62 protein-coding genes and 1 pseudogene (1 of these 63 running past the window's edge) are annotated in these 57671 nt (G+C 42.6%); 23 read left to right on the forward strand and 40 right to left on the reverse strand.

The window, feature by feature from the left end; all coding sequences use genetic code 11:
- Both AC6EJC_RS22505 and map read left to right on the forward strand, forming a co-directional pair.
- Positions 1-211: pseudogene (locus AC6EJC_RS22505) on the forward strand (TetR/AcrR family transcriptional regulator); the annotation flags it as partial.
- 26 nt (positions 212-237) lie between these two features.
- Entirely contained in the window at positions 238-984 is a 747-nt protein-coding gene (gene map, locus AC6EJC_RS22510; protein WP_192512989.1) for a type I methionyl aminopeptidase, read from the forward strand.
- 232 nt (positions 985-1216) lie between these two features.
- Here the strand turns inward: map and AC6EJC_RS22515 are convergent, their stop codons facing one another.
- A complete protein-coding gene (locus AC6EJC_RS22515) occupies positions 1217-1696 on the reverse strand; it encodes a DUF2798 domain-containing protein (protein ID WP_444955880.1) in 480 nt (159 codons plus the stop codon).
- A gap of 297 nt (positions 1697-1993) precedes the next feature.
- Between AC6EJC_RS22515 and AC6EJC_RS22520 the strand changes: the two genes are divergently transcribed.
- Complete coding sequence (locus tag AC6EJC_RS22520; protein WP_223822066.1) at positions 1994-2212, forward strand: DUF4303 domain-containing protein; 219 nt, start codon at positions 1994-1996, stop codon at positions 2210-2212.
- A gap of 550 nt (positions 2213-2762) precedes the next feature.
- On the opposite strand, the gene AC6EJC_RS22525 is transcribed toward AC6EJC_RS22520, so the two are convergent.
- From AC6EJC_RS22525 to AC6EJC_RS22565, 9 genes are all read right to left on the reverse strand, one after another.
- Positions 2763-3971: a CynX/NimT family MFS transporter gene (locus AC6EJC_RS22525; protein ID WP_444955881.1), complete on the reverse strand. Its 1209-nt coding sequence runs from the start codon at positions 3969-3971 to the stop codon at positions 2763-2765.
- A complete protein-coding gene (locus tag AC6EJC_RS22530) occupies positions 3968-4660 on the reverse strand; it encodes a FadR/GntR family transcriptional regulator (protein WP_190299262.1) in 693 nt (230 codons plus the stop codon). The genes AC6EJC_RS22525 and AC6EJC_RS22530 overlap by 4 nt, the downstream gene beginning before the upstream one ends.
- Before the next feature lie 501 nt (positions 4661-5161).
- Positions 5162-6877, reverse strand: a complete 1716-nt coding sequence (gene ptsP / locus AC6EJC_RS22535) for a phosphoenolpyruvate--protein phosphotransferase (protein ID WP_444955882.1) — start codon at positions 6875-6877, stop codon at positions 5162-5164.
- Entirely contained in the window at positions 6877-7140 is a 264-nt protein-coding gene (locus AC6EJC_RS22540) for a phosphocarrier protein HPr (protein WP_190299537.1), read from the reverse strand. The genes ptsP and AC6EJC_RS22540 overlap by 1 nt, the downstream gene beginning before the upstream one ends.
- Before the next feature lie 42 nt (positions 7141-7182).
- Positions 7183-7806 carry a YczE/YyaS/YitT family protein gene (locus AC6EJC_RS22545; protein WP_444955883.1) on the reverse strand — a complete coding sequence of 208 codons (624 nt, stop codon included), beginning with the start codon at positions 7804-7806 and terminating at the stop codon, positions 7183-7185.
- A 15-nt stretch (positions 7807-7821) separates the two neighbouring features.
- Positions 7822-9261, reverse strand: a complete 1440-nt coding sequence (locus AC6EJC_RS22550) for a glycoside hydrolase family 1 protein (protein ID WP_190299536.1) — start codon at positions 9259-9261, stop codon at positions 7822-7824.
- Positions 9262-9279: 18 nt separating this feature from the next.
- On the reverse strand, positions 9280-9627 hold the full coding sequence (locus AC6EJC_RS22555; RefSeq protein WP_190299259.1) for a PTS lactose/cellobiose transporter subunit IIA: 348 nt from the start codon (positions 9625-9627) through the stop codon (positions 9280-9282).
- 21 nt (positions 9628-9648) lie between these two features.
- A complete protein-coding gene (locus AC6EJC_RS22560) occupies positions 9649-10878 on the reverse strand; it encodes a PTS sugar transporter subunit IIC (RefSeq protein WP_190299258.1) in 1230 nt (409 codons plus the stop codon).
- 16 nt (positions 10879-10894) lie between these two features.
- Entirely contained in the window at positions 10895-11203 is a 309-nt protein-coding gene (locus AC6EJC_RS22565; RefSeq protein ID WP_223822108.1) for a PTS sugar transporter subunit IIB, read from the reverse strand.
- A 160-nt stretch (positions 11204-11363) separates the two neighbouring features.
- Here AC6EJC_RS22565 and AC6EJC_RS22570 point away from each other — a divergent pair, with 160 nt between their 5' ends.
- The 4 genes from AC6EJC_RS22570 (at position 11364) to AC6EJC_RS22585 (ending at position 14698) form a co-directional block, all read left to right on the forward strand.
- On the forward strand, positions 11364-13268 hold the full coding sequence (locus tag AC6EJC_RS22570; RefSeq protein ID WP_190299256.1) for a BglG family transcription antiterminator: 1905 nt from the start codon (positions 11364-11366) through the stop codon (positions 13266-13268).
- Between the two features lie 70 nt (positions 13269-13338).
- A complete protein-coding gene (locus AC6EJC_RS22575) occupies positions 13339-13923 on the forward strand; it encodes a TetR/AcrR family transcriptional regulator (protein WP_444955884.1) in 585 nt (194 codons plus the stop codon).
- Between the two features lie 111 nt (positions 13924-14034).
- Positions 14035-14382 (forward strand): DMT family transporter, encoded by a 348-nt coding sequence (locus AC6EJC_RS22580; RefSeq protein WP_444955885.1) that lies wholly within the window; start codon positions 14035-14037, stop codon positions 14380-14382.
- A gap of 1 nt (position 14383) precedes the next feature.
- A complete protein-coding gene (locus AC6EJC_RS22585; RefSeq protein ID WP_190299253.1) occupies positions 14384-14698 on the forward strand; it encodes a DMT family transporter in 315 nt (104 codons plus the stop codon).
- A 617-nt stretch (positions 14699-15315) separates the two neighbouring features.
- On the opposite strand, the gene AC6EJC_RS22590 is transcribed toward AC6EJC_RS22585, so the two are convergent.
- Positions 15316-16041, reverse strand: coding sequence for an RNA polymerase sigma factor (locus tag AC6EJC_RS22590; protein ID WP_444955886.1), 726 nt, complete (start codon positions 16039-16041; stop codon positions 15316-15318).
- A gap of 200 nt (positions 16042-16241) precedes the next feature.
- On the opposite strand from AC6EJC_RS22590, the gene clpP reads away from it, so the two are divergent.
- The 3 genes from clpP to AC6EJC_RS22605 are packed head-to-tail and all read left to right on the forward strand — an operon-like array spanning position 16242 to position 17806.
- Positions 16242-16826 carry an ATP-dependent Clp endopeptidase proteolytic subunit ClpP gene (clpP, locus tag AC6EJC_RS22595; protein ID WP_013310269.1) on the forward strand — a complete coding sequence of 195 codons (585 nt, stop codon included), beginning with the start codon at positions 16242-16244 and terminating at the stop codon, positions 16824-16826.
- 59 nt (positions 16827-16885) lie between these two features.
- Positions 16886-17092 (forward strand): hypothetical protein, encoded by a 207-nt coding sequence (locus tag AC6EJC_RS22600; protein ID WP_076294779.1) that lies wholly within the window; start codon positions 16886-16888, stop codon positions 17090-17092.
- Positions 17093-17140: 48 nt separating this feature from the next.
- Positions 17141-17806 carry an MBL fold metallo-hydrolase gene (locus AC6EJC_RS22605; RefSeq protein WP_444955887.1) on the forward strand — a complete coding sequence of 222 codons (666 nt, stop codon included), beginning with the start codon at positions 17141-17143 and terminating at the stop codon, positions 17804-17806.
- A gap of 181 nt (positions 17807-17987) precedes the next feature.
- Here the strand turns inward: AC6EJC_RS22605 and AC6EJC_RS22610 are convergent, their stop codons facing one another.
- A complete protein-coding gene (locus AC6EJC_RS22610; protein WP_444955888.1) occupies positions 17988-18563 on the reverse strand; it encodes a TetR/AcrR family transcriptional regulator in 576 nt (191 codons plus the stop codon).
- A 146-nt stretch (positions 18564-18709) separates the two neighbouring features.
- Between AC6EJC_RS22610 and AC6EJC_RS22615 the strand changes: the two genes are divergently transcribed.
- The gene (locus AC6EJC_RS22615) at positions 18710-19822 is read left to right on the forward strand and encodes an alpha/beta fold hydrolase (protein WP_444955889.1); all 1113 of its coding nucleotides are present in this window, start codon (positions 18710-18712) and stop codon (positions 19820-19822) included.
- Between the two features lie 128 nt (positions 19823-19950).
- Here the strand turns inward: AC6EJC_RS22615 and AC6EJC_RS22620 are convergent, their stop codons facing one another.
- Positions 19951-20142, reverse strand: a complete 192-nt coding sequence (locus tag AC6EJC_RS22620; RefSeq protein ID WP_444955890.1) for a hypothetical protein — start codon at positions 20140-20142, stop codon at positions 19951-19953.
- 284 nt (positions 20143-20426) lie between these two features.
- On the opposite strand from AC6EJC_RS22620, the gene AC6EJC_RS22625 reads away from it, so the two are divergent.
- Positions 20427-21176, forward strand: a complete 750-nt coding sequence (locus AC6EJC_RS22625; protein WP_444955891.1) for a class I SAM-dependent methyltransferase — start codon at positions 20427-20429, stop codon at positions 21174-21176.
- A gap of 264 nt (positions 21177-21440) precedes the next feature.
- Here the strand turns inward: AC6EJC_RS22625 and AC6EJC_RS22630 are convergent, their stop codons facing one another.
- Both AC6EJC_RS22630 and AC6EJC_RS22635 read right to left on the reverse strand, forming a co-directional pair.
- On the reverse strand, positions 21441-21620 hold the full coding sequence (locus tag AC6EJC_RS22630) for a hypothetical protein (RefSeq protein WP_029515064.1): 180 nt from the start codon (positions 21618-21620) through the stop codon (positions 21441-21443).
- Positions 21621-21644: 24 nt separating this feature from the next.
- Positions 21645-22085: a hypothetical protein gene (locus AC6EJC_RS22635; RefSeq protein ID WP_444955892.1), complete on the reverse strand. Its 441-nt coding sequence runs from the start codon at positions 22083-22085 to the stop codon at positions 21645-21647.
- A 585-nt stretch (positions 22086-22670) separates the two neighbouring features.
- On the opposite strand from AC6EJC_RS22635, the gene AC6EJC_RS22640 reads away from it, so the two are divergent.
- Entirely contained in the window at positions 22671-22889 is a 219-nt protein-coding gene (locus AC6EJC_RS22640; RefSeq protein ID WP_044645949.1) for a helix-turn-helix domain-containing protein, read from the forward strand.
- 89 nt (positions 22890-22978) lie between these two features.
- Here the strand turns inward: AC6EJC_RS22640 and AC6EJC_RS22645 are convergent, their stop codons facing one another.
- On the reverse strand, positions 22979-23257 hold the full coding sequence (locus tag AC6EJC_RS22645; RefSeq protein ID WP_444955893.1) for a DUF6809 family protein: 279 nt from the start codon (positions 23255-23257) through the stop codon (positions 22979-22981).
- Positions 23258-23371: 114 nt separating this feature from the next.
- On the opposite strand from AC6EJC_RS22645, the gene AC6EJC_RS22650 reads away from it, so the two are divergent.
- On the forward strand, positions 23372-23590 hold the full coding sequence (locus AC6EJC_RS22650; RefSeq protein ID WP_250262078.1) for a helix-turn-helix domain-containing protein: 219 nt from the start codon (positions 23372-23374) through the stop codon (positions 23588-23590).
- Between the two features lie 472 nt (positions 23591-24062).
- Here AC6EJC_RS22650 and AC6EJC_RS22655 read toward each other — a convergent pair whose 3' ends face one another.
- The gene (locus tag AC6EJC_RS22655; RefSeq protein WP_444955894.1) at positions 24063-25268 is read right to left on the reverse strand and encodes an MFS transporter; all 1206 of its coding nucleotides are present in this window, start codon (positions 25266-25268) and stop codon (positions 24063-24065) included.
- A 188-nt stretch (positions 25269-25456) separates the two neighbouring features.
- On the opposite strand from AC6EJC_RS22655, the gene AC6EJC_RS22660 reads away from it, so the two are divergent.
- Positions 25457-26059: a TetR/AcrR family transcriptional regulator gene (locus AC6EJC_RS22660; RefSeq protein ID WP_444955895.1), complete on the forward strand. Its 603-nt coding sequence runs from the start codon at positions 25457-25459 to the stop codon at positions 26057-26059.
- 131 nt (positions 26060-26190) lie between these two features.
- Here the strand turns inward: AC6EJC_RS22660 and mle are convergent, their stop codons facing one another.
- The 3 genes from mle to AC6EJC_RS22675 form a co-directional block, all read right to left on the reverse strand.
- The gene (gene mle, locus AC6EJC_RS22665) at positions 26191-27042 is read right to left on the reverse strand and encodes an alpha/beta fold macrolide esterase (RefSeq protein ID WP_444955896.1); all 852 of its coding nucleotides are present in this window, start codon (positions 27040-27042) and stop codon (positions 26191-26193) included.
- Between the two features lie 643 nt (positions 27043-27685).
- Positions 27686-28378 carry a pseudouridine synthase gene (locus tag AC6EJC_RS22670; RefSeq protein WP_444955897.1) on the reverse strand — a complete coding sequence of 231 codons (693 nt, stop codon included), beginning with the start codon at positions 28376-28378 and terminating at the stop codon, positions 27686-27688.
- Between the two features lie 115 nt (positions 28379-28493).
- On the reverse strand, positions 28494-28691 hold the full coding sequence (locus tag AC6EJC_RS22675) for a DUF3934 family protein (RefSeq protein ID WP_444955898.1): 198 nt from the start codon (positions 28689-28691) through the stop codon (positions 28494-28496).
- Between the two features lie 208 nt (positions 28692-28899).
- On the opposite strand from AC6EJC_RS22675, the gene AC6EJC_RS22680 reads away from it, so the two are divergent.
- Entirely contained in the window at positions 28900-29334 is a 435-nt protein-coding gene (locus AC6EJC_RS22680; protein WP_444955899.1) for a VOC family protein, read from the forward strand.
- A 63-nt stretch (positions 29335-29397) separates the two neighbouring features.
- On the opposite strand, the gene AC6EJC_RS22685 is transcribed toward AC6EJC_RS22680, so the two are convergent.
- The 4 genes from AC6EJC_RS22685 to AC6EJC_RS22700 all read right to left on the reverse strand — a co-directional run bounded on the left by AC6EJC_RS22685 (position 29398) and on the right by AC6EJC_RS22700 (position 33025).
- The gene (locus AC6EJC_RS22685) at positions 29398-30405 is read right to left on the reverse strand and encodes a FecCD family ABC transporter permease (RefSeq protein ID WP_444955900.1); all 1008 of its coding nucleotides are present in this window, start codon (positions 30403-30405) and stop codon (positions 29398-29400) included.
- The gene (locus AC6EJC_RS22690; protein ID WP_444955901.1) at positions 30402-31427 is read right to left on the reverse strand and encodes a FecCD family ABC transporter permease; all 1026 of its coding nucleotides are present in this window, start codon (positions 31425-31427) and stop codon (positions 30402-30404) included. Before AC6EJC_RS22690 ends, AC6EJC_RS22685 begins: the two co-directional genes overlap by 4 nt.
- A 33-nt stretch (positions 31428-31460) precedes the next feature.
- Complete coding sequence (locus AC6EJC_RS22695; RefSeq protein WP_444955902.1) at positions 31461-32252, reverse strand: ABC transporter substrate-binding protein; 792 nt, start codon at positions 32250-32252, stop codon at positions 31461-31463.
- 323 nt (positions 32253-32575) lie between these two features.
- The gene (locus AC6EJC_RS22700; RefSeq protein ID WP_444955903.1) at positions 32576-33025 is read right to left on the reverse strand and encodes an Imm63 family immunity protein; all 450 of its coding nucleotides are present in this window, start codon (positions 33023-33025) and stop codon (positions 32576-32578) included.
- Between the two features lie 179 nt (positions 33026-33204).
- On the opposite strand from AC6EJC_RS22700, the gene AC6EJC_RS22705 reads away from it, so the two are divergent.
- On the forward strand, positions 33205-33636 hold the full coding sequence (locus AC6EJC_RS22705; protein WP_444955904.1) for a hypothetical protein: 432 nt from the start codon (positions 33205-33207) through the stop codon (positions 33634-33636).
- Between the two features lie 45 nt (positions 33637-33681).
- On the opposite strand, the gene AC6EJC_RS22710 is transcribed toward AC6EJC_RS22705, so the two are convergent.
- The 10 genes from AC6EJC_RS22710 to AC6EJC_RS22755 all read right to left on the reverse strand — a co-directional run bounded on the left by AC6EJC_RS22710 (position 33682) and on the right by AC6EJC_RS22755 (position 44570).
- The gene (locus tag AC6EJC_RS22710; RefSeq protein WP_444955932.1) at positions 33682-34566 is read right to left on the reverse strand and encodes an aminoglycoside phosphotransferase family protein; all 885 of its coding nucleotides are present in this window, start codon (positions 34564-34566) and stop codon (positions 33682-33684) included.
- A 234-nt stretch (positions 34567-34800) separates the two neighbouring features.
- The gene (locus tag AC6EJC_RS22715) at positions 34801-36822 is read right to left on the reverse strand and encodes an oxidoreductase (RefSeq protein ID WP_444955905.1); all 2022 of its coding nucleotides are present in this window, start codon (positions 36820-36822) and stop codon (positions 34801-34803) included.
- A 352-nt stretch (positions 36823-37174) separates the two neighbouring features.
- On the reverse strand, positions 37175-38050 hold the full coding sequence (gene aguB, locus AC6EJC_RS22720) for an N-carbamoylputrescine amidase (RefSeq protein ID WP_444955906.1): 876 nt from the start codon (positions 38048-38050) through the stop codon (positions 37175-37177).
- Positions 38051-38079: 29 nt separating this feature from the next.
- The gene (locus AC6EJC_RS22725) at positions 38080-39111 is read right to left on the reverse strand and encodes an agmatine deiminase family protein (RefSeq protein WP_444955907.1); all 1032 of its coding nucleotides are present in this window, start codon (positions 39109-39111) and stop codon (positions 38080-38082) included.
- Positions 39112-39229: 118 nt separating this feature from the next.
- Positions 39230-39781, reverse strand: a complete 552-nt coding sequence (gene yfcE / locus AC6EJC_RS22730) for a phosphodiesterase (RefSeq protein ID WP_444955908.1) — start codon at positions 39779-39781, stop codon at positions 39230-39232.
- Between the two features lie 168 nt (positions 39782-39949).
- Positions 39950-40537, reverse strand: coding sequence for a sugar O-acetyltransferase (locus AC6EJC_RS22735; protein ID WP_444955909.1), 588 nt, complete (start codon positions 40535-40537; stop codon positions 39950-39952).
- A 99-nt stretch (positions 40538-40636) separates the two neighbouring features.
- On the reverse strand, positions 40637-41017 hold the full coding sequence (locus AC6EJC_RS22740) for a VOC family protein (protein ID WP_029515106.1): 381 nt from the start codon (positions 41015-41017) through the stop codon (positions 40637-40639).
- A gap of 317 nt (positions 41018-41334) precedes the next feature.
- A complete protein-coding gene (locus AC6EJC_RS22745; RefSeq protein ID WP_444955910.1) occupies positions 41335-42750 on the reverse strand; it encodes a glycoside hydrolase family 1 protein in 1416 nt (471 codons plus the stop codon).
- Positions 42751-43017: 267 nt separating this feature from the next.
- On the reverse strand, positions 43018-43626 hold the full coding sequence (locus AC6EJC_RS22750) for a DUF1349 domain-containing protein (RefSeq protein ID WP_444955911.1): 609 nt from the start codon (positions 43624-43626) through the stop codon (positions 43018-43020).
- 35 nt (positions 43627-43661) lie between these two features.
- Positions 43662-44570: an ROK family protein gene (locus tag AC6EJC_RS22755; RefSeq protein ID WP_444955933.1), complete on the reverse strand. Its 909-nt coding sequence runs from the start codon at positions 44568-44570 to the stop codon at positions 43662-43664.
- 321 nt (positions 44571-44891) lie between these two features.
- Between AC6EJC_RS22755 and AC6EJC_RS22760 the strand changes: the two genes are divergently transcribed.
- The 3 genes from AC6EJC_RS22760 to AC6EJC_RS22770 all read left to right on the forward strand — a co-directional run bounded on the left by AC6EJC_RS22760 (position 44892) and on the right by AC6EJC_RS22770 (position 47064).
- Positions 44892-45227 (forward strand): ribosomal protein L7/L12, encoded by a 336-nt coding sequence (locus AC6EJC_RS22760; protein ID WP_444955912.1) that lies wholly within the window; start codon positions 44892-44894, stop codon positions 45225-45227.
- A 78-nt stretch (positions 45228-45305) separates the two neighbouring features.
- Positions 45306-45785 carry a Cys-tRNA(Pro) deacylase gene (gene ybaK, locus AC6EJC_RS22765; RefSeq protein ID WP_444955934.1) on the forward strand — a complete coding sequence of 160 codons (480 nt, stop codon included), beginning with the start codon at positions 45306-45308 and terminating at the stop codon, positions 45783-45785.
- 88 nt (positions 45786-45873) lie between these two features.
- Positions 45874-47064: an oxalate decarboxylase family bicupin gene (locus AC6EJC_RS22770; protein ID WP_444955935.1), complete on the forward strand. Its 1191-nt coding sequence runs from the start codon at positions 45874-45876 to the stop codon at positions 47062-47064.
- Between the two features lie 159 nt (positions 47065-47223).
- Here AC6EJC_RS22770 and AC6EJC_RS22775 read toward each other — a convergent pair whose 3' ends face one another.
- The 3 genes from AC6EJC_RS22775 to AC6EJC_RS22785 form a co-directional block, all read right to left on the reverse strand.
- Positions 47224-48078, reverse strand: coding sequence for an NmrA family NAD(P)-binding protein (locus AC6EJC_RS22775; protein WP_444955913.1), 855 nt, complete (start codon positions 48076-48078; stop codon positions 47224-47226).
- 116 nt (positions 48079-48194) lie between these two features.
- Positions 48195-48779: a TetR/AcrR family transcriptional regulator gene (locus tag AC6EJC_RS22780; RefSeq protein ID WP_444955914.1), complete on the reverse strand. Its 585-nt coding sequence runs from the start codon at positions 48777-48779 to the stop codon at positions 48195-48197.
- A gap of 177 nt (positions 48780-48956) precedes the next feature.
- Complete coding sequence (locus tag AC6EJC_RS22785; protein WP_013310214.1) at positions 48957-49676, reverse strand: YebC/PmpR family DNA-binding transcriptional regulator; 720 nt, start codon at positions 49674-49676, stop codon at positions 48957-48959.
- Between the two features lie 218 nt (positions 49677-49894).
- Between AC6EJC_RS22785 and AC6EJC_RS22790 the strand changes: the two genes are divergently transcribed.
- Complete coding sequence (locus tag AC6EJC_RS22790) at positions 49895-50659, forward strand: spermidine synthase (protein WP_444955915.1); 765 nt, start codon at positions 49895-49897, stop codon at positions 50657-50659.
- A gap of 115 nt (positions 50660-50774) precedes the next feature.
- On the opposite strand, the gene AC6EJC_RS22795 is transcribed toward AC6EJC_RS22790, so the two are convergent.
- The 3 genes from AC6EJC_RS22795 to AC6EJC_RS22805 all read right to left on the reverse strand — a co-directional run bounded on the left by AC6EJC_RS22795 (position 50775) and on the right by AC6EJC_RS22805 (position 55520).
- A complete protein-coding gene (locus AC6EJC_RS22795) occupies positions 50775-52532 on the reverse strand; it encodes a proline--tRNA ligase (RefSeq protein WP_444955916.1) in 1758 nt (585 codons plus the stop codon).
- A 422-nt stretch (positions 52533-52954) separates the two neighbouring features.
- The gene (locus AC6EJC_RS22800; protein WP_444955936.1) at positions 52955-53998 is read right to left on the reverse strand and encodes a carbohydrate kinase family protein; all 1044 of its coding nucleotides are present in this window, start codon (positions 53996-53998) and stop codon (positions 52955-52957) included.
- Between the two features lie 232 nt (positions 53999-54230).
- A complete protein-coding gene (locus AC6EJC_RS22805; protein WP_444955917.1) occupies positions 54231-55520 on the reverse strand; it encodes a glycoside hydrolase family 27 protein in 1290 nt (429 codons plus the stop codon).
- A 210-nt stretch (positions 55521-55730) separates the two neighbouring features.
- Between AC6EJC_RS22805 and trhO the strand changes: the two genes are divergently transcribed.
- Both trhO and AC6EJC_RS22815 read left to right on the forward strand, forming a co-directional pair.
- A complete protein-coding gene (trhO, locus tag AC6EJC_RS22810) occupies positions 55731-56624 on the forward strand; it encodes an oxygen-dependent tRNA uridine(34) hydroxylase TrhO (protein ID WP_444955918.1) in 894 nt (297 codons plus the stop codon).
- A 211-nt stretch (positions 56625-56835) separates the two neighbouring features.
- Positions 56836-57671 carry the 5' portion of an AEC family transporter gene (locus AC6EJC_RS22815; RefSeq protein WP_444955919.1) on the forward strand. The gene runs 91 nt beyond the window's last position, so the window shows 836 of its 927 coding nt (coding positions 1-836); it begins with the start codon at positions 56836-56838; the stop codon falls past the right edge of the window.

Consider the following 57671-nt stretch of genomic DNA (forward strand, 5'->3'; position numbering starts at 1 on the left):
CACGACGCTCTTTCGATCTGCCTCGCTGTTGGAAACCAGCCGTGCGGCGGACGGGGCTGCCGCTTCTGGCGTAAACGCGGCAGAGCCGCCGTATCGGCTACAGCGCGCGGAAATGCTGCTGGCCGCCTTGGTCGGCTGCGCCTCGCTTTCGCTTCGCCGCGGAAAGCTGCACGAGGAGGCCAGAGATATCGTCCGGTTTTTAAAATTATAGAATTGATAAGGAGCGAATAGACAAGGATGATCATTTTAAAATCACCTAGGGAAATCGAAGAGATGAAGCCGGCGAGCCAAATCGTTGCGGACTGCTACCGCGAGGTGGCCAAACTGATCGAGCCTGGGATCACCACCCGGGAAATCAATGACTTTGTTGCCAGACACATCACCAAGCTGGGTGGCAAGCAGTTTACGAAAGGGTACAACGGTTTCCCCGCCGAAACCTGCATTTCGGTCAACGATGTGGTGGCCCACGGCATTCCTTCGAACCGGGCGCTTATGGACGGCGACTTGCTGAAGCTCGACATCGTCGTGGAATACGGCGGATGGTTCGGCGATTCGTGCTGGTGCTATGCGGTGGGCAATATCCGGCCGGAAGCGCAAAAATTAATGAAGGTGACAAAGGAATGCTTGGATCTGGGGATCGCCCGGGCACTCCCGGGGGGGCGGCTCGGCGACATAACGTCAGCGATTCAACAGCATGCGGAATCGAACGGGTTTTCGGTCGTACGCGATCTGCTGGCGCATGGGATCGGGCGGAGCCTGCACGAGGAGCCGAGCTACGAGCATATCGGCGTAGCTGGTAAAGGCATTCGGTTAAAGGAAGGCATGGTGTTTACGATTGAACCGATGATCAACCAAGGTACGTTCCGTATCACGATCGACGACGATCAGTGGACGGCGAGAACGGCCGACGGCAAGTTGTCGGCGCAATATGAGCATACGATCGCAGTTACGTCGGACGGACCACTGATTTTAACGGCCCAGTAAGAATAGAGGCGAACGGACGGCAATGCGTCATTTTAGGAAATAAGTCGCCAACCCGGCCTGCTTGGCCTGACGAAAGTTCGTAATCCGAAACGTGAAAAAGCGCTGGTTCCAGCCTGGGACCAGCGCTTTTTTTACATGGTTTGTAACTTTACCGTTTTACGAAAAACCACGTTGTTATGCGATTTTTTATTATGACTTTGGTATCGTGTTACGGATTTACACTCTCTCTTGGCTAGCCGTGTCTTGCGTGTATTTTTTTCATTGCAAATCTGGCTATTGGCTGAGCAACCAATAGCTCAATCCAAAATGCTACACCAAAATTTCTAAACCAACTGTGAAAGAAGTTCTGAAAAGGTTCTAGGCTTATTTGTTTCGTACCAACCCAAGTTCCTATAATGGTTAGAAGCATAGATAAGACTGTAACATTCAATAAAGTATTCAATAAAACTCTAGCATTAAATCCATCTGTTTGTCCTACGAATTTGGGTATCACTTTACCCACTAACGGTCCTGCAACCAATCTTACTAACAAAACAACGATAATCCACATAAACGGAATAATCTTTAGCGTTTCTAAATAGTTTTCTTTACTAAAGCCTCGTTCCAATCCCATAATAATTGGGGCGATCGTGTTTACTGAAATAATTGAAATAATCAATAAAAATAATATACCTTCTTTTGCGTTTTGAGGCAGTCTTTCTTCCTTATACATATTGTTTCCCTCCGAAATAAAAATATTTCAGATGGTAGACGTATCATGCGACATATATTTTTGGTCATTAAAACTAGTACCAATATCTCTACACTGATCTAACAATTATAACAACTTTTTTTAAACAAATGAAAGGATTTCTAAAACAATTTTTCTGCAGTGACATTCGTTAACTGTGACGATCCTCGGACTATCGCTACAAGAGTTGAAAGAGAATGAACGGTAGGCTACATGGAGTCGAGCTCATAATGTAAAATATAATCAAGCATAAAACTCATAAAGGAGTATATGAACCAGATGAACAATTTTCTGAATGAATTTGAAGAAAGATTTAGAGCAGGATTTTTGGATGATCTTAAAAACATACTGAAAGAAGTCAAGAATGAGAAGGTTTACGGTTGTGCTTTTGGGACAAACAGCGATTTTGTCACCTTGTTTCTTGCTGTTAATACGGAGGAATCACTTGTTAGACATATCACAAACATGAAGGCCCAAGGCCGTGTCCATGACGGATGATGATATGGCCGAGGAACTGGAAAATCACTCCGTAATTCAGATGACAGACGCCAAATTAGTTGATGGCTTCTTGCATCGTTATCAATAGAAGTACAGTTTGATATATTACACTCATTTCGTTCAAGTAGATTGCTTTACCAGACAAATTCGCAATGTGCTTGTCCCATGCATCGATAAACTACGCATCCTCTTTGTTTAGTTTATCCCCATTAGATACGAATAAACTTAAATCATTCATCCAGATGATGTGTACGGACAATAAAGTTGTGTACTAGCCCCCCTTGGGGTATCAACGTTTTTACTGATTATGTGATTCTGCAATATACAATAAAGTTGTATTATTAAAATTCATACATCTTAATAATGAACAATTCAATTCTATCTGCAAGTAAATGTAATTAAATGCGATACTTATTGATAACCTCGTTGTGCTCTTGTTTAGACATTGGTGTAAGGCGAGCTTTTCGAATTCTCACAGTTGATGTGTTCATCTGACGCACATGAACTACAAGGTTGCGATGTCATGATCGCTCTTGGAGGCGATTCTGCCTTATACTGTGCGATTTTTTGAGGCGCCCAAGCCAGATATGAACAACAGAGCGCTAACGACAAGCAATAATAACAGCGGGAAGTTCCAACTTGCTGTGATGTCATGGAGCAAACCAAATAAGATCGGTCCAGTTGCTGCCAGCAAATATCCAACGGATTGCGACATGCCGGACAAAGAAGCTGCATCGTGGGCATCTTTCGTCCGCAAACTTAAAAAGATCGTGGCCAAGCTGAACGCAAATCCCCCACCAATTCCAAGTAAAATTGTCCATAACGAAATGAAAGCATTTCCGCCGAAATAAAGGCCTCCCAAAGATACAAACAACAGGATAGTCATTATGATAACCAGTGAACGTTGATTCCTTATGCGCCCCGCAACGATCGGCACGATGAACGCTACGGGCAGCGCAGCGATTTGAAACAGCGACAGCATCCAACCGGCGCTGTCTTCACTCAAGCCCCGGCTTGTCATAATTTCAGGCAACCAAGCGATCAAAACATAGAAAAAGAGAGACTGCATCCCCATAAAAATCGTAATCATCCATGCCAACGGTGAACGCCACAGACTTCGACGAGCTGACGCACCGCCCGTTGTTGTCCTGGAAGACGCGTGACTCACCCGAACTTGAGGCAACCAGAATAGCGCGGCCAACAAAACGAGTGCGCCCCAGATGACTAGCGCGCCATTCCAACCGAAACCGAGATTACGGGCGAGCGGAACGCTTACACCGGATGCGATCGCCCCGCATAAATTCATCGACACGGAGTACACTCCTGTCATGAGACCGACTTGACGAGAAAAATCCCGTTTAACCATACTCGGAATGAGCACGTTACACACCGCAATCGCGAGCCCAAGCAAAGCAGTGCCTGCAAACAAAGAAGCTGTTGCAGGCAACAAGCGGATCGCGATACCCGCCATGAGCAGAACCAACGCATAAAGCATGGTCCTTTCCACCCCGAAGCGGCGCACCAGAATGGGCGCGAACGGTGAAAGAAGCGCAAAAGCAAGCATCGGCAAAGTTGTGAGCAGACCTACCCCGGTATTCGACAGTCCGAGGGACTCGCGAATCGAGCCAACCAACGGGCCTACCGACGTTAGCGGTGATCGCATGGTCAGTGAGATCAGGACGATACCGATGATGATCGGCCAACTCGACGACAACGACTTCTTGACCATCGTTGACTTCGTATCGATTTGTACGCTCACGGCCGTTCCCCTCCTTTGACGTCGAGAACAGCTTGCGATTCCGCAATATAACGGTGAACCGCTGCCACAGCCCGATCGGCGTCTTTATCGACAATCGCTTCGACAAGCAGCCGGTGCATTTCCAAGAAATCCGCACCGACTTCATAACGAGTCAAGCTTGTAATCGAATCTTGCGACGCTTCAGCGATATGGTCGTATAATTCGATCAATATTTCATTGTGAGATGCAGTGACGATGCTTTGGTGAAGACGAATATCCTCCGTTACAAATCCATCAATGTCTCCGAGTGCAGCAGCCGCCTCGCAGCGTTCAAGTTGGAGAAGAAGTTCATTCGCCTCGTCGCTCGTTCTACGTTGCGCAGCCAGATGGGCTCCCTCACGTTCGAGCGCATGCCGGACTTCTAACGTCTGCAGCGTATCGGAGCGCAAAATACGTTTTTGCAGCACGACCCCCAAAACGCTTGAAGAACAGACATAAGTTCCGTCCCCTTGTTTCGTCTTCAAGAGCCCCGCGTGTATCAACGCCCGAATTGCTTCCCTTAATGTATTGCGGCTAACATTCAACTCCGCCATCAACTCCGGCTCGGCCGGAATGCGCATCCCGACAGTCCACTTGCCGGATTCGATCAGACTTTCCATTTGCAGTGCGACTTGCTCAACCAGCGTCAGCCGGTTTGTTTTCTGAAGCATGTGTCAACCCTCTCTTCGCCTTTTCCACCAAACATAGGATGTTTGGTGGATAGGTATTTTATCACACTTATTTAATTGAAACAACTCTCTGCGGCCCTCGCCGCCCGGTGCAGTTCATGTCGGCCTTATGCTCCGAATAATATTTTCTGCTATACTTCGCGGATTTGTACCCTTCAAACACAGTGCGGGTTTTGGCGTAATCAACCGTTGCGGTCTTTAATTCGACGTTTGTTCTCATAGCCGCCCCAATGCCTTTGAGTTTGTCAGAAAGAACATGAAATCGGTTTGTGGTCTGTTCCGTTTTTCCCGCAAGCTGCTTATATTCAAGCAGGTTGTTTTCCTACAAATATTGGAGCGATTGCGCCGTCATTGCGCTGGCTGGTATCAGCTCATTTTCTTTCGCGGCAATAAGTTTACTTCACAAGATACTTAAAAAGGCGACCCTGCCGAAATATCCAGCAGAATCGCCTTTCAAGTTTTAGCCCAAAGCTGCAATCGTTATTAATTAAAGGTCTTTTTTACAAACTCAATAACTTCTTCCGACATTTTCATGGATAGAACGGCCTCTTTAACGCTTTTTGCATGTTCACTGGCCAGCTCTTTAATTTGTGCACGTGCCGGAAGGATTGAGGTTGCACTCATGGAGAACTCATCAAGTCCCAAACTAAGCAATAAAGGAAGGGCAATCGGATCGCCTGCCATTTCTCCGCACATTCCAACCCATTTTCCTTCGTTATGCGCCGCATCAATGACCATTGAAATCAGCCGTAAAATCGCTGGATTGAAGGGTTGATACAAATAGGATACGCGTTCATTCATACGATCGGCGGCCATGGTATATTGGATCAAATCATTGGTGCCGATACTGAAAAAATCGACTTCTTTGGCAAATTGATCCGCCATTACAGCTGTAGACGGTATTTCAACCATCATGCCAATTTCAATATTATTCGCTACTTTTACGCCGCTGGCCACAAGCTTTTCTTTTTCTTCCAAAAGAATGGCTTTGGCTTCCCTGAATTCAGATAATGTTGCGATCATGGGAAACATGATTTTCAGGTTTCCATAGACGCTTGCACGTAATAATGCACGCAATTGTGTACGGAAAATGTCCTGTTCTTCCAAACATAAACGAATCGCCCGAAAGCCTAAGAACGGGTTCATTTCTTTGGGCAGTTTCAAGTAAGACAGTTCTTTATCGCCACCGATGTCCAAAGTTCGGACAACTACCGGCTTCCCTTGCATTTTTTCCAAAACGGTTTTATAAGAGACAAACTGCTCTTCCTCTGTTGGAAGCCGATCTCTGCCCATGTAAAGGAACTCCGTACGGTAAAGCCCGACCGCTTCTCCTCCATTTTCCAGCACATTTTTAACATCAGCCGGTGTGCCAATGTTCGCGGCCAGTTCGACATGCACGCCATCCTTAGTTACCGTCGGCTCATGAACCAATTTGGCCCACTGTGCTTTTTGCGTTTCGTATTTTGCTTTTTTCGCTTCATATTGGGCAATGATTTCTGATGATGGGTCTATGATGACATCGCCTTCCAAACCGTCGACAATGACAACTATGCCGTTTTCAATCCTGGCCGTAACTTGTTTTGTGCCGACGACAGCCGGAATTTCCATGGAGCGGGCCATGATCGCCGAATGAGAAGTGCGGCCGCCGATATCCGTCGTAAAACCTTTCACATATCTACGATTTAACTGCGCGGTATCGGAAGGTGTCAAATCCTCGGCGATGATGACAACTTCTTCGGAAATCAAGCTTGGATCGGGAATTTGCACGCCTAATAAATGCGCGATTACCCGTTTCGTTACATCGCGGATATCTTTGGCGCGTTCCCGCATATATTCGCTTTCCATGGATTCCAGCATGGAAACGAACCTGTCGGCTGATTCTTTCAAGGCAAATTCCGCGTTTACGCCTTCCGTACTTATATTTTCGAAAACCGGATTTAATAGTTCCGGGTCGTTTAACACCAATAACTGAGCGGCGAGAATTTCCGCTTTATCGGCGCCAAGCTCACGGTTTACGTATTCCGTAATTTTTTCCAGCTCCGCTTTGGAGCAGCTGATGGCCTGCTCTAATCGCCGTTTTTCGGCGTCCTTGTCTCCAATGCTCTTTTTTACGATTTGAAGCTCCGGCTCCTCCAGGCGGTACGCTTTGGCAATCGCTATACCGGCTGAAGCGCCAATTCCTTTCAGGTTATTGCTCATTATTCGCCAAGCCCTTCGTTTTTCAAGGTTTCTTCAATCCCTTGGATCGCCTTATCCGCATCGGAACCAACCGCAGCAATTTGAATTTGAGCTCCTTGCGGAACACCTAGAGACATTACACCCACTATCGATTTGAGGTTAACGGTTCGGCCGTTATATTCGATGTTAACCTCCGCATTGTATTTGCTTGCGGCTTGAACCAAGATGGAAGCCGGACGCGTGTGAATGCCTACCTCGTCAATGACTGTAAATGTTTTTTTCACCATAGTTTCTATCTCCTCTCCTCTATATAAGTTGCTCTTTCTTTAGTTCAACTTATATAGCCTTCCAAATTTAAACAGTATTTTTTCGAGCAGCATGGTTCCCGGTCCGGTTAAAGCAAAGGCGATCACCGTTCCGATCCCCACTATTCCTCCGAACAAGAATCCGGTGCTTAAAAAGATCGCGTCTACACCGATTCTGCCGAGATCATACCTGATTCCGAATTTTGATTCCGTATATCGCAAAATCGCGTCTAAGGCGTACATGCCATTGCCAAAATTCATCAACAACACATAAGTCATGGAGAAACAAAAGTTAGCCAGGATGACGATGACGATTTTGTTGAATAACGATAAATCCGCTAGTTCCATATTGGCAATAAACGGATGAATCCAGTTAATCAAGGGCCCGATCAAAAAGGAATACATGATGGAAGAAAAACCGATTGATTCACGATTTAGCAATAAACCCGCAGCCAGAAAAACAATACTTACGTAAAAGCTTGCAAGACCGACACTAACTCCGAGACTTTTATGCAATCCATCCAACAAAACCGTTAATGTATCGGACCCTATATTGCACTCGATAAAAAGATTAACGGCTAGAGCGCTTAACGCCGTGGCAACGGCCACAATAACTAATCGTCCGCCAAATTTCGCAAGAGCCATGTATTTACGCAACCTTTAGTCCAGATTTTCTCCATTGGAAGCGATCACTTTTTTCATCCAGTAAAAACTGTCTTTACGGAGGCGCTTTTTGCTGCCCTTGCCGTAATCATCCTGATCTACGTAAATAAATCCGTAGCGTTTGCTCATTTCCGAGGATGAACAACTAACGATATCAATCGGTCCCCAAGCATAATAGCCTCTTAGATCCACCCCATCCTTAATGGCTTCTTTCATTTGTTCGATATGAGCCCGGTAATAGTCAACCCGATAAGGATCATGGATCGAATTATTCTCTTCTAATTTGTCATGGTAGCCAACCCCATTTTCCGTGATATAAATAGGGCACTGATACCGGTCATAGAACAGGTTAAGCATAGTACGAAGACCGATAGGATCAATAGTCCATCCCCATGAATTGGCCGGAAGTTCAAAATTGCGGTAAGGTCCTGTTTTGTTTTTCAAACTTTCTTCATCAAAAATGCGAGTATAGTAGTAGGAAAATGACATAAAGTCAGCCGTATTTCTCAATGCTTCTTCGTCGCCTTCCGCGAATTCAACGGTAATATTGTTGTCGTGGAAATAACGGAAAGCATAACCAGGATAATATCCGCGCATTAAAACATCGGAGAAAAAGTACTCCATTTGATTATTGCGAACGGTGGCGAATACATCTTCCGGTTTACTGGTAGCCGGATAGGCAGGTCCCCCGCAAAGCATCATCCCGATTTGCAAGTTGGAATCCAGGTTTTTGGCATACTTCGTGACCAAACCGCAAGCTACCATTTCATGATGCACACCTTGATATTTGGCGGAGGCTAAATCATCCACTACATCTTCCGCAATGCCCAGATGGTTAAAGGATTCATGAACAATTAAATTGATTTGATTAATAATAATCCAATATTTCACCTTTTTATGGTATCGATCAAGAATCACTTTGCTAAAGTGGGCAAAAAACTCGATCATTTCTCTGGAGTACCACCCTTTATAAGCCAGGGTCAAATGAAGCGGCATTTCGTAATGGGACAGGGTGATCATCGGTTCCATTCCGTTCGCTATAATTTCGTCGATCAGGTTATCATAAAATTTCAAACCTTCTTCATTAGGCTTCTCTTCGTCGCCATTCGGAAAAATTCTTGTCCAATTGATCGAGGTGCGAAAGGTTTTTAGTCCAAGTTCGCTCAACAATTTCAAGTCTTCTTTATAAGTGTGATAGAAATCAATTCCCCAACGCTTCGGAAAAATTCGCTCTTCGTTTTGAATGGCTTCTTTAATATAGTCCGTAGTCAGTTCTAAATTGTACTTTTTATCTAAAGGAATTTCATCCGTAAATTCATTAATATCCGCTACGCTTAACCCTTTTCCGTTCACATTATAAGCGCCTTCCGCTTGATTGGCGGCGATGGCTCCCCCCCACAAAAAATCAGCCGGGAATCCTGATGGAATATTTTTCATTTTCATTACTTCCTCCCTTTATTTATTAGTCATTTCTAATTGGGTCAACCTCTGATTAAAGCTCTCGAAAATGTCGATTAACCGCTTGGCAATATTAATTTCACTATAAATCGTCATTAACGTGTCTTGCGCATGGGCAAATAAAACCGAGTACTCCCCTTGCCCACCTTCTGTTTCTTTTTGGATGCAATTCGTTTGTACGCGATGGGCGATCACAATTTCGTCGTTGGCTAATTTCATCTTCTCCTTAGCTCCAGCAAAGTCGCTTTTTTCAATATCTTTTAACGCATCCGTACAATGTTTTCTTGCTTCCCCCGCGTGCAAAATGATTTGCATCGCATCATGAGCTACTTGTTCCGATGTCATTGTTAACTTCCCCTTAACAGATTAATTGGTTTGCGGCAATTCTTTTTCAAGTTCTTGTTTTTCGTAGGTTTTGAAAAATGGATACCAAATCAGCGTAGCCACCGCGACGCAGATGAGCATCAAAATAATGCCTGTGATCGTTCCTGTCGTAATCCACGTGGAAATTGGAAAAGGAGCATACCACAGATCGAAGATCACTTTCGGTATGGGGCCGAATGGAATGACTTTGGTCCCGATCCAAACGATTGCCGGCAAGATGATACCCATGATCCACATCGGCAGCATCAATATGGGGTTCCATACGATAGAACCGAATACTAAAGGCTCGTTGATATTAAAGATGGCGGGTATAAAGCTTGCCCGGCCCAGCGCTTTTAGCTTGGTGCTTTTAGAGAACGCATGCATAATAACCAGGGGTAACGTACAGCCCACGCCGCCTACAAACAAGTATGCCGAAAAAATCGTTTCGGCCGTTACGAGATTATGCGCCCCCATGGTCGCGTTCGCGGTAATGGCCGCCAGAAATATCGGTTTGGTGACAGGGGTTAACACCCAACTGGAGATCCCCATGGAATATAGGAAACAGTAAATAAATATAATCAGCATGAATCCCCAAGGCGTCTCTACCACGTTGGCCAACGGCATAAAAATATTTAAAATGATGTTGTATATATCGACATGAACGATATCGACCAAAACCCAAGCCGCAACCAAAGTGATCCCGATAGGGAGCATGGAATCAAACCAGGCTCTGACAAAGTCCGGAATAACGGAATCCTCCTTGAAAAAAGAGAATTTTCCAAACAAACTCATAATATAACCGGTGAAAAGAGCGGCGATGATGGCAACGAACATACCTCCGGTTCCCAAAGAACTATGAGTAAAACCGACCGTGCCATCTTTTACGACCTGGGGAGTAACGATGATTAAAAAAGTGATCAAACTGGTACATCCGGCAATAAAGCGCTGTTTTCTTAACTTCTTTTTCTCCATCAAATTAAACGGAATCAGGAAAGAAACCAACAGCGACAGCATGCCCATCGTCCATCCAAACGGAACCCAAAAATTAGGGTAGTTTTTGATTTGATAGACATCACCGGGTATGGTGAGAAGGCAAAATACTGATCCCAGAAGAATAAAAGGCAATAATTGCATGACGGAATCCTTGAGCGTTACGATCCATACATTGTTATTGACTTTATTCATCTTCGGGGAGAAGTCGTTTTTAAGCCATTCCATTAATTTGTTCATTTTTCTTATCCCCTTTTTAGCTGTTCAACTCACTCAGCAGGTCATCTAAAGCCGCTTCCCCATCCAAAGTGGAATAATAAGAAGGCTTCATTAAGAGCACTTTGACATCGGTATCTTGGGTAAGCTCGTTGATATCATCCATGATATAAGCCAAGTGGGGGCCGACTAATAAAGCATCAATGTCATGGATGTAATTTTCAATTTCCGCTTCCCCTCTGGCTTTGATGTCCATATTCAGGTTTCTTTTTTTAGCGGCCTTGCGAATATTGGCAGCCATAAAACCGGAGCTTGCCCCTGACCCGCAAATTAACAGCACATTTAGCATTTCGCTTGAATTTCCCATGGTAATCCTCCTCGCTTTTCTTTATAATCGTGGTGTGATAGCGCTATCATTACTACAACCAAACTATATTACAAATCCAAAAACAGTTTCAAATAAAAAACTGCACCCCTATGGTGCAACATTTTAAAGTGAGGAGACGCATATGAAAACACAGTATATTGATTTAATTCAATATTTAAGCTCCTCTAAGCATTGGATTTCGTCGCAAAGTTTAGCGGATAATTATGGCGTGTCCAAACGTACCATCAAATCTTATATCGGTGAGATTAATCAGATTCACCACGGGTTAATTCTATCGTCGAATAAAGGCTATAAGATCGATACTGATCAGGTGAACACCTTTCTAACTACCAAACAAAAGTCAATTCCGAAAACCCAATCCGAAAGAATGGCTTATATTCTGAAAAAACTGGTGCAAACCAATCAACCCATTTATATTTATGATTTAAGCGAAGCGCTGTTTATCAGCGAATCAACGCTGAGGGTGGATTTAAAGCTGATCAAGGAAAAGCTTTCCAAAAACAACCTGGAATTGAGCCTGGTTAAGGACCATATTAGTTTGCAAGGCAAGGAAAAGGATAAACGTAAATTAATGAGCAGCATTTTGTATGAGGAGGCCAATGGAAGCTTTATTGATATTGATAAAATCAAAAGATTTTATCAAGAATTGAATGTGGATTACATTCGGAAAGTCGTTGTTGAAACCTTTTCTTCCCATCACTTTTTCACCAATGATTTTTATTTAACCAATATGATCATCCACATCACCATTGCATTGGACAGAATGAAACATGATTTTCAGTTTTTAAATAAGACCGTGAATTATAACATGGACAACACCGCGTATTTAATCGCCAAAGAAATCGCCTTTAAATTGGAATCCTATTTTCACGTGCAATATTCAGAAGAAGAAATCGCCGATTTGGCGATCTTAATTTCATGCAATGGGACGAACATTAATTTTACGCAAATTGAAGTCAGTGACCTGGAGCAGATCGCTGGGAAAGACTGTATTGATTTGGTCAGCGAAATCGCATCCGACTTGGATAAGTATTACTATATCAGTATTGCCGATGCCGATTTTATTACGCGTTTTTCACTGCATGTTAAAAACCTTTTGATGAGATTAAAAAATCATCATTCGACGAAAAATCCACTAACGAACACGATCAAAAGAGAATGCCCGCTCATTTACGATTGCGCTGTGCATGCTTCCCATGTGATTAAAGAAAAAACCGGTCATCGGATTAGCGACGATGAAATTGCTTATTTGGCCTTTCACCTGGGATATGCTATTGAATTGCAGCGGCAAACGAACGTAAAAATCTCGTGTACGGTGCTGTTTCCGCTCTACTACAATATGAATGTGCAAATGATCAATAAATTGCAGCAGTATTTTGGCGACGATATCTCGATCCATTCGATTGTCACGGACGAGAGCGATTTGAATTATGCAACTAGCGACTTTATTATTTCTTCCGTCCAATTGCACAAAATTCCAGAAGTCCCCTATGTCGTGATTACCCCGTTTTTTATCGAAAATGACCGAGAAAAAGTATCGAACAGAATATTTGAATTAAAAGAGCAAAAAAAGAAAAATCAATTTAAGCTCCATCTGGAATCTTTTTTAGACGAAAGACATTTCTGCCACTCCACGGCAAAGTCGGGCAAAGAGGACGTTTTACGGTTTATCTGTCACACCATGAACCAGGATGGTTATACGAACGAAGATTTTTTTACCAAAATTATGGAACGGGAAGCAATGTCCTCTACCGCGTTCGGACAAGTAGCCCTTCCTCATGCGATCAAAATGGAATCCAGCAAAACGGGCATGTTCATTTATTTGAATCCGAATGGCATCAAATGGGATCATTCTACCGTGAAAATAGTTTTATTAATCACCGTCAGCGGGGAGGATCGAAAAATATTCCGTGACGTATTCGATGCGCTCGCCACCATATTGACGGAGGATAAACATGTGAATCTGTTGTCATCCCTCGATCATTTCGATGATTTTATCAATCAATTAATCGCCTGCTGGGAATAATTTGTTGACAATAGTTTCACCTCCCCCTACAATGAATGACAATCATTCATGTTGAGGAGGGTAAAAAATATTGGCAAACTTCACGGATGGGAAATACAATCTCATTTTAAACGCGTCTATCGAAGTCATAACTGAAAAAGGATACGACAAGACGGTTATTTCCGATATCACAAAAAAAGCGGGCATTGCCCAAGGAACGTTTTATTTATATTTCTCCTCCAAAAAAGCATTAATTCCGGCGATCGCAGATCATCTTCTGACTATTACTTTCGGTAAAATTAAAGAAAAAGCACAGGATAAAGAAAGTTTTTGGGAGGTGTTGGAGGTTGTCATCGACGAAACCTTCAACATCACCGATTCATACAAAGAAATCCTTGTCCTTTGTTACTCCGGTCTTGCGTTCGATCATTCCATGGAAAAATGGGAAGCCATCTATTCTCCTTATTATGATTGGTTTGAGGACATATTATTGAAAGCCAATAACCATCATGAGATCATTCATGATCCTCATGCCAAATGGACGGCCAAACTTCTCATCAATCTGATTGAAAATGCTGCCGAACGATTTTATATTGGACTTGAACAAGAAGAACCCCTGGACGTATATAAGACTCGGGTATTTCATTTCATCAAAAGATCATTACGGGAAATATGAAGAAAAACACCGGAAACTTGCCCTTATTTTTTTAAAATAAAATGACTGACGTTCATTCATTATTCATGTAGTAACTATTATGAATTTACTAAGCGGAAAGGAATATGCTTTATGAACAAGGGTTGGATTTTTGTCATTTTGACTTCTCTATTTGAATTGCTTTGGGTCTTTGGCTTTAATGTTGCCAATACTTGGTGGCACTGGGTTATCATCATCACCATTATTATCATCGATATGCAATTTCTTTCAAAAGCATGCGAGTCATTGCCAACAGGCACCGTTTACGCCATCTTTGCAGCAGCTGGTACAGTAGGAACGGCTCTTATGGACATTATTATTTTCGACGCGGAATTCAGTGTTGCCAAAGGTCTGTTTATGGGGATTCTGGTCATTGGGGTTATTGTTTTAAAACTATTTGACAATAAGCCGGAATCCGGATCGGCAAAAGGAGTTCGTTAATATGGGTTGGCTATTCGTATTTATTGCTGCTCTATTCGAGTTGATTGGGGTCATCGGTTTAAAAAAATTCAGCCTAAGGAAATCCTTTTTGAATTTGCTGATGTTCTTTGGCGGATTTGGAGGTTCTTTTGCATTTCTTTACGCCTCCTTTAACTATCTTCAAGTCAGCATTGCCTATGCGGTCTGGATTGGAATAGGAACTTCGGCTGCCGTTCTAGTAAATATGATTTTTTTCAATGAATCCAAAAGCATTGAGCGCATTATAAGTCTCATGATCATTGTCGTTGGTGTTGTTGGACTCAAAACAGTTTCATAATACCCGCAAATGCTATATAAGTCATATGTGGGCCAATTAATAAAAACTGAAATCAGTCAAATTTCTAAAAAGGTTAAAGACAAGCATTCATTGGGGAATTGTTCTCGTTAATAAGTAATACATGAACCTCAATATTTAACGCTATTTCCCGTACTGTATGCAACAGAGGCTTGAAATTACCCTGCATCAATTAATTTTAAGATACCAATACAGGAAAGGGTTCAAAGCCCTTTGTTTTGTTATGCAACTTATATTCGCTCTGATTGAACCATAGCAGTCACCCCCAACATTTAATAAAAAGACCGATGATACTTGCTCATCGATCTTTTGTTAAATAATCACTTAGAAGAGATATTATTATTTTCTTCTTTTTTTTCTCCAAGTTTTATCAAAATCGCTATTGCTAGGTCTCTCCCACCTTATAATGACCTAATAGTTTATCTTGGGGTTCCCTTTTTAATGATAATTCACTTCATTTTTTTATCATTTTCTCTGTACGGAAGCCTTCTTTAATATACTTTATTTTATTCCCAGCTAAGAGCTGTGAATTGGAATGACCGGGAACTTGTTTCATCAGAAACAACCACTATGATCAGCCCCGCATTTCTCTTCGCAAACTACGCCGCCATCATCCTCATGGTATTGGAATCCGTTTGTTTTATTGAAGCGAGACTCCGGTGCATCTTATGATTGACGATTCCGATCACCACGTCCGGCTCCATTTCATCCTGATGGGAGAACATAACCGTTGCGGCAATATCTCCCATCTGATATGCTGCCGTCAACGCCCTTAGAAAAGTCTTCGAGTTTTCACTTTCCGGTAAGGATAACTCTCCTTTGAGGAGATCCTCCCTGACTGCTCCAAGCGATTTTCGTGCCCGGTGAAGTGCAACTTTTACCGCTCCCTCCGTTGTTTCAAGCTTGTCGGATGTCTCACGAATCGAATATCCAAACACATCTCGCAGCAAAAAAACAGTTCTCTGAAGCGGAGATAAATGATTCATTAAGGATTGCAACGCTATCTCGATTTCAAAAGATCCATGATCGGGTACAGTTACTTTCGCTTGTTCCCTATTCAATATCCGAGTGTAGACTGCTTTTCTCCGTATGTCATCAATCCAGGTGTTCTTAGCAATCCGTAGCAAAAGCGCTTCGGGATTTGTATGCTCGAAGCTATTTAACTTACCTAATGCTTTTATCCAAGTGTCCTGAGCCAGTTCTTCCGCATCCCAATTTGATTTCGTAAGCGACAGACAGTAACGTTTCAGGACCGCCTGTAATTCCTCCAAGTTCTCGATGTTTATTATATTATCTGTCATTTGTATAGAATCATCTATGCGCATAGGTCCTCTCCTCCACGGTCTTATTCTGCCCTTTCCTAGAGCAAAGCCATTTGTTACCTCAAATGTAAACGAACAAGTGGTTGTAAAAGTTACACCATTTACGCAAATCGTTTTTCCATTGAAACCTCCGTATCTTTTTACGGCCTCGGTCCGTTTACAAGGAGAAATCAACTGAAAACAGGAAATTGGGGGTATCAAAAATGAGTGTTTATGTTCCTTATGTTGTTGAGCAAACCGCTCAAGGTGAAAGATCGTACGATATCTATTCCAGACTCTTAAAGGATCGTATTGTGTTTGTCGGGGCAGCCATCGATGATCATTTGGCTAACAGTATTATTGCTCAATTATTGTTCCTGGCGGCAGAAGATCCGGAAAAAGAAATTTACATGTATATCAACAGCCCAGGTGGCTCTACTTCCGCAGGATTTGCCATTTATGATACGATGCAGTACATCAAACCCGATGTACACACGATATGTACGGGATTCGCTGCTTCGTTTGGCGCGATCCTGTTGCTAGCGGGCGCCAAAGGGAAACGTTCGGCGTTGCCGAACAGTGAAATCATGATCCATCAGCCGCACGGGGGCGCACAAGGTCAGGCCAGCGATATTGCGATCAGCGCAAAACGAATTTTATGGACTCGTGAAAAGGCAACCCGTATCACAGCTGAACGGACCGGGCAATCTTTTGAAAAAGTCGAAAAGGATATGGACCGAGATTTTTACATGTCCGCTCAGGAGGCACTGGAATATGGTGTCATTGATCAAGTGATAACTTCTTTGTAGAGTATGCTCAAAACCTAATGATCTGCAAGAAACTTCAAGAAATAATACGAGGTGATATCATGTTAGCAAGCTTACAAGGTAAGGAAGTAACTATTCATTTTATAGATGGGACAAATGTATGCGACGGGATATTGGATCAGATTGACGACAAGTTCGTTAAATACCTTACGCAATATCAGACGCTTGTTATTCCTATTACATCCATTCGCACCGTATCCATTGACATTAAGGAACGGCAACGCCACAGAGTTGGATTCGCCCCATGAACCTATTTTAGCATGGGTGGCAATTACATTGTACGGAGGCCCGATATTATGGAAATTTCACAGGGAGTAGAAATGCTTCAGCTAGATTTTCATGGGAATAGGATTCACCCCATTCTTTTGTGGGATCGAAAAATGGCTGTATTAATAGATACAGGATTTCCCGGGCAAATTGAAGATTTACGCGTGGCTATGGAAAAGGTAGGCGTGTCGTTCGACAAACTAAAAGTTGTGATTTTGACGCATCAGGATGTAGATCATATAGGCTGTCTTCCTGAGATTTTGCAGGAGTGCGGCCATAATGTTAAAGTATATGCACACGAACTGGATAAGCCGTATATTCAGGGGGATATCCCTCTTTTAAAAGATGGTCACCTTATGAATCCCCCGAAGGGCAAAGTGGACGATACCTTAATAGATGGTCAGGAACTGCCGTTTTGCGGCAGAATTCGCGTCATCCATACGCCTGGGCATACCCCTGGTCATATCAGCCTTTATTTAAGGCAAAGTAAGACTCTTATTGCCGGGGATTCGATGTACAGTGTAAACGGGATTCTCGCGGGAATTCATGTCCCGACCACACCCGATATAAATGCAGCTCATCTCTCATTGAAAAAGTATTTAGATCTCGATATTGCATCCGTAGTTTGTTATCACGGGGGATTAAGTAATACAGATATATATGATCAGATATTAGGACTTACCAAAGGATTATAAAGTTAAAGTTCCAGCAAACTACCTTTTGGTGAACCGATGTTGTGAACGAGAAGATTATTTTAAATAACACTTTGTTAAATAACACTTTGTTAAAGTTCAATCACAAATTAACAAAGTGTTATTTTGCATTTCACAAAATAGATCTTCATTGTTTATTCCTGCAACCCATACTCCACGCGTGCTAACTTGTATATAGATCAGACTTTAACTGATTAAAAATATATTCTTGCATTTGATCTAAAAGAAGAATGATGTTAGCATCTTTGCCACTTTTCAAGACCCACTGAATAGACATCATTGAGTTAACAGCATATAGTTCAGCTAAATACTCCAATGCGATTGAAGTTGAAGAATTCTGTTGCTTTAAATAATCTAAGCAAGTCCTAAACAAAATTTGTTCAAATTCCTTACGTAGATCTGCTGTTACTTCATGAACGGCTAACAATGTTGAAATTTCAAGCTTATTTTTAATCATATTATCGGTTACAAGTTCTATGGCATTTGCCACCTTGCCATCTTCCATGGGATCAAAACGCTGCTCAATTTCAACTTTAAAATCAGAAGCATACTGTTTAACTATTTTTTCTAGCAAGTCGTACTTATCCAAATAATGACTATAAAAAGTAGAACGTCCGATAAGAGATTGGTCACAAATTTTTTTGATCGTAATATCTTTAAAATCATGTTGTTGGAGTAATTCTATTAAAGCTCGCTCAATAGCTATTTTTGTTTTATAAATTCTGATATCTTCATTCATTTGACCACTTGCTCCTTATGTGTAAGTTTTCGAACACTTCATATATAACATGTAAGATATCTTACAGATTATGCGATACTAATTATTTTTTATGTAGTAACTATACTCCATAGTAAACACATACCCAAATTGAAGGAGGAAAATATATGTTTAAATCATATGTCAATAACGAACAGTTCAATCTTCAAATTAATCGTTTTATCAATGATTATTATCAAGAAGATGATCGAGCACAAGCTGACTTGGAAAAAATGATTCCGAAATTAAACGACACCCATAGCTGGTATGAGGCTTGGCTCAATTTTGCAAAGAAACGCGAAGACAGCAAGGACTATGACTTAGCCTCAGTCTACTATCAAGCTGCAGAATTTTATCTTGCAACTACAGATCCCAATAAAGAAAAAATGTATCAAAAATATAGAGAAACATTCTATAAAGGCTTTCATGATTTTGATTATGAATCCTACAAGATTCCCTATGAAGATTCCTATCTTCCTGCTGTAAAATTGTTGGCGCCTGGAGCTACGAAAACATTACTTGTCTTTGGTGGCTATGATTCTTACATGGAAGAGATGCTTAAAATGATGAAATTTATGAAGGGAATTAATTACAATATTATTGTATTTGATGGTCAAGGCCAAGGAACTGCATTAAAAAATGGTCTAAAATTCATTCATAACTGGGAAAAGCCCATATCAACGGTGATCGATTATTTCAAATTAGATCGTGTAAGTCTCGTAGGTGCTTCTTGGGGAGGGTATTTAGCTATGCGTGCGGCAGCCTTCGAAAAGAGAATCGATAAAGTAGTTGCTTTTAACATTTTCTATTGTGGCTTAGATGCATTAAAAATGGGCATGCCAGAAGAAACGTATCAGAGTATAATGCAGCTAGTCGATCGTAATGAAGTAGATCAAGTGAATTCATTATTTGAACAGATGATGACTCACAATATTGATTTGCATTGGAAGATTACCAAAGGGATGGAAAACACAGGTGTAGCAACGCCTTTTGATCTCATTAAAAATTTTGAAAAGCACACAATGCAAGGCATTGGGGCATTCATTAATCAAGATGTTCTTTTACTAGCTGGACAAGATGATCAATACGTACCTATTAGCCGACTCGCACAAATCCAACAAGAATTAATCAATGCTGCGTCCATTACAACCAAAGTATTTACTAAAGAAACAGGTGGTGAACAACACTGCCAAGCAGGTCACAGGGAATTAGCCTTTAATGAAATCAATAAATTCCTATAACAAAGATGGATAAACACTAAAAGTATTTCACATAAAATATTCAGAGTATTGTTAATGCGGATATTTAGTAAATATTTAAAAGAATTATGTATAACGAATGGTTTCCCCAAAAGGGGAAACCGCCTTTTTTACGTCTCACTTTGATCTGCGTATTTAATAAGAATTTTATCACCTATAATTTTTTTATTTCCGGGTAGGTTAAATGATCTAATCCTTTGTTTTGTTCCTACTATAATTGTACCTTCATCTTTTGAGTCAAAAGTTAAACTAACATCCATTATTTTTCCCATTTTAAACGTTACCCCTTTATCGTTCTTCAATATAAAGTCCTCCTTAATATCACTAATTCTTTCAAGTGATGTTAAATCAGGAGCGACTATTTTACTATGGTTAAATTAGGTTTAAAGACACGTTCTGGTCCAGTAAAAAGATATGCCTCATCCGATCCGCTAAATTAGCGGTTTTTTTAAAAAAAAGTGCTTGGGCGCCAGTCCTTTTTTATAAAACATCAACATGGTTTCCATATATCGCAAAACCGAGAAATAGATGGTATAATGAAGGATGATTTAAAGAAATCTGTATTGTAGTGGAGGAATGATTCATATTGATAAATCACGATAATCTTGAAGAGTATCGAGACCCGATTAATTATGATCTTGAATTTGGCGGCGAGACTAATAAATACAATTTCTATCTTGATATGGCTAGATTGAACCCAGGCGAGGTTCTGGAACTTGCATGTGGTACAGGATTGACAACCATTCATATATCAAAATCGGGGATACATATAACAGGTGTTGATATTTCTTCATCGATGCTTGAATATGCGCGGGTTAAAGCTCAAGGTTTGCCTGTAGATTTTATTGAAGCTGATGCTCGTACATTCGATTCCGAAAAGCGTTTTTCCATGATTTATTTGACAGGAAATGCATTCCAGGCATTTTTGAGCGATGAGGATCAACGAGCCTTACTCGAAACCGTCTACAAGCACCTAGAGCCAAATGGGATGTTTGTTTTTGAAACACGAAACCCCTTGGGAACCGATTTATCCAACCAAGAGGAAAGCATCTGGGGAAAATTTATCGATAAGGATGGAATTAAAGTCAAGGTTTCTGGGACACAGTCGTATGATTCAAGTAACCAGATCATGCACTGGGTCACGTTCCGAGATTGGGGATCGGAGAAAACAACTTCTCGAATTGCATGTCGCTTTACTGATAATGACACGCTTCAGCGTTTATTAACGAGCCGCGGCTTTTATATCGAAAATCAATATTCGGACTGGGATAAAACACCGTTCACTCCTTCATCTCCTTCCATCATTAGTGTTTGTCGAAAAAAACATGGAGCCTAAAACGAATAATCCCAGAATGTTCATCCCAAGTGTTTGCCGACCGCGATATGATATCCATGCCATTCTCTTTTTTTGAAGGAACAACAGGCTATTCCAGTGATTCCCGGAATGAAAAATCGCCGAGTCATCCCTTGCGGTGGAGGAATATTTGGAAACAGTTCGGCAGAATCGTCAGATTGGCTTTGTACGTCGGGAAACAGCAATAACAAAAAAGGGTGGAATTGATAAACTATATCAATTCCACCCTTTTTTTGTGTGACGAGTTCAGTCTCTTTTCTTGGTACCGCTTTTTACTGTGAAAAACAACAATGATAAGAAGAATAGAGCCTGTGAAGTTTTAACCATCAACCGGATTCCTTCACCTGAATCTTTTATATCAAACAGAATATCAGCTATGGATACCAAACCTGTAGTAATAAGTATAATCAATGCGAGTATGTACACGTTTAGTCCCCCTTTTGTTCGGTTTTACAGCAGGAAGAAGACAATAGCTCTGGATGCTGGTTCGGCCAACCATGCAGGCAATCCAACATATTTTAAGGCGTAAGCAAGACCGTCCTCTGCTGTGCCTGTGAAATCTACCATGATATCCAAAGCTTGCATTATTACTTGATAACCAAGATAATATTTCAAAGTTTCTTTTGCACCGTCGGTCAAAAGTGGTATCTTATCTACATAAATTTTTATCTGTTCATTCCAAGCACGTGACCCAATATTTTTTAGTTTAGAAATTAATTCTAACGCTACTTCTTTTGCGAACTTTGATCTCCAGCCTTGTGTACTTACTTCCCCAGATGGACGTTGAGTATCGACCATTCCAAGATTAGTGCCTACAGTTTTGAAAAGGTCATCATAATCAACTTGTCTTAATTCTTGCTCTAATCTTTCATCAAGAATTCCATTTTCCAAGTCTATCTTAGTCTCTGAAGTTATAGAAGATTATCCTCTCTTCATATATTTGGTATTTTCATCAATATACTAACATGAATTATATATAATTGTAAAATAGAGGGATATAGTAGATGATTTTTCCTGTAATAATATCTATTCATAGGATTTGGATAATAAATGGTTATTATAACCTGTGAAAAGAGACTGTTTACTGAATAATTTTTGACCGAATGATGGCCGTTCGTTAGACTTTCAACGTGATATATTTGTATCATGGAAAATCAAATAAGGAACACACCACAGCTTTCGAGCCTCGGTGAACCAGGTCGACCAATGTGCCGGCCTTTTGATTTTTCAACAAACCATATTAGGGAACATAAATCATTTCTACAGACGCAAGCGCAGTAAGAAACGGTGGGTACGCATATTTGGTAAATATATTGAGTCTCAAAATCATATACTTCAAACAATAAATGGATGCGCATACGTCTGTTCCCTTCTTGCTCTAAACCCAAATGAAATCCTCCGACTAAATAGCGAAATATTCGCTAAAAATAAATAGCGATTATTTCGCTGGGATATTCTTGGTTTGGAGGTGAGAAGATGTACCAAAGAATCCGAGATTTGCGTGAAGATAGAGATTTAACTCAAACCCAAATGGCTGAATATTTGAATTGTAGTCAACGAATTTATAGCAATTACGAACGCGGCGATGTTGATATTCCTACAAGGATTCTAATCAAACTAGCTGATTTCCATAACACAAGCACAGACTACTTGTTAAACAGAACGAAACAAAAAAAACCTTATCCGGCAGGCTAGCTACTTTTAGAAATAAAAAAGGTAACTCCTCATGAAGGGGCTACCTTTCAAAAAAATTTATAATCGCCCCCTTCAATCTTCTGAACTACCTATTTTAACCCTTCTTTCCCGTCAAATACTTCAATCATTATTAGTGCCCCCATTTTATAACCCTCAATATAAGCTGAAGCGGACAATAAGGAAATTAAAACATCTTGTAAATCCGAAAGTTCTTCAATTAATTTGTAATCCTGTTCTGGCAATTTTGTTTTGAGGGCTTCCTCAGCATCGGCTATTCTCTGAGAGACCAGTTCAAACTCAGTGTCTTTCGATTGTATTCGTTCACTTGGGTTACATTTTCCGTAATAAAAGTTCTCCAAGATACTCATGATCTACTCCTTCTTGATATGTATTATTAACCCTCTGACTAATTTTAGCGAATTATTCGCTAAAAATCAATAGCGATTATTTCGCTAAGATATTCTTAGTTCGAGGTGAATATGATGTATCAACGGATTCGAGATTTACGTGAAGATAAAGATTTGACTCAAACTCAAATGGCCGATTATCTGAATTGTAGCCAGCGGATATACAGCAATTATGAACGTGGGGAAATAGACATTCCAACGGAGATTTTAATTAGACTAGCTAATTTCCACCATACAAGCACAGACTATTTACTAAATAGAACGAAACAAATAAAGCCCTACCCGGCGGGATAACATTTCTAAGAAATAAATATTAGGCTTAAACTAATTGTGCATTATTTCAATAAATGTTTTTCAACCAACGTAAAATTCTCTTTTATTGTAGATTTCCCATCCACCGTAATCAGTTTTACACCAAGAGTATGGGTCATTTTATTGGCTTTACGAAGGAGCGAGGAGGGACCATTATAGTATATCTATGTACATACCCAACTTCCCTTAGGCGACAAGCCGTTCGCAGACACAGAGCATCATTTGCTCCTAGTTTGATGAAGTCGAACTTACAGGCTACCAGTCTGGTGCGGAATGCACTTCATTTTTATCGTATGATCGAATGCAAACACAAGGAGCATTGCCCTGTCGACAACATCGGCTTGGACAATGCTCTTTATTTTATAGCAACTGCCCCGGGGACAGCATCTTCTACTCATTAACGTTAGAAGTCATAACAAGCGAATTTTTTAAAAAAGCCTCACTAATTATCAGATTACTGTGGAGGGAACGAATACTTTTTGCCACCCCAAGCCACGAGAAGCGCAAGGAATAAGAGTATGAATAATGCCCATGAAAATGATCCCGCACCAAAAGTTTCAAGTAAAATACCCCCAGCCATCCCGCCGCCAGCGATAGCCAGATTCCATACGGTCGTGTTAATCGGCATGACCATATCCACTTTGCTCTCCCCTGCAGCCTGAGCAAGCGCCGTTTGCAATAGCGTTGCTGCGCCGCCGAAAGTTAAACCCCATACCGTAACAATGATATAGATTATAAGGACATTGGAGTTGCTAAAGCTCATGGCAATAGAAATTAAGACGAAGGAAATAAGACTAATAAGGACAAGCTTACGCAGCCAACGGTCGATGAATACGCCAGTTATCCATATACCTACGAGAGCAGCAATGCCAAAGAAAGCCAGCGCCAGACCCACTCTCTCCCCCATCCCATTGGCCGCAAGAAATGGAGCAATATAAGTGTAAAGAATATTATGTGCTGTCATCCAGGTCAGTACAACCAATAGTATGGGCCGAATCCCCGGTGTAAGGAAGACTGCATAGATCGAAGCTTGCTTATCGGAGGACTGTCCCGGATAGTCCGGCACCTTCCAAAGCACCCACACGATCAGTATAACAGTCAGTAGTGACATGATTCCAAAAACAGAACGCCAACCCATAAGGTTCCCCAGAAACGTTCCCGCCGGGACACCAATAGCCAAGGCGATGGGCGTTCCAACCATGGCAACCGCCATCCCCCTCCCCTTCAATGTAGCAGAGACCATGCGGAGAGCGTAACCGCCGATCATTCCCCATAGAACTCCAGCCGAAACTCCTGCCAGTAGACGGGCAGCCAGCGTCAGTATGTAGCTGGAAGAAATTGCGGTGACACTGTTAAAAACCAGGAATCCGCAGATAGCCAGAAGTAACAGCGGACGCCTCCGCCATTGGCGGGTAACTATAGCTACAGGGATGGCAGCCACTAAGGAACCGATAGCATACACAGTGACCAATTGACCGGCCATTGCCTCTGAAATATGAAGTCCCTTACTTATTTGCGGAAGCAAACCAGCCGGAATCGTTTCTGTCATAATACAGATGAATCCTGTCATAGCCAAAGCGAGCAGGCCAAGCCAGGGAAAGGACCTAGAGGAAGCGGAAGACGCGATCTTTGCAGTAGTAGAAGAATTATTGCTGGACATTAGCGCAGCTCCTTAATATCGATTTCAAAACAAGTTCAAGCGGAAGACCAAGCAAATGTGCCAGTGATTTGACCTCCTTTTATTTTATTTATGGATCGATCATTCCATATTTTAAAGAGACCTCCCGCTCTTGTCAATTACTTTTGGATCGATTAGTATATAAGTACAAGATAAAAGGAGGCGACTCCATGGTTAGAACCGGAAGACCACGTAAATTCAGTCGCGACGAAGCGATCTCCCAAGCTATGATGTTGTTTTGGGAGCATGGATTTGAATCAACCTCTTTGGCTCAGCTCAAAAAGGCGATGGGCGGCATCTCCTCAGCCAGCTTTTATGCAGCTTTTGAATCAAAAGACGCATTATTCAAAGAAGCGCTGGACCGGTATTTGGCTACATACGGACAAGTATCGACAAGCCTTACAAACTATTCACTTTCATCGCGCACAGCTGTTGAATTAGCCTTAAGAAGTTCAGCAATCATGCAGACTGAGCAGACCCATCCCTTGGGTTGTTTAGTCATATTGTCTGCAAATACTTGTTCGCCGGAAAACACTCATATTCGAGAACTATTGATCAGGCAAAGAGCAGTGACTAGGAACAAGTTCTATACTCGTATTGAGCGAGCTACCAAAAACGGAGAACTTCAAGAATCCACAAATGTTAGCATGTTAACCACACTATTCGTTACCTTTCTGGAAGGTATATCTACGGAAGCCAGAGATGGTGTGTCCCTAGACAACATTGATGCAGCCATAACTAAATTGATGGAGCTTTGGGATACTTGTGCCTGAGACTTGCCCCAGTCTTCATGGAAATAAGGGCATACAAATAGAAAAAGGCAATCCCCCTAAAAAAGGAGATTGCCTTTTTATTCAGGAAGATTGCTTCTCTCAAAAACGGCTTTATTCAGCTATCGTACACATTAGCTGAACTTATTGGGTATCGAAGTGTGATTTGAAATAGAATCGATTATTAAATCCCAGTCGTCATAGTGAAGCTCATGCCCGGCACCTTCCAATGTCAGTAAAACCGCACCCGGAATTTCGTTAACAAGATTTATTCCGTGTTCATAAGGGATAATCGGATCTTCAGTACCGTGAATCACCAGAGCAGGGACGTTTATTTCTCCTGTCCTAGCCAGATAGGATTCTCCACCTGACAGCATTACGTGATTGTTCATACTGGCTATATTGTTGCTTCTTTTCCAATCTTCTTTTGCCAATTTATAAACTTTATTCTCATCGAAAGCGTGTTTTGAACCTACTAGAATTCTTGATCTACCTATCACAAAATCGACCACCGATTGTTCTTTCGTCCAATCTATTGCTCCCATATTCGAGAAATAGTCCATAACCTTTTCCTCCATCGGTGGAAGATCGGGAGCAAAATTGGACGTTGCTAAAAGGGTAATGGTTAGAACTCTGCCTGGATGTCGCAGAGCTATCATTTGAGTCAGCATGCCGCCCATGGACATCCCTACGATATGCGCTTGCTCAATCTTATAAGCATCCAATACTCGAATAGCATCATCTGCCATGTCTTCGAAAGTATAGTCTGGTTGCCCAGGTTCATAGGTTGTAGAACGTCCAACATCTCGGTTATCATAGCGAATGACAAAACGACCTGTCTCAGCTAAACGCTGGCAGAATTCTTCCTCCCACCAAACCAGTGAGGATTGGGCACCCATAATCAGTAATATTGCCGGGTTAACTCGCTTTCCGAAACTGTCGGTACATATTTCTATTCCATCGATTTTTATTAGTTGTTCGTTCATGTAGAATTCCTCCCTCCAATACTATATATAACAAAAAAACACAGGATATTAGCCTGTGTTTACAGTAATCGAAAAAAGTATTTGGAAATGAACGCAATATGGTGATTATCTTATGATAGACTCGCAGTCCTACACCGGATAGATCAACAAAGTTCATTTCATTTTCTTTATATTCAGTCTATACAGAATGAGGATAGAGTTACCCCTGCCTCCATTTGCATATAACTAAACTAGGTTACCGTGAAGGCAAACCGTTCTTCGATTACTGTGCACACCAATAGCCTTAAATCACTATTTAATACATTGTGCAAAGAATATCGAAGAATTAGATTAGCACACGTAACCCCTCCGTCCTTATCAATTAAAGCAATCTTAACACATGATGACTTTCTATGTAAACACTTGGAAATTATGTTCAAGCTTACTGCTAGGGGTTTAACTTAATAGTTAGAAATTTCTATCAGGTTACCATCAGGATAACGATCAGCCCTTTTTTCGGTTATGGTAGTTGCTTGTTAGCCTCTCCTCTGTTATGCCTCCATAGTAGCAGACAATGGACTAAGCAATTTCTCGAATTTGGTAAGAGATTCCCCTTTGCCTGCTTCGAATAAATGCTTCTTAAAATAAACTTTCGTTGTATCCATCATTTCAACTTAGAAAGAAGTAACTCCAGTTCCTCCCTGTCTAGATGTCTCCATTGTCCCCGCTCCAGCTTGTCTAAGGTAATATTCATGATCCGGATACGCTCAAGCTTCAGCACTCTGTATCCTAGAGCCTTGCACATTCTGCGAATTTGCAGATTCAGCCCCTGCGTCAAAATAATGCGGAACTCGTATTCGCTCGTACGATCAACCTTGCATGGCTTGGTTATAACGTTCAATATTTCAACGCCGCGAGACATAGCTCCCGTGAAATCGTCTGTAACGGGCTTGTCTACGGTCACTACATACTCTTTCTCATGACCATGCTCGGAGCGCATCATTTGATTGACAATGCTTCCATCGTTGGTTAATAGAATCAGTCCCTCCGACGCTTTGTCCAACCTGCCAATGGCAAAAATCCGCGAAGGGTAGTTAACATAACTAATAATATTACCTGCCACCTGTTCCGCTGCGGTACAAACAATACCTATAGGCTTATTTAGAGCCAAGTATACAGGTTCACTGGAATTAAGCGGAATAGCCTCGCCATCGATCAGCACGATATCCTGTGGCTCTACATCCGCACCCGCTTCACAAACGTTACCATTAATCGTAATTCGTCCTGCTGCAATCAGCCTGTTGGTTTCCCGACGTGAGCAGAACCCAGTCTCACTTATGTACTTGTTAATTCTCACGATTCACCTGCTTCTGGTTGTAGTATGGGAGTATGAGTAAAATGATTAAAAAAACATCTGATTGTTCTTGCTTAATCAGATGTTCACAATTTACGACAACTTATACTTGCCCGGCTTATTTGCTACTGTTGCCGCCGCTTTTATTTCTGGTTGGTTTGGCAGTGCCGCCTTTTGCGCCACCTGCCGCTTTGCTTCCCGGTGCGCTTGTAGAAGCGCTTTTTGTCCTTACTGGCTTCGCTGTTTTGTTCCAGCGTGTCCAGCCCTTACTACCTGTACCTCTGCCGGTCCCGCCGCCCTTGCTTTTTCCACCCATATGATCACTCCATTGTAGTCGTTCAGATTTAACTAAGCTATCATACCATTACTTTGATCATAATGCCCATTTGTTTTAAAATTGAACATGTTTAGCCTCAAATACTTTCGCAAAACGGATCTTATTGTATTTTTGTTTGTTTGCAGGTAAATAATGAACTAAGGTCGTATAGTATGGAAAAATAATGATTCTTGAAGGAGTGAAACACATGTCTGTTGATGTTTATCTTAACTTTAATGGAAATTGCCGTGAAGCAGCGGAGTTTTATGCAGAGGCATTTGGGACTGAGAAACCACATATCATGACGTTTGGTGAAGCACCACCCAACCCCGATTATCCTCTACCGGAAGAAGCCAAAAATTTGGTCATGCATACGCGGCTTCAAATTGATGGTAGTAATGTCATGTTTTCAGACGTTTTTCCTGGTATGCCTTTCGTAGCCGGAAACAACATCAGCCTCGCCATCGTCAATAAGGACGAAGAGAAAATTCGATCGTACTTTCATAAATTAAAAGAAGGAGGAACCGTAAGCATGGAACTTCAAGAAACATTCTGGAGCAAATGCTACGGTAGCCTTAAAGATAAGTTCGGAATTGAATGGCAATTAAGCTATGACAATGAAGAATCGCTCAAAGAAAAATAAAAAAGCGTTAACCCAGCCATATTTTGCATGGACATGGGTTAGCGTCTTTTCATTTATCTGCATTTAACTGGCTTTCGACAGCAAGTAAAGGAAATAAGGGGTGACCAGTATGGTGATAATAATTCCGGTTGGAATATCTGCCCCAAAACTAATCGTCCGAGTAAGTGTGTCAGCAATCAAAATGACGAGTGCACCAACTAATGCCGTCGTCGGTAGCAATAGCTTATGATTGGGCCCTACTAGCTTGCGCGCTAGATGGGGACTGACCATGCCTACAAAAAAGAAATTTCCGCCAAGTGCCACGCTACCAGAAGCGAGCGCAACGGCAGCAATCGTCAAGCCGATAAACTCCCTTTTAATTGCTACGCCGAGCCCCGATGCTGTCTGATTCCCCAAATTCAACGTATTGAGTGTGTTAGACCTGTAAAAAACGTAAAAGCTGATGATAAGCACCCACGGGAGCAGCACCATAATATAGCTCCAGTCGTCCCCCCACAGGTCTCCAGCCTGCCATCTCAAAGCAAAGTCATACTGTTGCTTGTCTAGCCGGAGTGTCAACATCAGAGTTAATGCGCTGTAGCCACTGCCCATAGCGACACCGGTTAAAATTAAGCCTGTAGGCGAGATGTCCCTTCCCCGCCTGAAAGCAAACATAAAAATCAAAAATGCTGCCATAAGGCCGCCTGCAAAAGCCAGTCCTGGAAGAAGAATAGGCGATAGCAATCCTTCACTAGCGAACAACGTAATATACATAAGTACAAATAACCCTGAGCCTGAGCTGATGCCGAGTGTCCCCGGACTGGCCATGTCGTTTTTGAGCAAGCTTTGCATAATACAGCCTGATATCCCCATGCCAATACCTACCAATATAGAAAGCACAATACGTGGCAGTCGAAAGTCAAACACGATCAGGTTCTGTTTGCTCGTTCCTTCGCCAATGATGACCTTGAAAACTTCGAGTGGAGAAAGGTTCATTTTCCCAACATTCATACTGAGTACAGCCACTAGTAGCGTCAGCACTACTAACAGTAAAATAATGCTAATCCCCCTGGTATTACGGGACAGTTTCAACTAAACTCCCTCCTCTGCTTGCGCACAAGGTAGAGAAAATAGGGTACACCTACTAACGCAAAAATAATGCCGAGCGGCGTTTCGTGAGGGCGATTGATCAGTCGTCCGAGTAAATCCGCCGCCAACAGAAAGACTGCTCCATACAAAGCTGAGGCCGGTATAATATATCGATAATCCGTTCCGACCAGATGGCGCATCATGTGTGGCACGATCAAACCAACGAAGCCAACAGGGCCGACCACAATAACCGATAACCCCGTTAAAATTAATACAATTAAGGTTGAAAACAGCTTAATCCTATTCGCACGAATACCCAAGCCTGATGCCACATCCTCCCCGAAACTCAAAATCGTAATCGAGGGAGAAAGCGCGATGGCACAGACCAAACCCACTACAAACAGTGGCGCAATGAAAGCTAATTCACCCCACTTGGCACTGGCTGTACCACCAGCAGACCAGTAATCAAGGGCTTGGCCAATCTCATACTTAATAGCGATAAACGTACTAAACGCACCAAAAAGCATGGAGATGGACATTCCTGCCAGCACCAGTCGCTGAGGCGTCATTCCTCGCTTGCCTATAGATGCGACGTAATACGTAATGCCTGTAGTGATTGCTGCACCTAGGCAAGAATACAGCATGGTTTCTCCATAGGTGCGACCAGGCAAAAAGGCCATACATAACGCAATAGCAAATGTCGAGCCTGAACTTATGCCAATGAGTCCCGAATCCGCTAGTGGATTACGAGTGGTTCCCTGCATAATTGCCCCACACACAGCCAAGCTGCACCCTACTATGATATCTGCCACGGTGCGTGGAAAACGCAAGGTGTGAATAATCTGATGTTCCGTAATGTTGGGATCAAACTGAAATATAGCCCCCCACGCCAGCTTCAAGCTCATTTCCGCAGCACCAAAGGTAATAGATGCTGCGGTAACCACCAGGAGCAGGAACACGCCCATGACCATGTAGCCTATAAAATGAAAAATTCCTTTTTTATTTGGTTCTTTGTGAGTAGACATCGATTACACCCTTAGTTGGTCAATTATGCATCGTTACTTAGCCTGTTCCAGCAATTTGCTAATAATATAATCTAGCTGTCCCGTCATACTAGCAACGTCCGAATAATAGAACAGTCCTGCATATTTCGCTGGAATTTCGATGATATGTCCGTTTTTAACGGCTGGAATACTGCTCCAGATTTTTGTCTTCGCATATTCGGATTCCTTGCCTTCCTGCTTAAACCAAAGGACATAATCTCCAAAGTATTGAGCAGCAACCTCGTAGGATAAAGAACCTCGACCCTCTCCGGAATTTTTAACCAATGTGTTGAGCTTTTCCGGTTTGTGAAGTCCAAGATAATTGTAAAGCAACGTTCCTCCACGTGAGCCTGTTTCATAATAAATTCCGTAGGAGCCACTACCCCAGTCCTCGAAAATGCTAAACGTTTTGTCCTTGAATATGTCGGAATTTAGTTTTTCTTTGGCCTGACTCAGCTTGCTTTCAAACAGTGAAATCACTTTGTCCGCTTCAGCCTCATGTCCTGTGGCCTGACCAAGAAATTTCAAACGTTCTAGGGAGGTCATTTTATCCTCTGGTATCACAAGAACAGGCGCAATTTTAGACAGCTTATCATAATCCTTTGTATCATATGTAATGATGAGATCAGGATCACACTTCATAATTTCCTCAGTTTCCCACTTTTCAATATTGGTAATGTCGTTAAACTTATCGTAAAAAGGCATCGTTTCTTGTTTCCAGCCCATTACTGCCGCTGGCTTAATCCCTAGTGTAAATACATCGCCAACATACCAGTTCACTACTACCCGTTGAGGATTAGCGGGCACCTTAATATCTCCTTTTACCGTAGAGACTGTACGCGTATCAGAATCACTGCTTACCTCTTCCTTCGTGGACGACGCGGGTTTAGCAGATGATCAGAGGAACTGCCAGCATTCCCACAGCCAGAAATAACAAAGATCATTACGAATAGTGCACATAAAATCATGTGAAATTTCTTGTTCATCCTACGATGCATGTTGTAAATCTCCTTTGAAATATAGTAAGAGCAAAACATACTTAAAATTAGTGATATTGATAATCATTATAACTAATACAAAAGTGTAAATTTTATATTAGTATTGTCAACTGTTTCTTTAAGTTTTTTGTTTTACTTTAATGGGTTCTCCAGCCTACTCCTTCTATTCGCTTCATGCCATTCCTGATAGATTCCTCCAATTTCATAAAACGCTTTGTTCATTGCAGTTGCCAGCTCCTTCATGATCTTCTTGGTATATTTCAAATGAGTATTTATGTTATCCACTTTATATTTGCGAAGCAGATTCAGATGAGCAATGATGTGAATTGTATCTTCGATGATCCAATAAATCACATCCTCTACATCTTTCGTAATCTTGTTCAGCATCTGTATGCCTCTTTCATACATCTGGAGCGTATAACCCCGCTTGCCCACTTGCACATACGGGCTCAGATCATCATAAAAATCCGTACGGAAGGGTCGTCTTACGTATTGCTCATACTGCTCTTCATATATCGAAGTTTGTTCAAGCAATTTAATAGTCATATCTATGATTTCCTGTTCGCTATACATTTTTTTCATCAGATTTTCCCTTCCCTTTCTCTACTAAATAAATTCAAGTCATAGTTATATTAGATCACAAGTGATGCAATAAGAAGTCAAACTCTTTTTTTACCAACCATTAACAATTTTGTTTGAAGCAAACGATAATTAGAATAGAGGGTTTTCCCTCAATATGTCTAACTGAAGGAGACAGGCGAATGAATAGAGTATGGACGAAAGCATCGGCTATTCTATTGGTAGTGATATCCCTGATGTTCAATGGAACGTACGCGCTCGCAGCTTCAGCAACATCAACGTATATCGTTACGTTTCAACAAGCAACCTTGGTATCCAACGATCACGTAGGCAACGAATGGGCCATTGCTGCCCAGGTGGCAGGCCAATCCATTAGTGAAGGCAACAGCGTAAAGGTAAAGGTCAAATCAGGGGGTAACATTAAGCTGTATGCGTATGCCGAGGAACAAGACAAAATTCCTGATGAAAGCGAAGCCACCAAGAATGTAAAGGTCTCCTCTGTTTCTGCCAAAGGTTCTACCGTTAAGCTAAGAGTGACGGTTACTGAAAACCGTGGACGTTACTCAGGTCATCAAGCCGTTTGGGAATTTACGTATAAGATTAAGAAACAATAATAGAAAAAATAGACCGTCACTCCCCAGGAGCGGCGGTCTTCGCTTTTACAAGTCGCAGTAACTGGGCAGGTACCATTTCGGTATATAGGTCTGAAAGTAATCATACCCCTCCAAAACCTCTTCAGCTCGATGAACCATATCATCCACTTCTTTTTTACCAAACTGGATTGCCCAGTAGATGGATGACAGCTGATTGCTTGCAATATACAGAGCCATTAATCTAAAAAATAAATCAGGTACATCGTTATTGAAATAACCGTGGATACGGCCTGAAGCAAACAAGGGACTTACACCTGCACACCAGGTAATACGATTGAATTCTTCCCAAGGGTCACCATAATCCAGTCTATTAAAATCAATGATGCCCAGTTCAACAGCTCGCGTTACCAGCATATTGCCCACATGATAATCCCCATGCTGAAATGTCTGGGGACGATTTTCTAATAGATAGCGGTTTTGCTCGATAAAGCTTATCGTTTGATCTGCTCCCTTTAGGGGAATACCGCATGACTTATAGTTTGCAATATATCTGTTGATTTTGGCATTATAATGTTCAGCCCATGGTGCTTGATCTTGCTCCGCATGAATCTCATGCATTTTTTTCAATGCATCTCCTGCTTGAACTCCGAGTTGATATTGTTGTGCTGCGTTTAACGTGGGGATAACCTCTTCAGCATCTTTTCCTTCGATCCAGGTGAACATGGAATATACAGATTGACCATCATTACAAATCCCAAATCCAAGGGGTCGGGACATTAAAAGGTTCTCCATGTGATTCAGCTTTTTTACGGATTTAAATTCGCTTTGCTTCTTTTCATATTGGGTGATATCCGAAATTCTCAACAGCAAATCCCTACCGTCAGTGGTTTGAATGTAATATTTCTTATCACTCGACCAGCCTTTATGAATTTCTTCCACGTTGTTCCACATGCTGGCTCCCGGTATTTCAGTAAAGATTTGATTCACGCTCACATACCTCCCACGTTAAAAAATAGCCTTACTTACTAATATATGCTTTCCATAGTTTACCTTTGGAATGACAGAGGAATCAATCTTCTTTCTAGGATAAACCCAAACAAAAAAGGCTGAAAAGACAATAATGTCTCTTCAACCTTAATATTAAGTGAGCTGGCATGGTGATACCCATCACTTTGTACCGTCAAATCAGTAAGAATAAGAAAACTCATTTTTAAATTCATCTACCCGTTGAATGGTTTTCAGAATATTGCGGCCTTCACGGGTGCCATCAATAATACGACGAGCTTGTTTGCTGTCCCCGATATTAACGACTTCCACTTGATGTTCTTTGCCATATTCAAGCAAGCTATCCATTAGCGGAGTGTATGAACGCATACCCAAGCATACGAATCCAAGATCAAAAGGAATCTCAAACTCCTGTTCTCCATGTTTTACTTTGAAGCGGTCGCTGCACACTTCTGTTAAAGCTGTTTCCGTATGGACGTTCACTTCCCGCTCCTCTACCATTTTCATCATGGAAATCCGAGTAATCATATCCAGGTCTTTACCCAGTAGCGGCATCATCTCAATGATGGAAACCTCTTGTGCTCCACGCTCTGCGTAATATTCGACGACATCCAGTCCCACAGCTCCGCCACCGACTACAGCAATGCGTTTACCTTCAAACTCCTGGAATTTCTCCATGTTGTGCAAAAGATCAAAGATAGAAAACACTTTTGTATCCGGTTTGCCTAGTTGGTCATGCAGACCTGCAATTGGCGGAAGCAGTGGTTTGGCCCCTGTTGCATTAACAATAATATCAGGATTCAAAGCAGTAATCATCGCCAAATCAGCTCGGGTACCTGTGACAATGTTCAGATTCGTTAACTGTTTGGTGCGTTGAATCAAATAATCAGGGAAATCATTGATACGCTTTTTGTCTGGCAAGCGGGCAATATCACGAGCCAAGCCACCCAGTTCTGGTTGTTCTTCAAAGAGGGTTACTTTGCAGCCCACTTCGGCCGCTGTACAGGCCGCTTCCAGCCCTGCCGTACCCCCACCGATCACAACAATTTGAACGTTGTTTTTAACACGTTGTTTCCTGTATTCAGCTTCCTTGAACAGATCCGGATTTACCGTACAGCAAATCGGTTTACTTTTGGAGATACGATGATCGGCACAACCAATGTTGCAAGAAATGCATTTTCTAAGCAAATGTTCATAGCCGTTCTGTACTTTAAGCACCCAGTTCGGTTCAGCGATCAAGCCTCTACCCATAGCCAGGAGATCAGCGTCACCTCTCTCCAAAATATCTTGCGCAGCCTGTGGGCTCCGAATATTACCTGAGGTCATCGTGACCTTTCCGAATTTTTCTTTTACCGCTTTAGCCATATAAGAGCGCCAACCATCCGGCAGGTTCATTCCGTCAATCTGGAACTGGATGGAATCATTCAGAGCAGCAGAAACGTTCAGAATATCTACTTCATCATTAAGATACTCCAGTAACTCCAGTGTATCTTCCAGTGTGTTCCCACCTTCTGTGAACTCTTCCGCGCTAAAACGTAAGCAAATAGGGAAAAATGGGCCCACCACTGAACGAATTTCATCAATGACTAATCTGGCAAAACGGGTACGGTTTTCTGCGCTGCCGCCAAATTCATCCGTGCGTTTATTATACATCGGCGAAAGAAACTGACTCAGCAAGTAGGAGTGTCCCGCATGAATTTCAACACAGTCAAATCCTGCTCGTTGCGCTCTTCCGGCTGCTTCTCCGTATTTGCGTACAATGGCGTAAATTTCTTCTTTTTGCAAAGGTCTTGGAATGGCTCCGCCCTTTTTAGAAGGAATATTCGAAGAAGATACAGACTGAACTCCGTTCAGTCGTCCCGCATAAGCCGAAGCACCCGCATGGTTAATTTGTACAGAAACACAAGCACCATAAGAGTGCAGGGCTTCTGTTAATCTAAACAGTCCGGGAATAAACTGATCGTTATCCATACGCAACTGGGTTGTTCCGTTTGTACCCATTGGGAAATCCAGACAAACATTTTCTACTGTTATCAAGCCGGTACCACCTTTGGCCCGTTGCACGTAATAGTCAATATGATCCTGAACAAAGCTTCCGTCCATGGCAGCAAAGTTAGTTCCCATCGGGGGCATAACAATCCGGTTTTTCAAGGTCATACGACGTACGGTTAGAGGTTCAAAGATAGCAGGATAGTGGTTCATTGTTCTTCCTCCTTGCGAGTTTGCAAATTTCATTTTCAAGCTTTCATTAAAGCATTCTTGTATGTGATTTTTTTCACTTTAAAGAATACCGAGGTTTCGTTGAATACGATCATTCCCTATGACTTGATTTTATATCATCCAATTCATAAATTCTAATGCTATTTTATGTGATAAATCATAGTTTCATTCTATAGGTTAAGATGTTTCAGCCATTATAAGCTTGGAAATTTAAATGTATTAGATAAAGATAAATATTTAAAGCAAAAATCCCCTGCCCGAAAAGCCAGGTGAGTCCAATGAAAGGAAACACCTCGGCTTGACGACAAGGGAAACTTGCCTATCCGTATACAGGTTATACTTTTAAATCACCATCATAGGTAGCAATCATTTTGTACAGTTCGGGACGACGGTCACGGAAAATGCCCCATTCAATCCGCCCTACTTCCAGCTCGTCCAGATCAAATTCGGCAGTAAGCACTTCCTCATCGGTACGACCAGCCTCTGCGATCTTGTTACCTTGAGGCCCGGCAATAAAGGATGAGCCGTAGAAGTTGATACTGGATTCTTCATCCGTTTCAGTTCCGATGCGATTGGAAGCAATGACTGGAATCAGGTTGGAAGCCGCATGACCCAGCATGCAGGTCTGCCAGTGATCCTTGGAGTCAATGGAAGAATCCTGCGGTTCCGAGCCAATAGCTGTCGGATAAAACAAAACTTCTGCTCCCATCAGCGCCATACAACGTGCCGCCTCAGGATACCATTGATCCCAGCACACGCCTACTCCAATTTTGGCATAGCGTGTATTCCATACTTTAAAACCGGTATCGCCCGGATTAAAATAAAATTTTTCCTCATACCCAGGACCGTCCGGGATGTGGCTTTTGCGGTATTTGCCCAATACTTCACCGTCTGCATCAATTACAGCAAGACTGTTGTAGCGGGCGTAGTTTTTCTTCTCATAAAAACTGATGGGCAGCACCACCTGCAATTCCTTGGCAATCTTCTTGAAATGGTTAACCGCCTTGTTGTGCTCCAGCTCGGTTGCATATACATAATAATCAGACTTCTCCTTCTGGCAGAAGTACGGAGTCTCGAACAATTCCTGCAGCAAAATAATTTGAGCGCCTTGCGCAGCCGCTTCACGCACCAGCTTTTCGGCTTTGCTTATATTTTCTTCGATATTGGTAGAACAGCTCATTTGAGTTGCTGCCACTTTTACTTTTCTCACTTTAGTCCTCCTCTTAAATGTCGTATCGTTTAACGTTTTACAGCAGGCATCTGCTGAGTTGTGCAGTGTACGTTTCCGCCTTCACGGATAACTGCCATACCATCTACGGTGCGAATCTTGCGATCTGGAAATACATTTGCCAGCACCTGCTGGGCTGCAAGATCGCTCTCAGCGGCAGTGCCGCCAAACACCGGCAAAATAATACCACCATTCACAAAGTAGAAGTTAATATAGCTAAGTGTCAATCGGCTGTCTTCATAATCCACGCGCGGCGGCTGGCCGATCCGAATCACTTCTAGCTTACGGCCTTGGGCATCCGTTGCTTGCTCCAGAATGCGTAGGTTTTCCTGCGTGATTTCGTAATTTTCATCCTCAGGATCATCACATACTTGTATAATGACCTTGCCGGGAGCAGCAAAACAAGCAATATTGTCCACATGGCCGTCCGTTTCGTCGCCACTAAGTCCACGTTTTAGCCATATTATTTTCTCGGCACCTGTATATTCGCACACATACCGTTCAATTTCTTCCCTGCTTAATCCCGGATTTCGGTTGGGATTGAGCAAACACTCTTCGGTTGTAATCAGTGTGCCTTCGCCGTCTACGTGCAGTGAGCCGCCTTCCATCACTAGCGGTGCATCAAACCGTGGAACTCCAAGTTGGTCCAAAATTTGCGGCGCAACCTGGTCATCCAGATCCCATGGAGCGTATTTGCCGCCCCAGGCGTTAAACTTCCAGTTTACACCTGCCAACTGGCCATGCTCGTCCGTGAGAAAAGTAGGTCCGTTGTCACGCAGCCACGCATCGCTGTGCTCAATCGGCAGTAATTCTACCCGTTCCCCGAGTTCAAGCGCTTTAACGCTCTCCAGATCATCCGGGTTTACAACCACGGTAACTGGTTCAAATTCTGCCATGGCACGTACAATTTCGGCATATCCCTTACATACATCGGTATGCATATCGGGGTAAACCATTGAAGAATGTACAGGCCAGGAAATATACGTGCGTTCATGTGGCGCCCATTCAGGCGGCATCTTATAATGTGAATCCTTAATTTGCATGTATTGAAGCTCTCTTTCTTTTTCATAATGTAGACTCCGCTCCTATCATACAATAATATGATCTTTGTCTCAATCGAAGCGGAAAAGTTTTAATGATTTACATTTAAATTTGAGCAAATCACTTTGAAAATGTGATTGCTTTCACCGTACTGCCATCAAAATCCTTCACGGTGAATTGTGCTCCCTCCAGCACTCCGTAAGAGGGTGAATAGTTTTCTTTTGGCAGCGCGATCGAACCGGGGTTCAATATAAAGACCCCATTTTCCACATCTGCTACCGGAATATGAGTATGTCCCTGGATGAACACATCTCCCGCTTCCAGTGGTGGTAAATTTCCGATACTAAAGCCATGCCCGTGCGTGACATAGATTCGCCGTCCTTCATGGTACAGCAAGGCATAATCACCCATCATCGGAAACTCCAGCAACATCTGATCCACTTCTGCATCGCAATTCCCACGCACAGACACTGCAATATGAGACTTGTACTGATTCAGCATAGAGGCCACTTCCGCCGGATTATATCCTTCCGGTAACTGATTACGTGGTCCATGGTACATATAATCTCCGAGCAGGACAAGACGGTCGGCTTTCTCCTCCCTGAACTTCTCCAGTGCCAATTGCAACCAGTGCAGCGAGCCGTGAATATCTGATATACACATAAATTTCATGATTGTTCTTTCCTTTCTGTATAGGCTATTGTGATTTAATAAATACTCCACTTAAGTTCATTATTACATTATTCCCTGAACAAATCTGTGCAAAAATGGGTTTCTTTTCGTGTTGTAATTCTCTTTTAGACACAAAACTACAGCTCAAAATGAGCTGTAGTTATATTGTTAATTCCTTCTATACTTTTGCTTATCATCTTCGGTGACTTTTCGGATTACCTTGCAAGGGTTTCCTGCGGCAATCACACCAGAAGGGATATCTTTGGTGACAACGCTTCCTGCACCGATAATTGAATCATCCCCTATAGTTACACCAGCCAGAACAGTGACATTTCCACCGATCCACACATTATTGCCAATGGTAATTGGAAATACAATCTCCAATCCCTCATTACGTTGTTCCACATCAAGAGGATGACCCGCAGTATAAAATCCGCAGTTAGGGGCAACAAAAACATTATCACCGAAAACTATTTTTGCCCCATCAAGCATGATCGTATTATGGTTACTATAGAAATTTTCACCGATTTCAATGTTATAGCCATAGTCACACACAAAAGGTTGCTCAATCAAGAATCTGTCAGTTGTTTTACCAAATAAAGTTTTGATGAGTGTTTCTCGTTCTTCAATATTTCTAGGATGAAGCTGATTATATTCGTGGCAGAGACCTTTGGCGTATAAACGTTCCTCAATCAACTCTTCATCATAATTAGCATTGTATAGGAGTCCTAATTGTGATTTTTCTTTTTCTGTCATAGCTGTCCTCACTCCGTTTATTTAGATACAGAATTCAGATTTCTTTTAAAGCTTCATTGTAGGATTCCACATGCTCACTCTTCAGAACTGGAAAACTATTTACATTGAAATTTCTACCAAATTACCTTCTGGATCTTTAATTACGCTTTCATAATAGCCGTCACCTGTCAATCTTGGCTGACCCACTACTTCATATCCTGCATGCATGAGCTGCTCTGTCTTTTCATTCACCAGTGCTTTACTTCCAACGGAAAATGCCACATGAGCCCAGCCCGTAATATTTATCTGTGGTGAATGATCTACTCCCGTTTTACGCATAACCTCTAACCTTGCTCCATCCTCAAAGGTGATAAAATAGGACTCAAATCCTTTTGTAGCGTTATAATATTTATCGTTAGATTTTCCATCAAAATATTGCTCGTAAAAGCTTTTCATCTTTTCTAAGTCTCTCACCCAGATCGCTACATGCTCAATCTTCATTATTTTCCTCCTTCTGCAGCCCTCATCATTAAAAAATCATTAATTTATCTGGACTCAATTTTTTCAGCATAGTTATTATTGACGTTTTAATAAGTCTTAATATATCTCAGTAATTAATTTTTGTCCAATCTATTTATCATCAATTATCAATAAATAACGCTTACGAATCATTCATGAAAGCTCTTTCGTCCTCAGCTTGTAATTCGGTTGCTAATCCCCCTAAAAAATTAGCGACCGCTTCGTAAAAGAGCAGAAGCGGTCGCTATCTATAAGCCTTCATTGTATATTTAATACTTAATCACTGGTTTATTTATAAATTAACGCTTCAAGCTTTCACCGTTCGTGGAAATAACTTCTTTGTACCAATGGAACGATTTCTTCGGATATCTTTTAAGTGTACCGCTGCCATCATCATGACGGTCTACGTAAATGTAACCGTAACGTTTTTTAAGCTGAGCGGTTGATGCGCTGACAAGGTCAATACAGCCCCAAGACGTATAACCCATAACCTCTACTCCATCCTCAATAGCTTCTCCAACTTGAACCAAATGATCATTCAGGTAGTTGATCCGGTAGTCATCTTCAACAGTTTTTTCGCCTTTTTCATTGGTGATCAGTTCGTCAACGGCGCCCAAACCATTTTCAACGATGAACAGTGGTTTTTGGAAGCGATCATAAAACGTATTCAGTACATAACGCAGGCCTTGCGGATCAATTTGCCAGCCCCACTCACTTGCCTCGAGATGCGGATTGCTGACACCACCGAGAATGTTACCTTCACCTTTGACTTTTTTAGCTTCGTCAGCGGTCTCACAAGTACTCATATAATAGCTGAACGAGATAAAATCAACGGTATGCTTCAAATCTTCAGCATCACCTGGTTCAAAGTGAATAGAGATTCCGTTTTCTTTAAAGAAACGTTTCATGTAACCTGGGTACTGACCTCTTGCATGAATATCGGCAAATGCCATGTTTCTGTGATCAAATTCCATCGCAGCAATCACATCATCTGGATTAGGTGTCAACGGATAAGTAGGCATACTCAGCACCATACAGCCAATTTTGAAATCAGGGTTGATCTGATGACCGATTTTTACCGCTCTTGCACTCGCTACAAGCTCATGGTGAATAGCTTGATAAAGATCTTGTTCACTAAGTTGATCTTTTGGTGTGCTAATCCCGCCACTCATGAATGGTGCTTCAAGAATGGAGTTGATTTCATTGAAAGTCAACCAGTATTTCACTTTATTTTTGTAGCGTTTAAATACAGTTGTAGCATAGCGCTCATAAAAATCAACTAGCTTACGGTTTACCCAACCATCGTATTCTCTGGACAAATGTAAAGGTGTTTCATAGTGAGATAATGTAACGAGTGGTTCAATTCCATATTTGTGAAGTTCATCAAACAAATCATCATAAAATTGCAAGCCTTTTTCGTTAGGCTCCAGTTCGTCACCTTTAGGGAAAATACGTGACCATGCGATGGAAGTACGGAACACTTTGAAGCCCATTTCCGCAAAAAGTTTGATATCTTCTTTATAATGATGATAAAAATCAATACCGATCAACTTCATATTATCTTCTGTTGGTACATCCGTAACTGGTCCCCAACCACCACGAGGGGTTACATCCTGAATAGACCAGCCTTTTCCATCTTCTTGATAAGCGCCTTCGAGCTGATTAGCAGCAACTGCCCCGCCCCACAGGAAATCTTTTGGAAACTGTGTACTCATATTTTCTCCGCCTTTGCTGATGTTTTTTCATTAACTAGGATAGAAGTACGATACCTCTATACTAATATGTTATAAAGTACTTCTAATTGAAGCTTAAGGTTTGTAACGCGTTTCATGTCAAGTATTATTTTAAAAACTTCGAAGTCTATAATCGTATTATCTCCAATACTTACCCCCATATTTATAATAACGCTCCACCAATCGATACGTTATTACCAATCGTAACCGGGAGTGAGTATTCATATTCAGCATTATTGAGTAGAATAGCTATTCTTCAATTGGCGGATCTACATGAATATCGCTATCGGGTTTAGTGCTTACCCAACGTGTAAAGGTAACCTGAAAGCCGTGACGAGTCGGTGAACAAGCAAAAGGCCCCGCCTGTTGTCCAGTTTCATAAGGAAAACGTGCCACACGTACGGTGCGCCAGCTTTGATTGTCGGTTCGGGCTCTAATGATCACTGCATCATGTAGCTGTGAAGCACGAATCGTCACATTTTTCCCTACCCAACTGGGCACAGGGGCTAATGACCAATCGGAATAGCCATCTGTGACTACGACAGCCAGTTGAGGAATTCCGTCATTTAATTCGATCCCCGCTTTAATCCACTTTTGCTGTCCTTGATACAGCATAATACCGGCCTGGTCGTAAAGCTCCGTAAATGAGCCTAATTGAAACGTGACTTCGATCGCAGTGCCTTCTTCCCAGGCTGTAAGCAGGGAATGTCCGCTACTGCGTTCAAATCCATACAAAGTTTTTTCCCAGTAGTCGCTTCCTTCTCTAGTTTCAACTTTAAGGAACTGGTCTTCTTCTATGGATGATACCGGATGATTAGTCCATGTTCCTTTAGTCCAAGAAATCGCTTTTTTAGTCACTGATCTCATCCTCTCTTGGTTCATTGAACAATGCCCTATTTTCTTTTTTCCACCAATTGTAAATTGTACGTCAAACTTTCAAGGGTCACCGAAATCAACCCATACATGTATTCATCATGCGTATTGTTTTTTACAAAAATCTCGGGCATATGTTCTTTGGGTACATCTTTTAGACAGCCGTTATAAATATCGTCCAACAGAGTCGGCTTGGATAACTCTCCGGTCAAAGCAATAGATACAGGGTCTATAATCGCAATAATGGAGGTTATCGTTTTAACCGCCAGAGGAACAAATCCCTGTGCGCTATTTAACTGTTTAAGCTGTTCCTCTCTTCTTAAATCAAAGGGTAAAAAGGAAACTTCCCCCGCAAATTTGGTATTTCCTTTTAACAAATGTCCGTCGACAATAAAACCTGCTCCCGGGAAATTATCCTTGGGAAACGTAACAATAGCGAAGGTTTTGTCCTCATTATAATTTTGCATGTTATAAAATCCGTAGACTGTCAAATGCATATCATTTTCAATAGTAACTTCTAACCCGTATTTATCTTGAAGCCGTGGGCCTACAGGAACTCCTATGAGCAGGTCGAGATCACAAACATCGATCACTCCTTGATGAACAACCCCCGGGATGCCAATACCAATGGCTTTGACATTTTCGTAGTTGTTAATCAGTTCTCCAATTTGGTTTTCTATTAACTCATAATTTATATGGGGCACAACGGAGGTATTCTCTACGATGATATCGCCAAGCAAATTAGCAACAGCATAAGTAAGAGAATGTACTCCTCCTTCCGTTTTCACATTTAAACAGATAATATAAGAATAATCAGCGTTATATTTGTACCGTCTTGCCGGACGCCCGCCGTTCGATTCTTCCAATTCCGTCTCTAATACTTCCCCGGTTTGAAGAAGCTCTTTCAGAATATTTCCGCAGGTTGCCACACTAAGTCCTGTGATGCTGGCTATGGACGACTTGGTTGCATATTCCTTGGATTTCAGTGTATTTTTAACTAACTCTACATTAATTTGTTTGACCCGAATGGTATTATTGGAGACTGGTTGTATTTGAATGCACTCCTTTCCCAACATTTATTAAAAGATTTATAATAAGCTGTAATATAATGCTCTGTCTGCAAAAAGTCAATTTGTACTCTTCCGATGCTCAATTCCATCAGTCGATCATCGTGCTATACTATGGATAAGAAACAAAATTTTTAGTGTGGCATCTTTGAGATGAAACTAAGTGAAAAAGGGGGAATTCTATTGTCAACTATTGAGTATATAGCAATAATTGCGTTACTCCTTTCCGTCATACTTTTAATCAAGGTCTACAGCCTTCAATCTCGGCTTAATGATTTGAAATCCGACGTGGAACGTCTTGAGAATCGTTCAGGAATACAGGGAACATCGCTGTCAGGAACAATCACTACCACTCCTCCACATATCCTAGACACAGGAACTTCGGAGGATATCAATGGAAGATTGCTCCTACTGATTAGGGAAGGAAAAAAGATTCAAGCCATAAAAGAGCTGAGAACAGCTAAGGATCTCTCCTTAAAGGATGCAAAGGATTATGTGGATCACTTGGAAAAACTCTAAGAAGAGAGCAAAATGATTCCGCAGAGGCAAATGCTTGCTGTGATTGCCTCTGCACGATTGAAGAAAGGAAGAAATAAGATGAGTGCCAGCAAAACAAACGCCATGCGCATATTGGACGGGCAACACATACACTACAATATTTTGAGTTATGATCATCAAGACGGGAAAATTGACGGTATGAATGTGGCTGAGAAAATCGAGAGAGCCCCGGAAATGGTTTTCAAAACTTTGGTTGCACATAGCAAACAAAATCTGTTTGTTTTTGTGATTCCTGTACATAAAGAGCTTGATCTCAAAAAGGCAGCGAAATCTGCGGGAGAAAAGAAAATTGAAATGCTTCCAGTTAAGGAGTTGCAAAAGCATACGGGATATATTCGCGGTGGCTGCTCCCCCATAGGAATGAAAAAGCTCTACCCCACTTTTATCGACCAGCCGGCAATAGAACTGGAAACCATCGTTGTGAGCGGCGGGAAAATTGGGACCCAACTGGAGTTGAGTCCGCACGATTTAGCTCAAATCATTCAGGCACAGTTTACAGATCTGACGCATACAGCATAAAACTCAACACATGATCATAAAATCTTTATGCGTATTTTTTCTTATCCTATGCTTTATCAAGCTTCAACCTGGAGAGGAAGATCAAATGATGCATAATGATTGCTCGAAAAATGTTAGAATCCCCCAACCCATCAGAAGTGATGGCGCAGGGGGCATCGACAAGGGCCCACGTGATGTGATGAGGGATTTACAGAATCCCGATATGCTGGTTCCCCCTGTAACGGACAATGGTCTCATACCGAATATGAGGTTTTCCTTTTCAGACGCCCATATGCAACTTAACCATGGTGGGTGGTCAAGAGAAGTAACGGTAAGGGAATTACCTATTGCCACAACCCTTGCCGGGGTGAATATGAGTTTGACACCAGGCGGTGTACGTGAGCTTCACTGGCATCAGCAGGCGGAATGGTCTTATATGCTATTGGGTAGTGCCCGCATTACGGCAGTTGACCAAAATGGACGTAATTTTATTGCTGATGTGGGTCCCGGGGATCTCTGGTATTTTCCTCCTGGCATTCCACACTCTATACAAGGTCTTGAGGATGGCTGTGAATTTTTGCTGGTTTTCGATGATGGCAGCTTCTCAGATTTGAACACCCTATCCATCTCCGATTGGTTCGCACATACCCCTAAAGATGTACTATCTGCAAATTTCGGCGTCCCAGAAGCTGATTTTAACTTCATTCCTCAAGACCAAGTATACATCTATCAGGATTCCGTTCCTGGTTCAATCCAAAGCCAAGCGGTTCCCTCTCCCTACGGGACGTTGCCCCAATCCTTTAAGCATAAATTACTCGCTCAGCCCCCAATCAAAACGCCGGGTGGAAGCGTACGTATTGTCGATTCCTCCAATTTTCCGATATCCAAAACCATCGCTGCTGCTCTTGTTGAGATTGAGCCCGGGGCCATGAGAGAAATGCACTGGCACCCCAATAATGACGAATGGCAATACTATCTGGCAGGGCAAGGACGGATGACTGTTTTTGGTGGTAATGGTGCGGCCCGTACGTTTGATTTCAGAGCCGGAGATGTAGGTTATGTGCCTTTTGCTTACGGTCATTACATTCAAAATACAGGTTCTAGCACACTATGGTTTCTTGAAATGTTTAAAAGTGACCGGTTTGCGGATGTTTCACTGAATCAATGGATGGCTCTTACGCCCACAGAACTTATTCAGAGTAATTTACATGTTGGTGCTGATGTGATCTCTAATTTACGGAAGGAAAAATGGCCCGTCGTCAAATATCCTGGTTATTCATATGAACCCAAAAAGGAATGAACGGGAACCGTTATCGCGCTTGCCACTAGATCATTGAACGCTCGTCTTGATCTACTTTACATGCCATCTTGATCGAATGTTGTCAGATTGACACTTTGCAATCAGGTATAGCGTCTACGACGTCACGGGTTGCTTTAATTCCTCCCTCTTCTGACGTGATTACTTCCATGTGTCTGCGTGGGTTTGCACAAACTGCTCGAATGATATCGGGCGGCGCCCAGTGACACGCTCAACGATATCGGTAACTTGATCTTCACTCCTATTTTCACGTATCCTTCTATCCAATCCCGCCAACATATCTGCATAGTCTTCAGGCATTCCAGCTCGAACCATTCCCGCTTTCAGCTCTTCATCAGACAACGAGATATGCTGGATCGCTTGGCCTGTTACTTTCCCGACAATATCACCCACTTCGCCATATGTTAGCGACTGAGGTCCAGTAATTATATGAGCTGTGTTATGTGGTTTATCGTCAATAAGAGCCCTTACTCCCACTTCTGCAATGTCATCTGCGCTGACGAAACCTACTCTCCCGTTTCCTGTTGCACTATAAATCGTGCCGGTGTTTTTGATGGTACTTACATGCTGACCTTCCGTGAAATTCTCCATAAAGTAGGAAGGCTGCAATACAGCCCACTCTGGAGCTAATCTACTAAGAGCTTGATGCACAGGTCCAAATATCGGCCCATTCTCAGGAACAGAGGCGCTCCCTAAAAGTACGAACCTTTTCACTCCGACTCTCAAGGCTTGTTCAATAAAAGGGATCATAACTTTGGCAGGATTGATGTCCAGTACAGGCACTACCAAATAAACTCTATCTACATTAATGAGCGCTTTTGTATGTGTTGATTCATCATACCAATCAAAATACACATAATCTTTACCTTCCCATTCGGCAGGATGAGTACGTCCCGCTAAACGCACCGGATGTCGAAGTTTCGTAAGTCTGGCAGCCACACGGCTGCCTGTTTTGCCGTTGGCTCCAGTAATCAACGATATATTTTTATTTGTCATTTTAGCTTAGCTCCTATCGGATGTTATATTTTGATAAACCTTAGATTTTTCAAGACTGAACAGTCTGGAATTCTCAAAAAAATAAACGCTCTACAGCGTTTAGCGTTTATTTTTCGTTAATCCAAAATCAACAGAGTCGTACGAACTATATCCCTAAGAACCTCGGGGCTTGCACCTGTTTTGGCAGTAAACGTTAATGATAAGCGGGCGTGATTTAAAAATCGGGCTATCGACAAGAGCTCAGACTCTGGGTGAAGAATCTCCCCATCTTTTTGAGCACGGACTAAAGCGTTGTAAAAAGCAAGTTCCAGCTTCTCCGTGTTCTCTGAAATAAAGGCTCTAATCTCATGATGATGCGGCGCCTGTTCAACGGCACTATTCATAATAAAACATTCCTTGGACAAGACTGGGTCCATTAAAACTCTGGTCGCTTCATTAAAAATGAGCGCTATGGATTCCTTCACACTTCCGGGTTGACGAAGAATACCAACCACGGCCTCTGTTTTACCATGGGCATAATGCTTAATCGCAGACAGAAACAAGTCATACTTTGTGCCATAAGTATCGTAAAGACTCTGACGCGCTATACCTAGCTCTTCCAGTAAAATCGTCAGTGAAGTTCCCTCATAACCATACTCTCCAAATACACTCATGGCTTTACGCAGGACACTTTCTGTATCAAATTCTTTTGCTCTTCCCAAACTGAACATTCACCGCCTTGCTTAAGATAATACCTTTATCAGACCAATCGGTCAAGAAAAATCGCTGATTTTGATTCAACTAATTCTAGACCCATAGTTCATTTATACAAGTAAAGCTATATATACAAAAAAACACCGTATCGGAATACGATGTTTTTATAAGCTACTCAACGGAGGCTATTCCTCAGAGTCTACGTTGTGGTAAACCTGCTGAACATCCTCCAAATCCTCTAATGCATCAATCAATTTATCAAATTGAACCTGTGCATCCTCTGGAAGTGAAATATCATTCTGGGCAAGCATGGTGAGCTCTGCAACGGTAAACTCAGTCACTCCTGCTTGCTTGAAAGCTTCCTGAACAGCATGGAATTGATCAGGCTCTGCATATACGATAACGGCTTCATCTTCTTCAATGATGTCACGTACCTCTACATCTGCCTCCATCAGCAACTCCAGCACTTCATCTGCGGTTTTACCCACCAGACCAATAACTGCTGTTGAATCAAACATGTAGGCTACAGATCCGCTCACACCCAGGCTACCGCCATTTTTAGTAAAAGCAGAACGCACATCCGATGCTGTACGGTTTACGTTATTGGTCAGTGCATCTACAATGACCATGGAACCATTCGGACCGAAGCCTTCATAACGAAGCTCTACGTAGTTTTCATCGCCGGCACCTTTTGCTTTTTCAATAGCACGGTCAATGATCGCTTTCGGTACATTGTACGTTTTTGCACGTTCTAGAACGACTCTTAACACCCGATTGGATTCAGGATCAGGTTCGCCCTGTTTGGCTGCCACATAAATTTCCACGCCAAATTTAGCATATATACGACTCGTATTAGCATCCTTGGATGCCTTCTTTTCTTTAATATTATTCCACTTACGTCCCATAATATCCCGCTCTCTTCCTGTATGAATATACACAACGAACTTCATTATATCCTTGTATATTATATCTCCTAAAGGACACATGGACAAGTTCAAACGACTCCGTTATGGAAAAATAAACAATTCTACCTAATTAGGGATGCTTGAAAATATGAACTTTCGCTCCGCCTCATCTATGGACAACAGCCCTATGAATGTCTAATATGAGGGGGAAGTATGACTTGAAGGAGATCGTTCACTTGGATGTCTTGTATAAAAAGTTGAGCAATAATCATGAAATAACAGTATACGAAACCACGGAGCTGTATGGTGAAAAGGGATTATTCCGGGTGATGCAGTTTTCAAATGCAGCTGTCCAAGGCGCGGTGGATTTGAATCAACCGCAACGCATTCTGTTCGAATATCCGAGAGCAATCATCCATCTCATGGAGCTGAACGATCCGTCATTTGAAGACGTGTTTGTTATCGGGCACGGTATAGGTACGATTGCGGGCCATTTTACAGATAAACGCTTTAAGATTGCCGAGCTGGATGCACAAGTGGTAGAGTTCAGCCGAACATTCTTTGGATACGATCAGGACAATGTAACTGTTGGTGATGGACGTCGCATTTTGGAGAAGGAAGCGGCGGATGCCTATGATTATATTATTTTAGATGCCTTCACAGATCAGGGAACACCATTGCATTTAGTATCCTGGGAATTTTTCAAGATGGTCAAAGAAAAGCTGGATTCCGAAGGCTCCATGATTATGAATTTAATGGGCAAAAGTGAACACGATCACCTGATAAATGCCATTCATACAACGTTGCGTGAGGAATTCGCCTATGTCACAACTTTCTCTCTCCCCTCAGAAGGCGCTGCCGACATTCAAAATATCATTATGATAGGTCGGGACAAGCCAATCCGGTTTCAGGCACGTCAGATGGTCGGCTTTCATGAGATTACACTTGGAGAAGGTCATATTCTACAGGACACAGATACTTAGTGTCGTGCAGTAATTGTGTTAAAGATACGCCCGAATGATTGTAGTTCGGGCGTATTGGATTGTAGAACTGTATAGGGTACAACCTTGTAAATTAATAAGCTGAGCTGAGTGGTTATTATTGAATGAGTTCCAATATCCGTCTTTCTACATCTTGGATATGAATCGTCTCTTTGTTGCTGCTTCTTCGCTCTACTAACTCTATTTTCCCGTGTGCAGCATCTTTGCCAACGATGATACGTACGGGAATACCTACTAAATCCGAATCTTTAAATTTAACCCCTGGGCGTTCCTCCCGATCATCTAGCATCACCTCCACACCGTGATCCTGCAGTTGGTTGTATAATTCCTCGGCTATTTGCATCTGAAGGCTGTCTTTCACAGAAATCGGAATGATATGAACTTGAAACGGGGCCAGTGCAGGAGGCCATATCATTCCGTTCTGATCGTGATTTTGCTCTACAATGGCAGAAAGGATTCGGGAAACGCCAATGCCGTAGCAACCCATAATCACCGCCTGATCCGTTCCGGACGCATCCAGAAAAGTCGCATCCAGCTTCTCACTGTATTTGGTGCCCAGTTTAAACACGTGTCCAATCTCAATCCCACGATGAAGCTTCAATTCCCCTTCGTCACATCGAGGGCATCTATCCCCTTCCATAACATTGCGCAAGTCAGCCACATGCCGAAGATCTATATCGCGCCTTGGATTCACATGTCGATAATGGTAATCCAGCTCGTTCGCGCCTGCGAGACCGCTGGACATTTGGACAACGGCGTAATCCACCCACACAGGGATCGTCAAGCCGCATGGGCCTATGAACCCCGAGGGGGTTCCAGTCGCCTTTGACACGGTATCTGCACTTGCTATTTCGAATTTTTCACTACCTAAAATATGTTTAACTTTCACTTCGTTGACCTCATGATCTCCCCTGACGACTACAGCAATGGGTTGATCGTCAGCCATATAAATCAGTGTTTTGATGATTTCTTTGGGCTCTATGTGAAGCGATTCAACCAGTTGATCTATCGTGCGCAGACCTGGAGTATGGAGTTTTTCCATCTTATCTGTATTGAATTTATCTGTATCGAAAGAAGGATGGCTGACATGTTTATTTTCATCTGAGTCAGGAGATGATTCTATTTTCTCCGTAGACCGCTGCTCGGCTTTTTCAAGATTAGCAGCATAATCACAGCAGGTACATGCCACAATCGTATCCTCTCCAATAGCAGCCAGAGCCATAAATTCATGGGTTTCACCTTCACCACCAATAGCGCCCGCATCTGCTTCTACTGCGCGAAAATTTAGACCACAGCGGGTGAAAATACGATGATATGCCTGGAACATGGTCCAATAGGTATGGTCTAGTCCTTCCCAATGGGCATCAAACGAATAGGCATCCTTCATCAAAAATTCTCTGCTGCGAAGCAGGCCAAATCGAGGACGTCGTTCATCCCGAAACTTGGTTTGAATTTGATACAGCGTTACAGGCAATTTGCGATAGGAATTCACTTCATTCCGTATTAAAGACGTAATGACCTCTTCATGTGTAGGTCCCAAAGCAAACTCCCGATCATGCCGATCTTGCAGACGCATCAGCTCAGGACCGTACACATCGTATCTCCCCGATTCTTGCCACAGCTCCGTTGGCTGCAATACAGGCATCAGTAGCTCCCCAGCCCCTGCGCGATCCATTTCATCCCGTATGATTTGCTCCACTTTTCTGAGCACCCGTCTGCCTAGTGGCATGTAGGTGTACATTCCAGCCGCCAGTTGGCGGACAAATCCTGCCCGTAACATAAGCTGATGACTGATCACTTCAGCCTCTGCGGGTGCTTCGCGCAAGGTTGTCAGTAATAATTGGCTTTGGCGCATGTGCGGTTACCTCCTTGTATGGACAATAAAATGTACGCAAAAAAGACACATCCGTCAGGGACGAATGTGTCGTGGTACCACCCTTAATTTGACCGTAGCCATAACACGGAACGGTCCTTCATCAGATAACGGCGTCAGCCGGTAACGGTTTATCTTACGCTCCGCTACAGCTCGCAAGGCAGGGAAACGTTCATTCGCGGCGAGAAACCTTTCAGCCCATGAGTTTCTTCTCTGTACAGCGGGTATTGAACCTTTGATCCTTGGTCTACACTATTCCTATATATTACAATTTTCACCACTTTACACGAAACGCAAGTGCTAGTCAAGGAGATAATCGTCTATCGTCACCCTGTCCCGTATGTAAGGGCAGCATTGAATAGATCAGTCGACGTGCTGTGGTAGGTTAGATTTCTCCTCTTTACTTATGTATCTTTCTTTTTAAAATACACACCCTTAAAAAACACAAAATTTTGCGAATGTGTGCCATACAGCTCCTGGAACCTGGAATGGAGGTTATTCATAGAAATGGTCTCTGAGACCGTCCGATCCGTTTGAATGGTTAAGTCGACACAGCTGATTCCAAACTGGCACACTTGCTCCATAGGATAACCTTGGGTGATTCCATAGATCATCCCGGCAATAAAAGCATCATCTGCACCTGTGACATCAATGACCTCTTGAACTGGATGTATGGGAATTCGTCCATGAGTTCCATCCTGAGAAGCGAACAAAACACGATCAGCACCGCAGATAAAAATGACATTTTGAACCCCAAGTTTGTGAAAAATTCGGGTTGCGTCCAACATATGCTGATCATCCGTAAGCTCTAGTCCCAAATAAGCTTCAGCCTCCTCTGGATTACATACCAGCCATTCCACCCCATTCAAATTTCGGGGAAGCTTTCTCATCTTGGAAGCTGATACCGAAGAAACGACAAGCGGTACCCGATGTTCATGGCATACATGTATGGTGGCCGCTATTACGTTCATAGAGAAATTAGTGTCCAGCAGAACTAGTCGGGACGAGGCGATTAAAGAAGTATTTTCAATGATTACTGAAGAACGAATCTGATCATAAATCTCCATTTCTGCTGTCGCTACAATCAGTTCACCACGCTCATCCAGCAAGGCAGTATAAACCCCGGTTGACGGTTCACCTTTGACTTGCAGAGGAACCACGTGCATGTAACGGCTGGACTGTTCGATGATAAATTCGCCTTCCGCATCGTCCCCAACTGCGGTCAGCAGGCTGACCTGCTGGCTCAACCTCCCCAAATTTTCGGCTACATTCCGTGCTACTCCACCGCAAGATTGCAGCCTTGTGCTGCTCGGGTTGGAGGTGTGAAGCTGAAATGTACCTTTAATCATGATTTTACGGTCCAGATTGGCCCCCCCGATACATAGTATTTGTTTGCTAGAGGGCCAAGGCTCGTCCTGTTCATTGTTGTGGATTTTTTTTAATTTCATCATTTAACTCCTTTCTCGAGTCTATTCGCTAGGATGATTTAAATTTGTACAGAAATAGGCACACTATAAAACTAACATGTTCCAAATGTCAAATTCCCAAGAATAATGTCGAGTCCGTTAAAATATCCTAAAGTTACACATGCAAAAAAATCCCCTTATCGTAAAGATACCATCCACTTTACGATAAGGGGATTGGATTGAAAATACAGCTTAGATCCTTCCTTACATCGTGCTATTTTAAAATAAATAGAGCAGCTCCGTGAGGAGGTAAATCTGCGGACAGTTCTTGCGCTAAAATACCTAAATCCACATGGTTCCATAAGTCTCTGGCACTTGCCTGTCCTTCAATACCAAGGTCCTTTAAGGATACACGGACTGCTGAAGCTTCATCTCCAGCATTAAATAAAGCCGCATATACATGACCTTCCTCGTTATGCGAAGTCCAAACGATATGTTCATCTTTTCTATAAACCTGTCGCGCATTCAAACCGTTGCGATGAGCATCTAGCACTTCTTCATTAGTCAGCAAAGAAAGTGTCCATGCATCGTTATCCCGCAGTTCTCCTCCGAACATCAACGGAGACCGGAAAATGCTCCACAAGGTCATCATCGTCAGCTGCTCATCCTTCGTAAAGCGTGTCCATCGGTCATGGCTGCCGGAATCTACCGAATCTACCGAACGAATACCCAGATGGCCCAATGGCAACATATCGCAATCCGGCCAGTGACCCGGACCCACATGTTCCGTCCATTTCTCGCAGCGCTCAAACATACCATGCAGTAAAGGCCATACATCCCAGAAATCATCAGTCATGCGCCACATATTAGCGTTTGCGATTAAATCAGATGCATGCTCCAACGGTGCAGGACCAGGCGATAGACTCAACACCATCGGACGTCCACATTGGGCGATAGCCCGCCTAATCAATTCAATTTCCGCCAAATGAATACCATAGAGACGTGATGCAGCAATGTCATCTACTTTGACAAAATCGACACCCCATTCCGCATACAGGTCAAACAACGAATTATAATACTCCTGTGCGCCTTCTTTGGATGCATCTACCCCATACATATCTGTGTTCCAGGGACAAATAGAGTTGGGATGTGCAATTTGTCTGGCCGTGGCTGTGGTCCCCAAAATCGGGGTATCCTGATGCACCGCCTGTCTGGAGATGCCTCTCATCATATGTATACCAAATTTCAATCCCAAACTGTGCACATATTCCGCAAGAGCTTGGAAGCCGCGTCCATCTGCTGCCGAAGGGAAACGATTCACCGCTGGAATAAGACGTGAAAATGAATCCATTTCCAATGGAACAAAAGGGCGATACTGTGAAGATACCGCTCCCGACTCATACCACTGAATATCCACCACGACATATTCCCAACCATATTCCTTCAGGTGCTCCGCCATATATTGAGCATTTCCCCGTACTTCCTCTTCCCGCACCGCTGCGCCGTAGCAATCCCAGCTATTCCACCCCATAGGTGGTGTATGCGCTGTCAAATGATGTTCCATTTCATTCATCCTTTCATCTGGTAGAACTTATCCTGCTACCAAAAATCAGCCCATGACTACGATACCATTATAATGTAAACCCTTACTTTTGTCGCTCGTCATCTTTTGCATTTCCACTTTTTATACATTTATGTTGACTAACTTAAAGAATGTGGTACATTTAAAATTGCTTGTTAAAAAACTTTGACTTGAATCAGAGGGTGATTTTACATGTGTGAACATGCTTATCGAATTTTGTTGTTTTACAAATATGTCAACATTGAAGATCCTGCCACCTTTACGGCAGAGCATCTGGCCTACTGCAAGGAACTGGGCGTCAAGGGAAGAATCTTGATTGCTGAGGAAGGAATCAACGGAACACTGTCAGGTACAGTAGAGCAAACGGAGCAATATATGCGTGATTTGCGCGCCAATCCGAAATTCCACGATATCGTTATTAAAATAGATGAGTCTGACGGTCATGCGTTCAAAAAAATATTTGTACGCCATCGTCAGGAGCTTGTTACGCTGCGTCATGAGGATGAGCTGGACCCTAATGTAATCAGCGGCAAGCGTCTGTCACCAAAGGAGTTTTATGAACAGCTTCAAGATGAAGATGTAGTTGTTCTGGACGGACGTAATGACTATGAATATGACATCGGTCATTTCCGTGGGGCCATTCGCCCCGAAGTCGAATCGTTCCGTGAATTTCCACAGTGGATTCGCGACAATATGAGTCAGTTCAAGGACAAGAAAATCCTGACATACTGTACCGGAGGGATCCGTTGCGAAAAGCTGTCCGGTCTTCTGATCAAAGAAGGCTTTAATGATGTAGGCCAGTTGGATGGCGGCATTGTGACTTACAGCAAGGACCCGGAAGTACAAGGACGTTTATTTGACGGTAAATGCTACGTGTTTGACGAACGAATCTCGATTCCGATCAATCATACGGATGAGGACGTCATTGTCGGCAAGTGCTTCCATTGTGAAGCGCCGAGCGATCATTATATCAACTGCCCGGTGTGCAATCTCCAGCATATCGTATGTCCAGTTTGCGAAGAGCAGCATCAACACTATTGTTCTGACGATTGCCGAACCAAAGCAGAAACCGTGGCTTCTGCATAATTAGCAGGATAAATTGGTTCTCCATCATAAAAAAGGGATGTTCCTACCAGCCGTTCAACATGGCTGTGGGCATCCCTTTTGTTGTTCTCAGAATAAGTGCCAAAAGCTTCATAGTATTTTCCTATGACCTTAATCGTATTTTCATCTTGGACGGGCTCGAAAGTAGCGTCCTATAATGGAAAATGTCATTAAGAAAGGATGGGTGGAATTCATGATTCAAATCGTACTTTCAACTCTTTTATCCGTTATCGTTCCGCTGTCCATTCCGGTGATCGCCGGATTTTTACTCGGCAAATTCATGAAGCTGGAAACGAAACCGCTCTCGACTTTATACTTATATTTTTTAAGTCCCGCAATGATTCTGGACACACTGCTCAAAGCGCAGCTTTCCTGGCATGATGTGGTGCAGACCGCCGCCTTTTCAATACTGAACCTGCTGCTGTTGTGGGGAATTGCACAATTAGCGGGGAAAATCTTTAGGCTGAGCGCCCCGGAGACGGCTGGGCTTACCTTAATCTCCACGCTGACCAATAGCGCGAATTATGGACTGCCCCTTATTTTACTTGCCTTTGGACAGCTCGGTCTGGATAAAGCCTCCGTGTATGTCGTCATCCAGATTATTCTGGTCAATACCCTTGGAGTTTACTTTGCAGCCCGCTCTGAATTTTCCGTTCAAAGTGCCGTTAAGTCAGTGTTTTCACTTCCTGCGATCTATGCGGCTCTACTTGCCATAGGACTGCGGCTGCTGGATTGGCATCTTCCCACCGGCATTCAGTCAGGCGTCTCGATGATTGCTGCCGCCTATTCTCCGGTCGTGCTGGCGATCCTTGGCACCCAGATGGCTTATGTGAAAATATTCAAGCTGGAGCCGACTATTAAAAAAGCCAGTTACGCAGGACTAACAATCCGACTTCTCCTCTCCCCGCTTGCAGCTTGTCTTGCCATGCTGATACTGGGAATTTCAGGCCTTTTGTTCTCCGTTCTCTTCATTCTGGCCTCGATGCCGGTTGCTGTGAATGCTGTCATTTTAGCAGAAAAATTTAATGC

This window comes from Paenibacillus sp. TY11 (assembly GCF_059772165.1).

Excerpts from the sequence above, each read along its gene's own strand:
- map (WP_192512989.1), top strand. The coding sequence starts at position 238 with ATGATCATTTTAAAATCACCTAGGGAAATCGAAGAGATGAAGCCGGCG.
- AC6EJC_RS22515 (WP_444955880.1), bottom strand. The coding sequence starts at position 1,696 with ATGTATAAGGAAGAAAGACTGCCTCAAAACGCAAAAGAAGGTATATTA.
- AC6EJC_RS22520 (WP_223822066.1), top strand. The coding sequence starts at position 1,994 with ATGAACAATTTTCTGAATGAATTTGAAGAAAGATTTAGAGCAGGATTT.
- AC6EJC_RS22530 (WP_190299262.1), bottom strand. The coding sequence starts at position 4,660 with ATGCTTCAGAAAACAAACCGGCTGACGCTGGTTGAGCAAGTCGCACTG.
- ptsP (WP_444955882.1), bottom strand. The coding sequence starts at position 6,877 with ATGAGCAATAACCTGAAAGGAATTGGCGCTTCAGCCGGTATAGCGATT.
- AC6EJC_RS22545 (WP_444955883.1), bottom strand. The coding sequence starts at position 7,806 with ATGGCTCTTGCGAAATTTGGCGGACGATTAGTTATTGTGGCCGTTGCC.
- AC6EJC_RS22550 (WP_190299536.1), bottom strand. The coding sequence starts at position 9,261 with ATGAAAAATATTCCATCAGGATTCCCGGCTGATTTTTTGTGGGGGGGA.
- AC6EJC_RS22555 (WP_190299259.1), bottom strand. The coding sequence starts at position 9,627 with ATGACATCGGAACAAGTAGCTCATGATGCGATGCAAATCATTTTGCAC.
- AC6EJC_RS22560 (WP_190299258.1), bottom strand. The coding sequence starts at position 10,878 with ATGAACAAATTAATGGAATGGCTTAAAAACGACTTCTCCCCGAAGATG.
- AC6EJC_RS22565 (WP_223822108.1), bottom strand. The coding sequence starts at position 11,203 with ATGCTAAATGTGCTGTTAATTTGCGGGTCAGGGGCAAGCTCCGGTTTT.
- AC6EJC_RS22570 (WP_190299256.1), top strand. The coding sequence starts at position 11,364 with ATGAAAACACAGTATATTGATTTAATTCAATATTTAAGCTCCTCTAAG.
- AC6EJC_RS22580 (WP_444955885.1), top strand. The coding sequence starts at position 14,035 with ATGAACAAGGGTTGGATTTTTGTCATTTTGACTTCTCTATTTGAATTG.
- AC6EJC_RS22585 (WP_190299253.1), top strand. The coding sequence starts at position 14,384 with ATGGGTTGGCTATTCGTATTTATTGCTGCTCTATTCGAGTTGATTGGG.
- AC6EJC_RS22590 (WP_444955886.1), bottom strand. The coding sequence starts at position 16,041 with ATGCGCATAGATGATTCTATACAAATGACAGATAATATAATAAACATC.
- clpP (WP_013310269.1), top strand. The coding sequence starts at position 16,242 with ATGAGTGTTTATGTTCCTTATGTTGTTGAGCAAACCGCTCAAGGTGAA.
- AC6EJC_RS22600 (WP_076294779.1), top strand. The coding sequence starts at position 16,886 with ATGTTAGCAAGCTTACAAGGTAAGGAAGTAACTATTCATTTTATAGAT.
- AC6EJC_RS22605 (WP_444955887.1), top strand. The coding sequence starts at position 17,141 with ATGGAAATTTCACAGGGAGTAGAAATGCTTCAGCTAGATTTTCATGGG.
- AC6EJC_RS22610 (WP_444955888.1), bottom strand. The coding sequence starts at position 18,563 with ATGAATGAAGATATCAGAATTTATAAAACAAAAATAGCTATTGAGCGA.
- AC6EJC_RS22615 (WP_444955889.1), top strand. The coding sequence starts at position 18,710 with ATGTTTAAATCATATGTCAATAACGAACAGTTCAATCTTCAAATTAAT.
- AC6EJC_RS22640 (WP_044645949.1), top strand. The coding sequence starts at position 22,671 with ATGTACCAAAGAATCCGAGATTTGCGTGAAGATAGAGATTTAACTCAA.
- AC6EJC_RS22645 (WP_444955893.1), bottom strand. The coding sequence starts at position 23,257 with ATGAGTATCTTGGAGAACTTTTATTACGGAAAATGTAACCCAAGTGAA.
- AC6EJC_RS22650 (WP_250262078.1), top strand. The coding sequence starts at position 23,372 with ATGTATCAACGGATTCGAGATTTACGTGAAGATAAAGATTTGACTCAA.
- AC6EJC_RS22655 (WP_444955894.1), bottom strand. The coding sequence starts at position 25,268 with ATGTCCAGCAATAATTCTTCTACTACTGCAAAGATCGCGTCTTCCGCT.
- AC6EJC_RS22660 (WP_444955895.1), top strand. The coding sequence starts at position 25,457 with ATGGTTAGAACCGGAAGACCACGTAAATTCAGTCGCGACGAAGCGATC.
- mle (WP_444955896.1), bottom strand. The coding sequence starts at position 27,042 with ATGAACGAACAACTAATAAAAATCGATGGAATAGAAATATGTACCGAC.
- AC6EJC_RS22675 (WP_444955898.1), bottom strand. The coding sequence starts at position 28,691 with ATGGGTGGAAAAAGCAAGGGCGGCGGGACCGGCAGAGGTACAGGTAGT.
- AC6EJC_RS22680 (WP_444955899.1), top strand. The coding sequence starts at position 28,900 with ATGTCTGTTGATGTTTATCTTAACTTTAATGGAAATTGCCGTGAAGCA.
- AC6EJC_RS22690 (WP_444955901.1), bottom strand. The coding sequence starts at position 31,427 with ATGTCTACTCACAAAGAACCAAATAAAAAAGGAATTTTTCATTTTATA.
- AC6EJC_RS22700 (WP_444955903.1), bottom strand. The coding sequence starts at position 33,025 with ATGAAAAAAATGTATAGCGAACAGGAAATCATAGATATGACTATTAAA.
- AC6EJC_RS22705 (WP_444955904.1), top strand. The coding sequence starts at position 33,205 with ATGAATAGAGTATGGACGAAAGCATCGGCTATTCTATTGGTAGTGATA.
- AC6EJC_RS22710 (WP_444955932.1), bottom strand. The coding sequence starts at position 34,566 with ATGTGGAACAACGTGGAAGAAATTCATAAAGGCTGGTCGAGTGATAAG.
- AC6EJC_RS22715 (WP_444955905.1), bottom strand. The coding sequence starts at position 36,822 with ATGAACCACTATCCTGCTATCTTTGAACCTCTAACCGTACGTCGTATG.
- AC6EJC_RS22725 (WP_444955907.1), bottom strand. The coding sequence starts at position 39,111 with ATGCAAATTAAGGATTCACATTATAAGATGCCGCCTGAATGGGCGCCA.
- yfcE (WP_444955908.1), bottom strand. The coding sequence starts at position 39,781 with ATGAAATTTATGTGTATATCAGATATTCACGGCTCGCTGCACTGGTTG.
- AC6EJC_RS22735 (WP_444955909.1), bottom strand. The coding sequence starts at position 40,537 with ATGACAGAAAAAGAAAAATCACAATTAGGACTCCTATACAATGCTAAT.
- AC6EJC_RS22740 (WP_029515106.1), bottom strand. The coding sequence starts at position 41,017 with ATGAAGATTGAGCATGTAGCGATCTGGGTGAGAGACTTAGAAAAGATG.
- AC6EJC_RS22745 (WP_444955910.1), bottom strand. The coding sequence starts at position 42,750 with ATGAGTACACAGTTTCCAAAAGATTTCCTGTGGGGCGGGGCAGTTGCT.
- ybaK (WP_444955934.1), top strand. The coding sequence starts at position 45,306 with ATGAGTGCCAGCAAAACAAACGCCATGCGCATATTGGACGGGCAACAC.
- AC6EJC_RS22770 (WP_444955935.1), top strand. The coding sequence starts at position 45,874 with ATGCATAATGATTGCTCGAAAAATGTTAGAATCCCCCAACCCATCAGA.
- AC6EJC_RS22775 (WP_444955913.1), bottom strand. The coding sequence starts at position 48,078 with ATGACAAATAAAAATATATCGTTGATTACTGGAGCCAACGGCAAAACA.
- AC6EJC_RS22785 (WP_013310214.1), bottom strand. The coding sequence starts at position 49,676 with ATGGGACGTAAGTGGAATAATATTAAAGAAAAGAAGGCATCCAAGGAT.
- AC6EJC_RS22795 (WP_444955916.1), bottom strand. The coding sequence starts at position 52,532 with ATGCGCCAAAGCCAATTATTACTGACAACCTTGCGCGAAGCACCCGCA.
- AC6EJC_RS22800 (WP_444955936.1), bottom strand. The coding sequence starts at position 53,998 with ATGAAATTAAAAAAAATCCACAACAATGAACAGGACGAGCCTTGGCCC.
- AC6EJC_RS22805 (WP_444955917.1), bottom strand. The coding sequence starts at position 55,520 with ATGGAACATCATTTGACAGCGCATACACCACCTATGGGGTGGAATAGC.
- trhO (WP_444955918.1), top strand. The coding sequence starts at position 55,731 with ATGTGTGAACATGCTTATCGAATTTTGTTGTTTTACAAATATGTCAAC.